Raw genomic sequence first — 56,291 nt, 5'->3', positions numbered from 1 at the left:
GGCCGCCTCAGCAGTCTCCGCGGCGACGTCCGCACCCACGGAAGGAGGCTCCGCATGAGCCTTTCCACGATCCCCGAGGCCCTGGCGGCGCTGCGCGCCGGCCGGCCGGTCATCGTCGCCGACGATGAGAACCGCGAGAACGAGGGCGACGTCGTGCTGTCGGCACAGCTCGCGACGCCCGAGTGGGTCGCCTGGACCGTCCGCTGGACCAGCGGCTTCCTGTGCGCCCCGATGCCCGCCGACTGGGCCGACCGTCTCGACCTCCCCCCGATGGTGGAGGTCAACGAGGACGCCCGCGGCACCGCGTACACCGTCAGCGTCGACGCGGCCGACCGCTCGTCGACGGGCATCAGCGCATCCGACCGCGCACACACGCTCAACGTGCTCGCCGACCCCGAGTCGACGCCTGCCAGCCTCATCCGTCCCGGCCACATCCTGCCCCTGCGCGCCGTCGACGGCGGCGTCCGCGAGCGGGCCGGCCACACCGAGGCCGCGGTGGAGCTCATGCGCCTCGCCGAGCTCACGCCGGTCGGCGTCATCGGCGAGGTCGTGGCCGACGACGGCAGCATGATGCGACTGCCGGGTCTCCAAGAGCTCGGCGCCGAGCACGACATCCCGGTGATCACGATCGAGCAGCTCATCGCCCACCTCGACGAGACCGCGCCGTGCGACCCGGCGACCCACGGCGCGCACAAGCGCCGCGTGAGCCTGCGCGCCGAGGCGCGCGTGCCCACCTCGCACGGCGACTTCCGCTTCCTCGCGTACAAGGACCGCGTCACCGGCACCGACCACATCGCGGTCGTCTCGGGCGAGCTCTCCGACGCGCCGCTGGTGCGCGTGCACTCCGAGTGCCTGACCGGCGAGGCCTTCGGGTCGCTCAAGTGCGAGTGCGGCCCCCAGCTCGATGCGGCGCTGGACGCCATCGAGCAGGACGGCGGGGTCGTCATCTACATGCGCGGCCACGAGGGGCGCGGCATCGGGCTCATCAACAAGCTGCGCGCGTACTCGCTGCAGGAGCGCGGACTCGACACCGTCGATGCGAACCTGGCGCTCGGCCTCCCGGCCGATGCGCGCGACTACGCGGCGGCGGCGGGGATCCTCACCGACCTCGGCATCGAGAAGGTGCGCCTGCTGACCAACAACACCGACAAGGTGGCGCAGCTGCGAGCCCTCGGACTCGACATCGTCGAGCAGGTTCCGCTCCTCGTGGGCGTCGGCCCGAACAACCACCAGTACCTCGCGACCAAGCGCGACCGCATGGGCCACATCATCGCCGAGGCGGATCTCGCCGACGCGCTGGCCCAGATGCACGAAGGAGCAGAGCGATGAGCGGCAAGGGCGCTCCCCAGGCCACCGACCGGATCGACGGCGCGGGCCTGGACGTGGTCGTCGTCGCCGGCACGTGGCACGACACGATCACCGACGGCCTCATCGCCGGCGCCGAGCGCGCCCTCGAGGCGTCGGGCGCCTCCTGGCGCCTCGTCCGCGTACCGGGCTCGTTCGAGCTGCCGGTCGTCGCGAAGGCGGCGCTGGACGCCGGCGCCGATGCGGCGGTCGCGCTCGGGGTGATCATCCGCGGTGGCACGCCTCACTTCGACTTCGTCTCGAACGCGGCCACCGACGGCCTCACGCGCGTGGCGCTGGACACCGGCAAGCCGGTGGGCTTCGGTGTGCTCACGCTCGACGACGAGGCGCAGGGCATCGACCGCGCCGGACTCGAGGGGTCGAAGGAGGACAAGGGGTACGAGGCGGCGGACGCCGCGCTGCGCACCGCGCTCGTGCTGCGGGAGCTCCGACAGGCTCGGTGACCGGGTGGCGCGGGCCGCGCCGCGCCCCGCGATCGGCCCTGGAGGCGAGGCAACCTTCAGGTAGGCTGATGGCATGGAAATCCTCCGCCACGTCGTCGTGCTCGTCCACCTCGTCGGCTTCGCCATCCTCTTCGGAGCCTGGGTCGTCGAACTGGTCAACGGGAAGCACCACATCACGCGTCTCATGCACTGGGGTCTCGGCATCGCGGGTGTCGCCGGCCTCATCCTCGCCGCCCCCTGGGGCATCGAGTACGACCTCGATTACGCCAAGATCGGCGTGAAGCTGGTCATCCTCCTGATCATCGGCGCGCTGCTGGGCATCGGCGCCGGCCGCCAGCGCAAGTCCGGCTCGGTGCCGCCGGCGATCTTCTGGTCGATCGGCATCCTCACCTTCGCCAACGCCGCGATCGCGGTGCTCTGGCGCTGATCCAGCGGGAACGAGCGGATGCCGCGACCCCGCGTCGCGGCATCCGCAGCCGGGGGTAGACTCGATCCTCGTGCCGGGCGACCCCGCCCGTGCTCACGGTGATCCAGTGCAGTGCCGCCTGACGCATCACCCTGCGCCGTGCGGACGCCCACCGCCGCATCCGACCCGGATGCTTCGCTCCGCACTCCCCCAGGTGACAATGACTTCCCGCACGTCCGCCGCCACGCCCGCGGCCCCCGCCAATCCCCGTTCCCGCGTCATCACCGCGAGCCTCGTCGGCACGACGATCGAGTTCTACGACTTCTACGTCTACGCGACCGCCGCCGTCCTGGTCTTCCCCATCCTCTTCTTCCCCACCGGCAACGACACCACGTCGCTCCTGCTCTCGTTCAGCGTGTTCGGCGCCGCCATGATCGCCCGGCCGCTCGGCGCGGTGGTGTTCGGCCACTTCGGCGACCGCTTCGGGCGCAAGGCGACCCTCGTCGCCTCGCTCCTCACGATGGGCATCGCGACCTTCCTGATCGGATGCCTCCCGACCTTCAACGAGATCGGCGTGTGGGCGGCCGTGCTGCTGCTGGTGCTCCGCCTCGCCCAGGGCTTCGCGCTCGGCGGCGAGTGGTCTGGCGCGGCGCTCGTCGCGACCGAGAACGCCCCGAAGGGCAAGCGCGCCTGGTACGGCACGTTCCCGCAGCTGGGTGCCCCGCTGGGCTTCATCATCGCCAACTCGGTGTTCCTCGCGATCAACTACCTGCTCCCGCACCCGGACGGCGCAGGACAGCGCTCGGACGACTTCCTCGCGTGGGGATGGCGCGTGCCGTTCCTGTTCTCGGCGGTCATGGTGATCATCGGCCTGTGGGTGCGCCTGCGCCTCGTCGAGTCCGACACCTTCGTCAAGGCGGAGGCCAAGGGCGCGATCCGCAAGTTCCCGCTGGCGACGGTCCTGCGTCACCACTGGTGGCACCTGATCCTCGGTACGTTCATCATGCTGGCGACGTACGTGCTGTTCTACCTGATGACGAACTTCACCCTCTCGTACGGCACGAAGGCGGCGGACCTCGAGACGGCATCGGCCGCCGCGCAGGCGGCCGCCGAGGCCGCGGGCAACCCGTTCGACGCCGACGCCTTCGCGGCGCAGTTCTACCCGGGTCTGGGCTTCGGCTACACCGACTTCGTGCTGATGCAGATCATCGGCGTGGTGTTCTTCGGCATCTTCACGCTGCTGTCCGGTCCGATCGCCGACGCGATCGGCCGCCGCCGCCTGCTGCTGTGGGTGACGGGTCTGATCATCGTGTTCGGCCTCACCTTCAACATCTTCCTGCTCCCGCAGGCCGACCCGAAGTTCACCGGAGCCCTCACGCAGGCGTTCCTCGTCTTCGGGTTCATGCTGATGGGCTCCACGTTCGGGCCGATGGGCGCCGTGCTGCCGGAGCTGTTCCCGACCAACGTCCGGTACTCGGGATCGGCCATCTCGTACAACGTGTCGTCGATCCTCGGGGCGGCCCTCGCGCCGATCGTCGCGGTCTGGCTGTGGGCGTCCGCCGGCGGCAGCCCCGTGCTGGTCGGGGTGTACCTGTCGGCGATGGCGGTGCTGACGTTCATCGCGCTGCTCCTCGCGCCCGAGACGAAGGACGTCGACTACGACGCCGACCTGGGCGTCGGTGCGACCGGTTCGCTCTAGCGATATCGCGCCGGACGAGCGGATGCCCCGACCCGGCCGGGTCGGGGCATCCGTCGTCTGTGACCTCAGTCCAGGAACAGCGCGCGCAGCCGCTTCGTGGTGAAGACCAGGCCCACGGCGATCATGACGACGTAGTACAGGACGTGCCACCACATGTCGGGCGTGAGGATGCCGGTGGTGAGGCCGCGGACCAGCTCGACACCGTGCCACAGCGGGAAGGCCATGATGATGCCCTGGATCCACTCGGGGTAGATGGTGATGGGGTACAGCGTCGCCGAGAAGAGGAACATCGGCAGCAGCACGAAGTTGATCCAGTCCATCTGCTGGAAGGTCTTCATGTAGCTGGTGACCGCCATGCCGAGGCTGGCGAAACCGAAGGCGATGAGCAGCACCGCCGGCAGCGCGAGGATCGCGGTCCAGGCCAGATTCAGCCCGAGCAGCTGCATGATCACCATGAAGCCGGTGGCGTAGAGCAGGCCGCGCAGCAGCGCGTAGAGGATCTCGCCGAGCGCCACGTCGAGCGGCCCCATGGAGGTCGCCAGCATCCCCTCGTAGAGCTTGCCGTAGTTGAGCTTGAAGAAGACGTTCCACGTCGAGTCGTAGATGGCGCCGTTCATCGCCGACACCGCCAGGAGCGCCGGGGCGATGAAGGCCGCGTAGGGCACCTCGACGCCGCTGGAGGTCTGGACATCGCCGATGAGGGCACCGAGCCCGATGCCCATCGAGGCGAGGTAGAACACGGGCTCGAAGAAGCCCGAGAGCACGACGGCCCAGCTCGACGAGCGGGCGGCGAGGAGCCCGCGCTGCACCACGGCCTGCGGGTTGCCTGCCCACAGCGCCCGCACGCCGCCGCGGCGGACCTGCGCCTGCGTCTCCTCCGGTCCGGAGGACTGTCGGACGGCGGTCATTCGGCCAGCCTCCTGCCGAACAGACGCCTGCCGACGAGGTAGCCGCCGATGGACAGCACGAGCAGGTAGCCGACGTGCACGACGATCATGAAGGGTTCGGCGGGTTTGCCGTAGGTGACGATGCGGCCGAGCTCGGTGGCGTGCCAGAGGGGCGAGACCCATCCGATCCACTGCAGCCACAGCGGAAGCGTGGCCAGCGGATAGAACGTGCCCGAGAACAGGAACATGGGCATGAAGATGAAGCGCTGGACCAGCGCGATCTGCCCTTTGTCCTCCGTGATCGAGGCGGCGTACGCCATGTACGGGATCCCGAACGCGAGCCCCGCGAGCAGGCCGATGGGGATGGTGAGCCAGCCGGTCGCCGGGTCGGGCACGGCGCCGAAGATCCAGAGGAAGGCGTAGTAGGCGACGACGACGAAGATGATGCGCGCAGAGGCGCCGGCGACCACACCGCCGGCGATCTGACCGGGGGAGAGCGCCGAGGCGCTGAAGCCGAAGAAGTAGCGCCGCCACTTGAAGCCGGCCATCACCGGGTAGGAGAACTCCTCGGACGCGACCGAGATCGCGGCGGTCATGAGAAGGGCGGGGGCGACGAACACGAGGTACGACACCTCCACGCCGTTCTCGACGATCGGCGCGTCGATGAGCGCCGCGAGCCCCACCGCCAGCCCCAGGAGGTAGAGGATCGGCTGGCCCAGCGCGCCGACGATGATCGTCCAGCCGTAGGCGCGCATGGCACGCACCATGTGCTCGGTGACGTACCAGGTGCCGAACATGCGGGGCTTGCGCCCCCACTGCAGCGCCTCGGCACGCAGCTCGTCGAGCGACGGCGCCGCGGTCGTCGCGGCGGCGCCGGCGTCTTCGGGTCGCGCGGTCATTCGATCAGCGACCTTCCGGTCAGGCGCAGGAAGACGTCCTCGAGGCTCGAGCGGCGCACGAGGCTCGTGATCGGGCGGAGACCGCGGTGCGTGACGGCCTCGAGGGCCTCTTCGCCGTTGCGCGCGTAGACGAGCACGCGGTCGGGCAGCACCTCGACGCGGTCGCCGATACCTTCGAGCAGCGGCGCGACCTGCTCGTTGCGGTCGGAGCCGAACCGCACCTCGAGCACCTCGCGGCTGGAGTGGTCGCGGATGAGTGACGCCGGCGTGCCCTCGGCCATGATGCGGCCCTTGTCCACGACGATGAGGCGGTCGCACAGCTGCTCGGCCTCGTCCATGTAGTGCGTCGTCAGCACGAGCGTCGTGCCGCGCTCCTTGAGGCGGAACAGCCGGTCCCACAGCACGTGCCGCGCCTGCGGGTCCAGGCCCGTGGTCGGCTCGTCGAGGAGCAGGATGCGCGGGTCGTTGATGAGGCCGCGGGCGATCGTCAGCCGTCGCTTCATCCCGCCCGAGAGCTGGTCGACCTTCGACTTGGCCTTGTCTTCCAGCGCGGCGAAGGCCAGCAGCTCGTCGGCCTTCTCGGCGCACACCCGGCCGGGCAGGCCGAAGTAGCGGCCGTAGATGTAGAGGTTCTCGCGCGCGTTGAGCTCGCCGTCGAGGTTGTCCTGCTGGGGCACGACGCCGAGGCGCGAGCGGATCTCCGGCCCGTAGCGGTCGGGGTCGAGCCCGAGGATCTCGAGGTCGCCGGCGGTGCGGGTCGAGACGGCGCCGATCATCTTCATCGTCGTCGACTTGCCCGCGCCGTTCGGGCCGAGCAGGCCGAACGACTCGCCGGGCGCGACCTCGAACGAGAGGCCGTCGACGGCGAGGAAGTCGGGCTTGCCCTTGACCTTGTAGGCCTTGACGAGGTTCGCAGCTTCGATCACGGGGGCGGGCACCGGACCACCCTAACGCCCCGCTCCGACACCGCCCAGCGCCGTCATGCGCCCACGGCGCTCCCCTGCCCGCACCCTTCCTCGGTCGAGTTGGCGGCTGCAGCGTCAACGCGAGTTGACGGCGCCGCGGCGTGTCAACTATGGTTGACGACGGATGCCGCGGCCTGCGGCATCCGTGATCCGACAGCTCATCGACCGATGGGCGGCCCGCACGAGAGGCGCACGATGAGCGGCGACGACCTGAGCACCCTGATCGGGGCGGCCGGCGCGCGCGAACCCCTGGCCGAGCTGCACCGCCTCGCCGAGGTGCGCCGCGAGCTCGCCCGCGCCGAAGAGGTGCAGGTGCGCAAGGCCCGCAACCTCGGCTTCTCGTGGCAGGCGATCGCGAGCGCCCTGGGCGTGAGCCGACAGGCCGTCCACAAGAAGTACGGTCGAAGGTAAGCCCTTTTCACGAACGAGGTACACCCATGCCCTCCGCCGAACTCGACGAAGCCCCCGCCGTCGCACCGCCCACGGCGTCCCCCTCCCCTCGCGCGCCGCGCGGCCGCTCGCGCCGCGGCAAGCAGGACGACGGCCCCCGTGCCTCGTTCGGGCAGCTGCTCCCCTACCTCTTCGAGCACAAGCGCACCCTCGCCGTCGTGGTGGTGCTCAGCATCCTGAGCGCCGCCGCGTCCCTTGTGCAGCCGCTTCTGGTCGGCCAGGTCATCACGCGCGTGCAGGAGGGGCTCGACCTGGGCCTGCTGGTCTGGGCGCTCGTCGGCTTCGTCCTCCTGGCCTCGCTCATCTCGGGGTGGCAGCACTACCTGCTGCAGCGCACGGGCACGGCCGTCGTCTACTCGAGCCGCCGCCGGCTCATCGCGCGCATCCTGCACCTGCCCGTCAGCGAGTTCGACGCGCGCCGCACCGGCGACCTCGTCTCGCGCGTCGGCAGCGACACGACACTCCTCTACTCAGCGCTCACGCAGGGGCTCGCAGACTCGATCGGCAACGCGCTGCTGTTCGTCGGCGCGCTCGTCGCCATGGCGATCATCGACCCGGTGCTGCTCGCGATCATCGTGGTCGTGATCGGCATCTCGGTGCTCGGCGTCACCGCACTGAGCGGCCGCATCCGCACCGCCTCGACCGAGCAGCAGGAGAAGGTCGGCGCGCTCGCGTCGGGCGTCGAGCGCGCCGTCGGATCGATCCGCACCGTCCGCGCGTCCGGCGCGACCGCGCGTGAGATCGACGCGGTCACCGCGCAGGCGACGGATGCCTACACCGTCGGCGTGCGCATCGCGAAGGTGTCGGCGCTGGTGGTGCCCATCGCCAGCGTCGCACTGCAGGTGTCGCTTCTGGTGGTCATCGGCCTCGGCGGCTTCCGCGTCGCGACCGGCGCGCTGTCGATCGCGAGCCTCGTGACGTTCATCATGTTCCTGTTCATGCTGATCGCACCGCTGGGCTCGTTCTTCGGCGCCATCACGTCGGTGAGCCAGGCGCTCGGCGCCCTCGGCCGCATCCAGGAGGTGCTCGACCTTCCCACCGAGTCGCAGGACGACGCCGCCATCGCGGCACGGGCCCTCCGACAGGCTCAGGGACCGGACCCGGTCGCTGAGCGTGCCGAAGCGCCGGCCATCGAGTTCCGCGACGTGCGGTTCCGCTACCCCGAGAACGTCGTCGAGGCGCGCCGCAAGGCCGAGTCCGAGGCGCGGGCGGTGCTCGAGAGCGCTCACGTCGACACCTCGGCGATCGCGCTCGGCGACGAGTCCGTCTCCGGCAGCACGGACGGACGGACGGGTGCCGCTGCATCCGTCTCGGGCGATGCCGAGGTGCTGCGGGGGGTGTCGTTCTCGGTCCCGCGCGGCGCGCGCGTCGCGCTCGTCGGCCCTTCGGGTGCGGGCAAGAGCACGACCCTCGCGCTCATCGAGCGCTTCTACGACCCCACCGGCGGCGCGATCCTGCTCGACGGCACGGACGTGCGCACGCTCGACCGCGTCGAGCTGCGCGCGCAGCTCGGCTACGTCGAACAGGACGCCCCGACCCTGGCCGGGACGATCGGCGACAACCTTCGGCTGGCCTCGCCCGAGGCATCCGATTCCGAATGCGAGGCCGTGCTGCGCGCCGTGAATCTCGGCGAGGTGCTCGACCGCAACCCGCTCGGCGTCGACGCGCCCGTGGGCGAGTCGGGCGTCATGCTCTCGGGCGGCGAGCGCCAGCGCCTGGCGATCGCCCGGGCGCTGCTGGCCGCTCCCCCGATCCTGCTGCTCGACGAGTCGACGTCGTCGCTCGACGGGCTGAATGAGCAGCGGATGCGCGAGGCGATCGACGCCGTCGCGGCCGGCCGCACGCTCATCGTGATCGCGCACCGCCTGTCGACCGTCGTCGACAGCGATCACATCGTCGTCATGGATCACGGCCAGGTCGTCGGGCAGGGCACGCACTCCGAGCTCGTGCAGACGACGCCGCTCTACCGCGATCTCGCCAAGCACCAGCTGCTCGTCTGACGCGGCGCCCGTGATGAGGCGCCCGGACCCTCTGCGAAGAAGAGGGGCCGGGCGCCGGTCGGGGGCGCGTCAGGCGCGCTGGAGCCGGTACCGCAGGGCGGCGAGCTCGGCCCAGAGGGAGGCGGGCACGCGGCCGTCGAAGGTGCGGTAGAACTCCTCGGTGAGGTCGGCCTCGTGCAGCCACAGGTCGCGGTCGATGGCGAACAGCTCGTCGAGGTCGGCCTGCGACACCTCGATGCCGTCGAGGTCGAGGTCCTCGTTGCGCGGGAGGCGTCCGATCGGGCTGTCGATCGCGCCGACCTCGCCCTCGATGCGCCGGATGATCCAGTCGATGACGCGCGAGTTGTCGCCGAAGCCCGGCCACAGGAAGCGGCCGTCGGCGCCCTTGCGGAACCAGTTCACCTGGAACACGCGCGGGGCGCGGTCGAAGCGCAGCTTCTGCCCGACCTTGAGCCAGTGCCCGAAGTAGTCGGCCATGTTGTACCCGCAGAAGGGCAGCATCGCGAACGGGTCGCGGCGCAGCTCGCCGACCGTGCCCTCGGCGGCGGCGGTGCGCTCGGACGAGATGTTCGAGCCCATGAAGACGCCGTGGGTCCAGTCGGTGGCCTCCACGACGAGCGGCACGTTCGTCGCCCGGCGCCCGCCGAACAGGATCGCGTCCAGCGGCACGCCCTGCGGGGCGTCCCAGTCGTCGGCGATCTGCGGGCACTGGGCAGCGGCGACGGTGAAGCGCGAGTTCGGGTGCGCGGCGGGACGACCGGATGCCGGGGTCCACGGGTTGCCCTCCCAGTCGGTGAGCTCCGCCGGCGGCTCGTCGGTGAGGCCCTCCCACCACACGTCGCCGTCGGGGCGCAGCGCGACGTTGGTGAAGATCGTGTTGCCCCACAGCGTCTCGACGGCCGTGACGTTGGTGGACTCGCCGGTGCCCGGGGCGACGCCGAAGAAGCCGGCCTCGGGATTGATCGCCCACAGGCGCCCGTCCTCGCCGGGGCGGAGCCACGCGATGTCGTCACCGAGGGTCTCGACGCGCCAGCCGGGGATGGTCGGCCGCAGCATCGCGAGGTTCGTCTTGCCGCACGCCGAGGGGAACGCGGCCGCGAGGTGGTAGGCGCGGCCGGCCGGGTCGATCACGCGGATGAGCAGCATGTGCTCTGCGAGCCAGCCCTCGTCGCGGCCGATCACCGAGGCGATGCGCAGCGCGAAGCACTTCTTGGCCAGGATCGCGTTGCCGCCGTAGCCCGAGCCGAACGACCACACCTCGAGGGTGTCGGGGAAGTGCACGATGTACTTCTCGTCGTTGCACGGCCACGCGACGTCCTGCTGACCAGGCTGCAGCGGGGCCCCCACCGAGTGCACGGTCTTGACCCACGGCGCACCGCCGGCGATCTCGCGCAGCACCTCGGTGCCCACGCGCGTCATGATGCCGATCGAGGTGACGGCGTAGGCGCTGTCGGTCACCTGCACGCCGATGTGCGACAGCGGCCCGCCGACCGGCCCCATCGAGAACGGCACGACGTACATCGTGCGGCCGGCCATCGAGCCCTCGAACAGCGGGGTGATGGTGGCCCGGATCTCGTCGGGCGCGGCCCAGTTGTTCGTCGGCCCCGCGTCCTGCTCGCGCTCGGAGGCGATGAAGGTGCGCGCCTCGGTGCGGGCGACGTCGCTGGGGTGCGAGCGGGCGAGGTACGAACCCGGCCGCCACTCGGGGTTGAGCTTGATGAGCTTGCCTTCGTCGACCATCTCGCGCAGCAGCGCGTCGTTCTCGGCGCGCGAGCCGTCCACCCAGTGGATGCGGGCCGGCTTCGTCAGCGCGGCGATCTCGTCGACCCACTGCGTGAGGGCGGCCATGCCCTCACCCTGGACGGTGGGCACCGCGCCGTACGACCGGTTCGCGGCAGGACGGGCGGGGGTGGAGCCTTCGGTCCGGGTGAAGATGTCGGCAAGGGCCATAGTGTCGCTCCTCGTTGATTCGACCGTCGGATAGACGATTCAGATTCGTGCTCTTCCTCTACTTTGGATGCCCTTGAGCTTGTTTTCCCACGCAACATGGCGTCAAGAGTCTTGATTCTTTCGCTAGCATCAAAGAATGCCCGCCACCGCGCTCGAACTCTCGACCCTGGGTCACCGCATCCGTCATCAGCGCCTCGCCCACGGCTACACGCTGGACGAGCTCGGCGCCCTCGTCGGCGTCGCCGGCAGCCAGCTGAGCCTCATCGAGAACGGCAAGCGCGAGCCGAAGCTCTCGCTGCTGCAGGCGATCGCGTCGTCGACCGGCGTCGAGGTCGCCGACCTGCTGTCGGCCGAGCCTCCCAACCGGCGCGCGGCCCTCGAGATCGAGCTCCACCGGGCGCAGTCGAGCTCCGTCTTCCGCCAGCTGGGGATCGCCCCCGTCAAGGTGTCCAAGGGTATGAGCGACGAGACGATCGAGTCGATCCTCGGGCTGCACCGCGAGCTGCAGCGCCGCGAGAAGGAGGCGATCGCGACGCCCGAGGAGGCCCGCCGCGCGAACACCGAGCTGCGGCTCATGATGCGCGAGCGCGACAACTACCTCCCCGAGATCGAGAAGCTCGCCGAGAAGCAGCTGAAGGCCGCGGGCCACACGACCGGCGCGCTGACCCACCGCACCGTGAGCATCATGGCGGAGAAGCTCGGATTCGAGCTGATCTACGTCAACGACCTGCCCCACTCGACCCGCTCGGTGACCGACCTCGAGCACGGCCGCATCTACCTGCCGCCCGCCTCGATCCCCGGCGGCCACGGCCTGCGCTCGATGGCGCTGCAGGCGATGGCCCACCGCCTGCTCGGGCACGAGCGCCCCACCGACTACGCCGACTTCCTGCAGCAGCGACTGGAGATCAACTACTACGCCGCGTGCTGCCTCATGCCCGAGACGGCGTCGGTGGCGTTCCTCCAGCAGGCCAAGAAGGACCGCAACCTCGCGGTGGAGGACTTCCGCGACGCCTTCGGCGTGACGCACGAGGCCGCGGGCATGCGCCTGACCAACCTCGCGACCCACCACCTCGGCATCAAGCTGCACTTCCTGCGCGTCGACGGCTCGGGGGCGATCTCGCGCGTCTACGAGAACGACGACCTCCCCCTGCCGATGGACGTCACCGGCGCGGTGGACGGCCAGATCGCCTGCCGCAAGTTCTCGGCGCGCGCCGCGTTCTCGGAGCAGAACCGCACGACGGAGCACTACCAGTACACCGACACTCCGGCCGGCACGTACTGGTGCTCGACGCAGACCGGCACCACCTCGGCGGGCGAGTTCTCGATCACCGTCGGTGTGCCCTTCGACGACGCCCGCTGGTTCCGCGGACGCGAGACCCAGAAGCGCGCCACGTCGACGTGCCCCGACGAGTCCTGCTGCCGCCGGGCGGCACCCGACGTGCTCGAGCGCTGGTCGGGGAAGGCCTGGCCGAGCGCGCGCGTGCACATGCAGATGTTCTCGCCGCTCCCCCGCGGCACCTTCCCCGGCGTCGACGACAACGAGGTCTACGACTTCCTCGACCGCCACGCCTGAGCGCGTGCCGCCCGCCTACGCCGTGATGAAGTCCCGGTAGCGGTCGAGCGCGGCCGCGATCTCGGCATCCGTCGCCGCCCCCGGCGTGAACAGCTCGGGCACCGGCGCATCGGCATGCCGGCCCACCGCGACCGAGTGGGTCCACACGCCGACGGCCTCGCCGCGGGCGACGAGGATGGGCCGGACGATGCCGTTCATGCTCGGCCCGATCGCGCTCAGGAACTCCGGCGCGCACGGCACGGTGCGGTCCACGTACGACAGGTAGTACTCCTCGAACGGCGGGAGGGCCACGACCTCGGGTGCGGCCGCGCTGCGTCGCGGCGCCGCGCCGGCGACCAGATACTGCGGCTCGGGCTCGTCGGCGACGACGACGAGCCGGTCGGATGCCGCTTCCGCCGCGGCCCGCGACACCCCCAGCGGCAGCCCGGTCCACCACGCGAAGTCCCGCGGCCCGGCCGGTCCGTGCGAGGCGATGTAGCGGACGAAGAACTCGGCGAGCGGATCGGCGGGGGCGGCGGCATCCGTGATCCACTCGTCGGCGAGCACCCAGTACTGCTCGCGGGTCGGCCCGCTCTCGCGCGGGACGACGGGGCCCTGGCACAGCACGGACCGCAGCGACAGCGCGACGAGGAGGTGGTAGCCGCGCTGGCGCAGCGTCGACACGCCGCCCTGCTCCCACACCGCCAGCAGCTCCCTGCGGGTGAGGCGACCGCCGCCGGCGAGCGCCGCACGGGCGAGGCGCTCGGCCCGATCGGCCTCGTCGGCGTCGATCCCCTCGGCACGATGGACGGCGGCGGCCTGACGGAGCTGCCGCTGGGCGGTCACCGAGAGCACCCACGCGACGTCGGCGGCCGGGATCGTGTGGATCGTCCCGCGCATCGTCCACGTGCGCACGATCTCGCCGCGCCCGTACGCGGCGTCGACGTCGCGCACCGTGATGCGCCCGCGGGTGCGTGCCGCGAGCGCCCAGCGGCCGCCCCAGAACTCCTGGCTCTGCGTCGCGAGCATGTGCCGTGCGGCGTCGGCGACCGACGCCGCGGGAGCGGTCAGGCGATGCGACCGGAGCCGCTCGTGACGCACGGTCGAGGCATCCATCCGCCCATCATGGCCCAGCCCGCGGACAGCCGGTGTCCCCTATAACCCCTGGCGGAGGGTGCGCACCAGTCCCTCGTGCCGGGGAGCCGGGATCTCTAGCGTGGAGGGATGGCGCGCGACGAGCAATGGCCGGAGGCCCTGTACACCGGACCCATCGACCTGGCCGGGATCGAGGCGATCGAGGGGGCGGAGCCCGAGGCCGAGACGCCCGAGATCAGCTACGACGAGCAGCGCTACCCTGCCCGTCCGCGGCGACTGCGCCCCCGCGACCATCTGCGCGGCAGCAGCGTGCGGCGCATCCGGACCGACCCGCGCACGGCGAACGGCACCAACCCGTCGTACGTCGAGTGGCTCGTGCGGCAGTCGATGCTCAAGGACGCCGACGTCCTGGCCCGCCAGCTGTCGGGGCAGCCGACGATGTGGCGTCATGCCTACGCGCGTCCGGACGCCCGGCGGGCCATCGCGACGAGTGACGTGTGGTTCACGGCGTATCCGATCTCCCTCATCACCCGGCCGGGGCAGTCGTTCCTGGCCTCGCTCGGCGACGACGCGCTCTGGTCGGCCTTCGAGCGCATCGGGATCACCGCCATCCACACCGGGCCGGTGAAGCGGGCGGGCGGCATCGCCGGGTGGCTGGACACCCCGAGCGTCGACGGGCACTTCGACCGCATCAGCACGCAGATCGACCCCGCCTTCGGCACCGAGGACGAGTTCCGCGCCCTGTGCGACGTCGCCGACACGCACGGCGGGAGCATCATCGACGACATCGTGCCCGGGCACACGGGCAAGGGCGCCGACTTCCGCCTCGCCGAGATGGGCTTCAAGGACTATCCGGGGATCTACCACATGATCGAGATCCCGCCGGAGGACTGGGCGCTGCTGCCCGAGGTGCCCGACGGCGTCGACAGCGTCAACCTGGACGCCGCGACCGAGCATGAGCTCGCCGGGCACGGGTACATCATCGGCGCCCTGCAGCGCGTCATCTTCTACACCCCCGGCGTGAAGGAGACGAACTGGAGCGCGACCGCCCCGGTGATCGGACCCGACGGCGTGACCCGCCGGTGGGTGTACCTCCACTACTTCAAGCAGGGCCAGCCGTCGATCAACTGGCTCGACCCGACGTTCGCGGGGATGCGCCTTGTCATCGGCGATGCGCTGCACTCGCTCGGGGAGCTCGGCACGAGTGCGCTGCGCCTGGACGCGAACGGATTCCTCGGCGTGGAGAAGAGCGCCGAGGGTCTTCCGGCGTGGTCGGAGGGGCATCCGCTCTCGCACGCCGCCAACCACATCATCGCCGGCATGGTCCGCAAGGTCGGCGGCTTCACCTTCCAGGAGCTCAACCTCACGATCGAGGACATCCGCGACACGGGCGCCGTCGGCGCCGACCTGTCGTACGACTTCATCGGTCGCCCGGGCTACCACCACGCGCTGGCGACCGGGCAGACCGAGTTCCTCCGCCTCGCGCTGACCACGTCGCTGCGGCTGGGCGTGCAGCCGGTGCAGCTCGTCCACGGCCTGCAGAACCACGACGAGCTCACCTACGAGCTCGTGCACTGGGCGACGCGGCACGGCGACGACACGTTCCCCTTCCGGGGGCGCGAGATCCCGGGCAGCCAGCTCGCCGAGGAGGTGCGCGCGGACCTCACCGAGCGACTCACCGGCACGGCGGACTACAACCGCGTCTTCACGCAGAACGGCATCGCCTGCACGACGGCGTCGCTCATCGCGGCGACCCGCGGACTGGCCAGGCTCGATGACATCACCGACGACGACCTGCCGGCCATCCGCGACGCGCACCTGCTGCTGTGCGCCTACAACGCGTGGCAGCCGGGCGTCTTCGCGCTCTCGGGCTGGGACCTCACCGGCATGCTCACCGTGCCGGCGGACCAGGTCGCCGATCTCGTCGCCGCGGGCGACACGCGGTGGATCGAGCGGGGCGCCCACGATCTGCTCGACGTCGACGGCAGCGCCACGCGGTCGGCGGCGGGCATGCCCCGCGGGCGCGCGCTGTACGGCGCGCTGCCGGCGCAGCTGGCCGACCGGGAGTCGTTCGCGTCGCGTCTCGCCGACATCCTCGCCCTGCGCCGGGAGCACGGCATCGCGACGGCGTCGCAGATCGACATCCCCGAGGTCGCCCACGCGGGCATGCTCGTGCTCGTGCACCGCCTCGACGACGGCGACCCGCACGCCGAGGCCCCGATGCAGGTGACGGTGCTGAACTTCTCGCAGGACCCCACCGAGGGCACCGTGCGATCGGAGCAGCTCGCTCCCGGCAGCGAGGTCGTGGACGCGGCCTCGGGCGAGCCGGTCGGGCGCGTCGACGACCTGCAGAGCTTCTCGGTCTCGCTCCCCGCCTACGGAGCACTGTTCCTGGTGCTCCGGCCTGCGGAATCCGCCGAGTAGGCCCCAGCCCGCGCGCCGGAGGTCGGATGCCTCCGGCGCCGTCGCCGCCGGGCCGGGCCCGCACCGGCGGGCGGATCAGGCGAGCGCTGCGTCGATCCCCGCGAGCGGCACGGGCAGCCAGGCGGGGCGGTTGCGCGCTTCGTAGATCGACTCGTACACCGCCTTGTCGAGGACGAGCGCCCGCAGCAGAACGGGGTCCAGCCCCACGGCGCCGGGCGCGCCGGCGTAGGCCTCGACGAACGCGGCCTGGCACGCCGACGCCCAGCCGGCGCCGTCGGGGCCTGCGGCCACCGCACCCGCGTAGTCGAAGGACCGGAGCATGCCCGCGACGTCCCGCGGCGGGAGGTCGGGGATGGCCCGCTCCCTCATCGGGCGGAGGGGCTCGCCCTCGAAGTCGACGATGCGCCACCCGCCGTCGGGCACCGCGAGCACCTGACCGAGATGCAGGTCCCCGTGGATCCGCTGCAGCCGCGGCCACGCGCGCTCGAGTGCGGCACGATAGACGGCGTCGATCGCGGGGAGCCGCTCGGCCACGGCGGGCACCTCGGCCGACGCGATCCGCAGGCGCCGCCGCCAGGCGGTCGCCGTGGACGCCACCTCGTCGGGTCCGGCATCCGCCGTCTCCAGCGCTGCTCCGAGGGCGCCGTGCACGCCGGCGACCGCGGCTCCGAGGTCACGCGCCGCGGCGGTGAAGTCCCGCCCCTCGCGCGCCTCCTCCAGCGCGACCGCCCACCCGTCCCGCACGCCGGGGAGGAACTCCTGCGCGAAGCCGAGGGTGCCGTGCGCGACGCCGGCCTCGCGCCCGACATCCGGCCACTCGGCGTCCACGCTGCCGAAGAAGCGGGGCACGAACGGCGAGCCCTCGCCGCTCAGCACGCGCTGCACCGTGACGTCGGGATTCTCGCCGTGGTGGAGGGTGCGGAAGAGCTTGAGGATGATCGTCGGCTCACCGTCCTCGTCGAACACGATCGACGTGTTCGACTGCTCCCCCGTGAGCACCCGCGAACCCGTCACACGGCTGACGTCGACGCCCATCTCCGCGAGGATGCCGACGGCGAACTCCGGATGCCGGGCCGCATCGACGAGGCATCCGCCCTCGCCACGGCTGACGACGGCGTCCGGCGGCTCGATCGGCTCGGCGACCAGCGCGAGGGGCACGTGGTACAGCGCCGGCAGCGTCCCCGCGTCGTCCATGAGCAGATAGCGGGTGGCCCCCGTGACCGGTCGGGCGTCGAGGAGCCGGAATCTGGGGTCGTGCCCCTTCCCCGCGTACCATCGCTGCTGCGCCACCCAGGCGCCGATCTCATCCGTGAAATGCACCACCCCACCTTGACCCGCATCCGCATGCGGAAGAAAGGGGTGGACGGACGCGCGCGAGAGGCGTAGTGCCGGCGCCCGGAGCGGCGAGGCGCGGCGGCATGTCCCCCGAAAGGTCTACAGAATCGCGGAAACGCTTGCCAATACGGTGCTGTTGTCGGCCTGTTCCCACCCCACAGGGCACGAGTTCCGCGTGCACCTGGGGACGGTCGACCGAACCTTGGAGGTCAGTTGTCCCACCCCCGACCGCGTCGGACCGTCGCGTCCCTCGCCACCGCCGCCCTCATCGCGACCGCCGTGCTCGGCGCGAGCCCCGCCTTCGCCGCCAAGCCGGGAGGTCCCGGCAAGCCCGGCCCCGTCCCCACGACGACCGCCGCACCCACCCCGACGGTCTCCGGCACGCTGTTCGCCACGAACACCGATGCCAACGCGCTCTCCGACCACTGGCACCGGTCGCTCACCGACCTCGCGATCGCAGGCGGTGAGCTGTACTCGTCATGGGGCGACTACAACGGCAACATCGGCCCGATCGCGCTGAACTCGCACAACCTGGCGACCGGCGCGCAGACCCACCACCTCACCGTCAACGGGGAGGAGCTCAACGCGCTGCGCGTGGTCAACGGGAACGTCTACACCGCGGACATCGACCCGAAGGTGGGCTGGCAGTCCAACGCCGGGTATGCCACGAACGCGGGCGGCGTGTGGAAATACAACGCGGCGACCCCCTTCATCCATGTCTTCGACGTCGCCGTCGCCGGAAGCGAGATCTTCCTGGCCGGCAGCATCGTCAACCCCGACACCGCCGCCTACGGCCCCGCGCCGTACCTCGCCGCGATCAAGAAGTCCGCGGACGGCGGAAAGACCTGGACCATCGAGAAGACGCGCTCGTCGCTGCGCGGCAGCAACGACAACGACCGCTACTACTGGCTCGCGTCCGTCAACGGCAAGGTCTACGCCGCCGCCACCGTCGCCGACGCGAACGGGTACCGCAACAAGATCATCGACGTGTACGCCGCGGGCACCTGGTCGACGGTCACCCTCCCGTCGTCCAGCCCGGCGAGCGTGCTCGAGGCGCACCACCTCACGACCTTCGGCACGAAGATCGTGGCGAAGTCGATCAACAACTCGGTGTTCGTCTTCGACACCGCGGCGAAGAAGGCCACCATCCAGGGGGCGACCCTCGGGACGAGCGGCGGCGTGCTGGTCGATCTCTACGTGGACGGCTCGACCATCTACGGCCTCGTCCGCGCGGACGCGGTGACCGCCGACGACACCCTGTACTCGTCGAAGGACGGCCTCACGTGGACCCCGGTGATGAACATCGACATCCCCGTCGCCAACTGGCTCCACACCTGGCACAACGGGGAGATCACGACCGAGATGCGCGGGACCGCCGCGAGCATCGCCGTGAAGGACGGGGTGTTCTACTTCGGCACCAACCTGGGCACGATCTACACGGCCGCGCTCTAGCGATCATCGTCGGGACCCCGGGCGCCCGCGCCCGGGGTCCCGTCATCGCTGCGCGGCATCCGATCCCCACTGATCTATCGACAGTATTGCGATATCTATCGAGGAACGATAGTTTTCTGTCGTTAGCTGAAGAAGGGACGGATGCCGTGGCCAAGTCGACAACTCTCGTGCTGCAGGTCGTCATCGCGCTGGCACTGGCCGGGTCGCTCATCGTGCAGACCTTCATCGTCCCGGCGGTCTGGGTGGACCTCGACGGCGCTCCCCCGGTGCCCCGGATCACCTTCGTCACGCTCCTCGTGCTCGGCGTCGTGACCATGCAGGTCTTCGCCGTCTGCGTCTGGCAGCTGCTGACGAAGGTGCGCAAGGGGTCGGTGTTCTCGGAGTCGTCCTTCCGGTACGTCGACGTGGTCATCTGGTCGATCGCGGCGGCGGCCGTCATCACGTTCGCCATCGCCGTCCTGCTCGCCAGCGGCGAGGCCGCGCCGGGTGTGGTCGGGCTCATCTGCGGGGCGACGCTCGTGCTCGGCGGGATGGCCCTGCTCGTCGTGGTCATGAAGACGCTGCTGCGGCAGGCCATCGACCGCGAGACCGAGGCCACGGCCCTGCGCTCCGAGCTGGACGAGGTGGTCTGACATGCCGATCGTCATCGATGTGGATGTGATGCTCGCACGACGGAAGATGTCGGTGGGCACCCTGGCCGAGCGGGTCGGCATCACACCGGCGAACCTGGCCGTGCTCAAGAACGGCAGGGCGAAGGCCGTCCGCTTCACCACGCTCGACGCCCTGTGCGAGGTGCTCGAATGCCAGCCCGGCGACCTCCTCCGGTGGGAGCCCGGGGCGCCGGCACCGGCGAGCCCCGCCGGTCGCTCGGCCGACGTCGCCGGTTGATCTCGCTGCCAAGGACCCGCAGTCCCTGGACGAGCGCGCCCTGAATCCGTCGGGACGAGGCCTCCAGCATGGAGGTCACCGACCGAACAGGAGCCACCTCATGCCCACCTCCCTCGACATCTCCGTCCCGGACCTCGCCGGAAAGCTGGCGGTCGTCACCGGCGCGAGCGACGGCGTCGGATTCGAGATCGCCTCGCGTCTTGCCCGCGCCGGCGCCGACACCGTCCTTCCCGTCCGCAACCTGCAGAAGGGAGAGGCGGCGGCCGCGCGCATCCGGGAGCGGACGACGGATGCCACCACCGACGTCCGCTCGCTCGACCTCTCGTCGCTCGACTCGGTGTCGGCGTTCGCCGACGGCCTGCTCCGCGACGGACGGCCGATCGACATCCTCATCCTGAATGCCGGCGTCATGAACCCGCCGACGCGTCGACTCACCGCCGACGGCTTCGAGCTGCAGCTCGCGACGAACCACCTCGGGCACTTCGCCCTGATCGCCGGGCTGATGCCGCTTCTGCGCGAGGGTCGTGCCCACGTGACGAGCCAGGTGAGCATCGCCGCGGATCAGGGCACGGTGAACTGGGACGACCCGAACTGGACCCGCCACTACGACCCGATGAAGGCGTACAGCTCGTCGAAGATCGCGTTCGGACTGTTCGCGATGGAGCTGCATCGGCGTTCGCAAGCGGCCGGATGGGGCATCCGGAGCAACCTCTCGCACCCCGGCATCACGCCCACCAATCTGCTCTCGGCCCAGCCCGGCATGGGTCGCCCCGAAGACACGACGGCGGTCAAGGTGATCCGGACGCTGTCGCGCCTGGGCATCCTGGTCGGCACTCCCTCCTCGGCGGCGCTCTCCGCCGTCTACGCGGCGACCAGCGCGGATGCGCTCGGGGGCCGACTGTACGGGCCGAAGGGCTTCCGCCACCTGGGCGGACTCCCCGCCGAGCAGCCGGTGTACTCGCGCCTCGCGAGCGAGGAGGACGGGCGACGAATCTGGGACCTCTCCGAACAGCTCACCGGCGTGCGCGTGCCGGTGTGAGCTACCAGATCGTGCCGCCGCCGAGCGAGATGCCGCCCCACGTGAGCGCGATGAAGATCGCGGCGAACACGACCGGTGCGATGCCCTTGCCGTTGCGTGCGAGGCCCTTGAGGAGCGCGATCACGGCGAGCACCGCGGCGACGATGGAGAGGCCGCCGCCGAGGATCAGACCGATGAACAGCGGGATGGGCATGAGCACGAGGCCGGCCAGCGCGAACCAGAACGCGGCCCAGGCCGTCGGGTTGGAGCGGCGTTCGACGGAGGAGGTCATGCGTCCATTATCCCGTGTGGGCGATCCGCGCCCCGCAGGGCGCGGACCGCTCTCCGATCCGTGTCGCGTCAAAACGGGTTCGGGGTCAGCGTGTACTTGGTCTGCAGGTACTCGTGGATGCCCTCGGCGCCGCCCTCGCGGCCCAGGCCCGACATCTTCCAGCCGCCGAACGGCGCGGCGGCGTTGGAGACGACGCCCATGTTCAGGCCCATCATGCCGGTCTCGAGGCGCTCGATCATGCGCTGGCCGCGGGCGAGGCTCTCGGTGAAGACGTAGGAGACCAGGCCGTACTCGGTGTCGTTGGCCAGACGCACCGCGTCGTCCTCGGTGTCGAAGGGGACGATGGCGAGCACCGGTCCGAAGATCTCCTCGCGGAGGATGTCCGAGCCGGGCTGCACGTCGGTGACGACGGTGGGCTCGTAGAACGTGCCCGGCCCCTCGACCTCGCTGCCGCCGGTGGCGACCTTCGCGCCGCGATTCACGGCGTCCTGCACCAGCTGCGACGCCTTCGCGACCGCACGGTCGTCGATGAGCGGGCCGATGGTCACGCCTTCCTCGGTGCCGCGCCCGACCTTGAAGCCGTTGACGCGCTCGGTCACCCGGCGGGCGAACTCGTCGGCGACGGAGCGGTGCACGATGAACCGGTTGGCGGCGGTGCAGGCCTGCCCGATGTTGCGGAACTTCGCCGCGATCGCCCCGTCGACCGCCTTGTCGAGGTCGGCGTCGTCGAACACGACGAAGGGGGCGTTGCCGCCGAGCTCCATCGAGGTGCGCAGCACGCCCTGCGCGGCCTGCTCGAGCAGGCGCTGACCGACCTGCGTCGACCCGGTGAACGACAGCTTGCGCAGCCGCGGGTCGCGGATGATCGGCTCCGACACCGCACCGGACGTCGAGGTGGTGAAGACGTTCACGACCCCCGCGGGCACGCCGGCGTCTTCGAGCAGCTTCGCGAAGTAGAGGGTGGTCAGTGGCGTGAGCTCGGCGGGCTTGATCACCACGGTGCAGCCGGCGGCGAGCGCCGGCGCGATCTTGCGGGTCGCCATCGCGAGCGGGAAGTTCCACGGCGTGATCAGGAAGCACGGCCCGACGGGATGCTGCGACACGATCATGCGGCCGGTGCCCTCCGGGTTCGCGCCGTAGCGGCCCTGCACGCGGGAGGTCTCCTCGCTGAACCAGCGCAGGAACTCGCCGCCGTACGCGACCTCGCCGCGCGCCTCGGCCAACGGCTTGCCCATCTCGATCGTCATCAGCAGGGCGAAGTCCTCCTTGCGCTCCTGCAGCAGATCGAACGCGCGACGCAGGATCTCGGCCCGCTCCCGCGCCGGCGTCGCCGCCCATCCGGGGAACGCCTCGACGGCCGCATCGAGCGCGGCCTTGCCGTCCTCGGGCGACGCGTCGGCGATCTCCTTGACCGTTTCGCCGTTGGACGGGTCGTAGACCTTCAGCGTCCTGTCGCCGGATGCCGCACGCCACCGCCCGCCGATGAACAGCCCGTCGGGCACGGACGCCAGAAGCTCGGACTCACGGGTTTCGGTGATCGTCGTGCTCACGGGGACTCCCTCGTCGGTTCCGGATGCCGCCCGTCGCGGCATCCGCTCATTCGATGTCTACCGGGCCAATTCTGCCCGCCGCCGCCGGGGCGGCCGATGTACGCGCTGTACACCGGGGATGGTTGTTTCGCCGGCCTGGACGCGATCAGCCGGCCAGGACCGCAGGCTCCTGCTGCGGCAGGAAGGACTGCGCGAAGAACGCGGCGAGTTCGTCGTGCGCCTGCAGGGGCAGCACCGCGGCGACGTACTGGTCGGGCCGCACGACGACGACGACGCCGTCGCGCGACAGCCCGCGCTCGGCGAAGATGTCGTCGGTCGTCCACGCGCTCGGCGCGGCGGCGTAGACCTTCTCCCAGTCGGTGAGCCCGAGCGGTCCCGTCTTCGGGAGGAACGCCTCGGGCACGCGCGCGAGGTCGACGTCCTCGTAGCGCTGCTGGTAGATCACCTTGACGTCGAAGACCGCGTCGACGTGGGCGCCCGCAGGGGTGAAGCGACGCACGGGCGAGTCCGGCGAGGCGATGAACTCCGCCCAGGCGGAGAGGGCGGATGCCTCTCCCGCAGCCGGCGCGTCGGCGAATGCGTACACACGCCACCGCCCGTCGGCCTTGGCGTGGTGGCCGAGGTGCACCGCGTTGCCGTCGCACACGCGCACGACCTCCGCGGACTTGAAGCGCTTGCCCAGCGGGAAGCCCTCGGCCAGCGCCTGATGCGCGGCATCCGTCACGATCATCGACGGGCCGTACTGCGTCATGAAGCCCGATGGGAACTCGGCGGTGCCGAGGTAGTAGTTCGCGAGCTCCTGCGGGTCGGAGATCTCCTCCGGCTTGCGCGCCATGAGAGAGGACCACTCCCGGTCGAAGTCGATGAGCTGCTGCGCGACCGGCTGCCGCTCGGCCGAGTAGGTCTCCAGCAGCGAGGCGGGACTCAGCCCGGTGAGGACGTGCCCCAGCTTCCAGCCGAGGTTGAAGCCGTCCTGCATCGAGACGTTCATGCCTTGGCCCGCCTTCGCGCTGTGCGTGTGGCAGGCGTCACCGGTGAGGAAGACCCGCGGGGCGTGCCCCTGGTCGACGTCGACGTCGTCGAACTTGTCGGTCACGCGGTGGCCGACCTCGTACACGCTGTGCCACGCGACCTGCTTCACGTCGATCGTGTACGGGTGGAGGATCTCGTTCGCGCGGCGGATGATCTCTTCGATCGGCGTCCGGCGCACGCGGTGCTCGTCGTCGGCTGCCACTTCGCCCAGGTCGATGTACATGCGGCTGAGGTAGCCGCCTTCGCGCGGGATGTGGAGGATGTTGCCGGCACTGGAGTTGATCGCGCACTTGGTGCGCCAGTCCGGGAAGTCGGTGTTGACGAGCACGTCCATGACGCCCCACGCGTGGGCCGCGAACTCGCCGACGTGCTTGCGCCCGATCGCCTCGCGCACACCGCTGCGGGCGCCGTCGGAGCCGACCACGTACTTGGCGCGCACCGTGCGCTCCTCGCCGGCCCGCTCCCCCGCGACGTGGCGCAGGCGCACCTCGACGGGATGCTCGCCCTCGCCGTGGACGGTCAGGCCGACGAACTCGATGCCGTAGTCGGGGACGATGCGGCCGGGACCCTTCGCGGCGGCGTCGGCGAAGTAGTCGAGCACCCGGGCCTGGTTCACGATCAGGTGCGGGAACTCGCTGATCTTGAAGGCGTAGTCCTCGGTGCGGGCGGTGCGCACGATGTCGCGGGGGTTCTCGGGGTCGGGACCCCAGAAGTTCATGTAGGCGATGTTGTACGCCTCGGCGATGATCGGCTCCGCGAAGCCGAACGCCTGGAAGGTCTCGACGCTGCGGGGCTGGATGCCGTCGGCCTGCCCCAGCACGAGGCGACCGTCGCGCCGTTCGATGATCCGCGTGGTGACGCCGGGGAACTGCGACATCTGCGCGGCGAGCAGCATGCCCGCCGGCCCGGAGCCGACGATGAGCACGTCCATCTCGTCGGGCAGCTCGGCGGGGCGGTCGATGCCGGTGCCGGCGGCGTCCTGCACGCGGGGGTCGCCCGAGACGTAGCCGTGGTGGTGGAACTGCATCGTGTCCTCCTCGGACGACGGTGTCGAGGGCTTGTGAGCCTGGGCGATGTGTTCTATATTCGAACACATCGTTCTACTATTGAACAGATCGTATACGACCTGCCGCGCAGCGGCAAGACTGCGAGCACACATGACCCCTCCGCGCAGCAGTCCGGCGCCGGCGTCGCAGACGCTGAGTCGCGGCATCCGGATCCTCGAAGTGCTCGCCGACGCGCGCGGGCCTCTCACGATCGACGAGATCGCGCGCCGCCTCGAGGTGCACCGCTCGGTCGCCTACCGGCTGCTGCGGACGCTCGAGGACCACGGCCTGATCGAGCGCGACTCCGCGGGACGCGTCGAGCTCGGCGCGCGCATGGCCGCCCTCGCGGCGGGCGTCGCGCACGACCTGCAGGCCGAGGCCCTCCCCGAGCTCACCGCCGTGGCCGGAGACCTCGGCGTGACCTGCTTCCTCTCAGTGCTCGACCACGACGAGTGCGTCACGCTCTCCAGCGTCGAGCCGCGGCACGCCGTGAACCCCGTCGCGCAACGGCCGGGCACGCGGCATCCGGTCACCCGCGGCGCGCCCGGCAAGGCGATCCTGTCGCTGGTGCCCGAGCGATCGTGGCCCGACGGCGTCGGCGACGACCTCGCCGGCGAGATCCGCGATGCCGCGGCCCGCGGCTGGGCGACGAGCCACGACGAGGTCATCCCGAGCCTGCGCGCGGTCGCGGTCCCCCTGGCCGTGCGGGGGCGCGGACCGGCGGCGATCGCCGTGGTGTTCGTGGCCAGCGCGCACGGCGACGACGCCATCGCGCAGCGGCTGTCGCGCTCGGCCTCCGCCATCAGGGACGCGCTCGGCGGCTGACCCGTTCTGGGGGGTCAGGCCGTCGTCGGGAAGTCCGACACGAAGCGGATGTTGTACTCGGCGACCCGCTGCGGGACGCCCGCGAACGCCTCGGCCCGCGCCTCGGACGCCATGTACTCCTTCTCGAGGGCGGCGAACGCGTCCTCGTCGCCGGGCGCGCTGACGGCCCATACGAACTCGTTCGTCTCGGGCAGGCCGTAGGCGAACTCGACCGTGAAGCCGGCGGCGGGCCGGACCCTCGGCATCCATTCGGTCCACCACGCGACGAACGCGTCGTACTCCCCTTCGACGAGCGTGTACCGGCGCAGCTGGATCGTCTTCATGAACCCATCTTGGCCGAAGTCATATACTCGACTCGTCCGGCGGCACCGAAGCCCGCCGGTGCTCGAAAAATGGGCACGCAGCGCGAAGCGCGAGACACATACGGCCTGATCCTCCGTTCCGTCTCGAAAGGCTCCGCCATGCCCACCGTCTCCGCGCACGTCGCGCTCACCCTCGCCCGCCACATCGACCACGTCTTCGGGGTGATGGGCAACGGCAACGCGTACTTCCTCGACGCGCTCGAGCGCTCCACCGACGTGCACTTCACGGCCGTGCGCCACGAGGCGGGCGGCGTGGTCGCCGCCGACGCGTACCACCGCGCCTCCGGACGCCTGGCCGCGGCGACCGCGACCTACGGTGCCGGGTTCACCAACACGATCACCGCTCTCGCCGAGGCCGTGCAGGCGCACGTGCCACTCGTGCTCGTCGTGGGCGACGAGCCCACGTCGGGACCGCGCCCGTGGGACGTGGATCAGATCGCGCTCGCGTCGGCGGTCGGCGCGCGCACCTACACCGTGGGGCGGGCGGATGCCGCGGCCACGACCGTCATCGCCATCGAGCACGCCCTCACCTACCGGGTGCCGACGGTGCTGGCGATCCCCTACGACGTCGCGGCGCGCGACGCCGGGCCGGTGCCGGAGGCTCCGGAGCCCCGGCTTCCCGGACCGCTGGTGCCCGCCGGGCCGTTCGCCGAGGGCGCGGTCGAGGGCATCGTGGACGCACTGGCGTCGGCGGCGCGTCCCTTCCTGCTCGCCGGCCGGGGAGCCTGGATCTCCCGCGCCGGGGAGGCGCTCGGCGACATCGCCGACGCGGTCGGCGCCGTGACGGCCTCCACCGCGCTCGGGCGGGGCGTGTTCCCGCGCGGCGAGTTCGACTTGGGCGTGACCGGCGGCTTCGGAGCCGAGGGTGCCATGGAGCTCGTGCGCACGGCCGATGTGGCCGTCGTCTTCGGGGCATCCCTCAACCAGTTCACGATGCGCTTCGGCGACCTGTTCGCGCCGGGGACCCGGGTCTTCCAGGTGGACGTGACGGGCGCGGCGAGCCACCCGCACGTCGGCGGCTTCGTGCGCGGGGACGCCGCCGTCGTGGCGCGTGCCGTCGCGGAAGGCCTGCGCGCGCGAGGCGCGGCGCCGAGCGGCTGGCGCGAGTCGATCGACGTGGCGGCGCTGCGCACCTACGAGCCGGGCGACCGCGCCGCCCCCGACGGACGCCTGGACCCCCGCTCGGTGGCGGCGCGCATCGGCGAACTGCTGCCCGACGACCGCGTGGTCGTGTCGGACGGCGGGCACTTCATCGGCTGGGCGAACATGTACTGGCCGGTCGCCTCCCCCGACCGCATGAGCATGGTCGGCACGGCGTTCCAGTCGATCGGGCTGGGCTGGCCGTCCGTGCCGGGCGCGGCGCTCGCGAAGCCCTCGTCGACGGTCGTGCTGACGACCGGCGACGGCGGCGGACTGATGGCGCTCGCCGACCTCGAGAGCGCCGTGCGGGTCGCACGCGGTCGAGGACTGGCCGTCGTCTGGAACGACGCCGCCTACGGCGCCGAGGTGAACCTGTACGGCCTGAAGGGCCTCGCGAAGGAGCCGATGCTCATCCCCGAGGTCGACTTCGCAGCCCTCGCCGCGGGCGTAGGCGCCGAGGGCGTCGTCGTGCGGACGCTCGAGGATCTGGACCGTCTCGCGACCTGGGCGGCCGAGCCCGAGGCATCCCGCCGCTTCCTGGTCCTGGACTGCCGCATCTCGGGCGCGGTCGTCGCGCCGTATCAGCGCGAGATCATCCGCGTGAACTCCTGACGGGCCGAGCCGGGCTACTCCCCCTTGAAGTCGGGGCGGCGCTTCTGCTGGAACGCGGCGAAGCCCTCGCGGTAGTCGGCGGTGGTGCGCAGCGCCTCCTGGGCGCGCGCCTCCTCGGCGACGGCATCCCACAGCCGCTCCCCGCGCAGCCGGGCGATCAGGCGCTTGGAGGCGACGAACGCCGCCGTCGGGCCGGATGCCGCGACCGTGGCACGCTGCTGGGTGAAGTCGAACACGTCCTCGACCGGCATCGCCCGGCTGAACAGGCCCGCTGCGACGGCTTCCGCGCCGGTCATGAGCTCGCCGGTGTAGATGAGGTCGAGCGCCCGGTGGGCGCCGAGCCGCTCGTAGAGCAGGGCGTGGCCGCCGGAGTCCAGCATCGCGCCCAGGCTCGCGAACGGCGAGCCGATCTTGGCGTCGTCGGCGACGTAGACGACGTCGGTCGCGATCGCGAGTCCGAGCCCCACCCCGAGGCATGCGCCGTGGACGGCCGCGAAGGTCGGCGCGGGGAACGCGGCGATCCTCCGCATGAGCGTCTCCACGCCCGCGAGGTACTGGGGCACGTCGTCGGTCAGGGGGTCGACGCCGGCGATGTCGCGGCCCGCGCAGAACGCGCGGCCCTCGGCCCGCAGCACGAGCGCCCGGACGCCGGCCTCTTCGGCACTGCGATAGGCGGCATCCATCTCCCCCAGCGCCCGCAGCGAGAGGGCGTTGAGCTTCTCCGGCGCGTTGAGGACGACGTCGGCCACGTCGCCGGTGATGGACAGTTCGATCATGCGTTCCTCCTCAGACGTCGTAGTCGACGACCACGGTGTCGGTCGCCGGGTGGGATTGGCAGGTGAGCACGTAGCCGCGCTCGAGCTCGTCCGGCTCGAGCGCGTAGTTCTCGGTCATCGTGACGGAGCCCTCCAGCAGCCGGGCACGACAGGTGCCGCACACGCCGCCCGCGCAGGCGAAGGGCACGTCGGGGCGCACGCGCAGCGCGGCGTTGAGGATCGACTCGCGCGCCGAGACCGGGCTGTCGACGGCCTGCGACTGCCCGTCCAGCGTGAACTCGATGCGGCGCACCGGCTCGTCCGCGGCCACGGCGACGGGCCGGCCCGCGGCCGGCTCGGCCCGCTCGCCCTCGCCGGTGGTGAACAGCTCGTAGCGCACGTGCGCCGGGTCGACGCCGATGTCGGCGAGGGTGTCGCGGCACAGCTGCACCAGCTCGAACGGCCCGCAGAGGAACCACTCGTCGACGGTGTCGGGGAGCACGAGGTCGCCGAGGATGCGCCGCAGGCGCGGCTCGTCGATGCGCCCCGACAGCAGCGGCGCCGTGCGCTGCTCGCGCGAGAGCACGTGGTGCAGCGCGAGGCGCGTCGGGTAGCGGTCCTTGAGGTCGGAGAGCTCGTCGAGGAACATCACATCGAGGCTCGAGCGGTTCGTGTAGACCAGGGTGAACCGCGAGGTGGCGGAGCGCGCGAGCACCGTCGCGGCGAGCGCCATCAGCGGCGTGATGCCGGACCCCGCCGCGATGCCGGCGACGTGCGCGTCGTCCAGGTCGGCCAGCTTCGAGGTGAACGTACCCTGCGGGCTCATGACGTCGATCTGGTCGCCCACCCGCAGCTCGGTCTGCGCCCACGTCGAGAACAGGCCGCCCGAATCGCGCTTGATCGCGACGCTGATCGTGCGGGGGCCGTCGCCCCCGCCGCCCGAGTCCGCCGCCCGGCACAGCGAGTACGACCGGCGCAGCTCGTGCCCGTCGATCACCTTCCGCAGCGCGACGTGCTGACCGGCGAGGTAGTCGAAGTCGCCGCGCGCCTCCTCGGGGATGGCGAAGGTCACCTCGACGGCGGCATCCGTCAGCGGCCGCACCGCGGCGACGCGGAGCGTGTGGAACCGCGCGCGGTGCCTCGCGCCGCGGGGACCGCCCACCGCGGTCGTCAGCAGCGTCTCGGCGATGCGCCGGCGCTCGGCGTCGGCGAGGTCGTCGGGCCGCATCAGTGCGCCTTGAAGTGGTCGAAGGGCTCGAGGCATGCGCGGCACTCGTAGAGCGCCTTGCACGCGGTCGACCCGAACCGGGCTACTTCGCGGGTGTCGAGCGACCCGCACCGCGGGCACCGCACCGACAGCCGCACCGGTATCGGGCCGCGCACCGCCGCCCGGCCGGTAGGCGGGGCGATGCCGTAGTCGACGAGCTTGCGCTTGCCGGCATCCGTCATCCAGTCCGTCGTCCACGCGGGCGCCAGCACGAGCCGCACGTCGACGTGCTCGAACCCGGCCGCGGTCAGCGCGAGCACGATGTCGTCGCGGATCGCGTCCATGGCGGGGCAGCCCGAGTAGGTGGGGGTGATGGTGACCGTGACGCGGCCGCCCTCGACCACGACGTCGCGCAGCACGCCGAGATCCTCGATGGTGAGGACCGGCACCTCCGGGTCGAGGACGGAGGCCGCCACCGCCCAGGCGCGGGTGCGTTCTGGTCCCCCGTCTCCCGTCGCAGCCTCGACACGTACCGTTCGCAGGAGCGTCTCGTCCGGCGCCGACGCGCGCCCGCGGGATTCCGCGGGTGCGCCCGCCGCCGAGACGCCCGACCCTGCAATCGGCACAGAGCGGCCGGCGGAAGCTGCCGGCGAGGGAACCGCCCCGGTCACCATGTCGCCCCCGGGTGCGCTCGCGCGAGCACCTGCATCTCGGCGAGCAGGTACCCCAGCGTCGAGAAGTGGGCCCCGCGGCGTCCGCCGGCCGAAGACACCGGGCCGGCCGGGACCTCGATCTCCGCTTCCGCGAAGACCGCCGCGATGACGGCGTCGAACCCCGCCTGCAGCGCCGACGGGCGCACCGCGACGTCGCCGAGCCGGTCGATGAGCGGCTCGTCGCGGAACAGCTCGCCGACGTACGGCCACACGTCGCCGACGGCGCGCACGATGCGCCGCCGCGACTCGTCGGTGCCGCCGGCCAGGCGCAGCGTCCACTGCACGGCGTGGTCGCGGTGGTACTCGACCTCCTTGACCGCCTTGCCGGCGATGGCCGCGAGGGTCTCGTCGGACGATCCCTGCAGCGCGGTGTACAGCTCGAAGAGGTACACGGATGCCACCAGCTGGCGCGCGATCGTCTGCGCGAAGTCGCCGTTGGGCTGCTGGAAGAGCCAGGCGCACCGGAACTCCGGCTCGTCGCGCCAGTAGGCCAGGTCGTCCTCGGTGCGTCCGTCGAACGAGCCTGCGTAGTGCAGCAGCGACCGCGCGTGGCCCAGGAGGTCGAGTGCGATGTTCGCCAGCGCGACGTCCTCTTCGAGCTCGGGCGCCCGCGCGATCCAGGCGCCGAGCTGCTGCGACAGGATCAGCGCGTCGTCGCCGAGCCACAGCGCGTACTCCGCGACGTCGGCCGACGGCGCGCGGCCTTCGCCGCCGGCGAGCTCGGCCGAGAGCGCGATCCGCTCGACGGTGACGTCGCCGTGAGCGTCGCCGCCGAGATCCGGTGCCTGGGCGTGTCGGAGGGTCACAGGTGCGGCACCCCCTCCGAGGCCGTGTAGTAGGTCGCGTGCCGGTAGTTCTTGCCGGCGGGGCTCTCGAAGAACGCGCCCTTGGAGTCGGGGTCGCTGGTCGTGATGGCGTCGGCGGGCACGACCCAGATCGACGTGCCCTCGCCGCGCCGGGTGTAGAGGTCCCGCGCATTGCGCAGCGCGAAGTCCGCATCGGGCGCGTGGAGCGACCCGGCGTGCACGTGCGACAGGCCGCGCCCGGCGCGGACGAACACCTCCCACAGCGGCCACGATTCGCGGTCGGAGAATCCGGGGGTCGGCATCATGCCACCGCCTTCTGCGCGTCGAGCGCCTGCTTGCGGGCGTACTCGGCGGCGGCCTCGCGCACCCACGCGCCCTCCTCGTGGGCGTTGCGTCGGTTGCGGATGCGCTCGGCGTTCATCGCGCCGCGACCGGCGATCACCTCCTGCAGCTCGCTCCAGTCGATCTCGCTGGTGTGCCAGCGTCCGGCCTCGTCGTCCCAGCGCAGTTCGGGGTCGGGGAGCGTGACCCCGAGCACCTCGGCCTGCGGCACCAGCATCCCGATGAACCGCTGCCGCAGCTCGTCGTTGGAGAACCGCTTGATGTTCCACGCCATCGACTGCGCCGAGTTGGGCGAGGCGTCGTCGGGCGGCCCGAACATCATCAGCGACGGCCAGTACCAGCGGTCGACGGCATCCTGCGCCATCGTCCGCTGCGCCTCGGTGCCCTGCATCAGCGTCAGCAGGATCTCGAAGCCCTGGCGCTGGTGGAACGACTCCTCCTTGCAGATGCGCACCATCGCCCGGCCGTAGGGGCCGTACGAAGCGCGGCACAGCGGCACCTGGTTGCAGATCGCCGCGCCGTCCACGAGCCAGCCGATCGCGCCCATGTCGGCCCACGTGGGTGTCGGGTAGTTGAAGATCGACGAGTACTTCGCGCGGCCTTCGATGAGCTGCTCGGTCATCTCGTCGCGGGTGATGCCGAGGGTCTGCGCGGCGGAGTAGAGGTACAGGCCGTGGCCCGCCTCGTCCTGCACCTTGGCCATCAGGATGGCCTTGCGCTTGAGGCTCGGCGCCCGGGTGATCCAGTTGCCCTCCGGCTGCATGCCGATGATCTCGGAGTGCGCGTGCTGCGAGATCTGGCGGATCAGCGTCTTCCGGTACGCAGCCGGCATCCAGTCGCGCGGCTCGATGCGCGAGTCGGCTTCGATGATCGCGTCGAAGGCCGCCTGCTCGGCGGTCTCGGCGGACGTCGCATCGGTCGTCATCGTCGACTCCGTTCGGTTCCTGAGCCTGTCGAAAGGATTACAGACCGTTCGTTCAGTAAAAGTGTAGTACGGCGACGGATGCCTCGCCACGACCTCACACCGACTCCTCGGGTCCGGCCCGGCGCGTGGTGAAGGAGCGCCCGCGGAACTCCGCCACGACGTCGCCCGTCTCGTCGGCGACCGTCACGTCGTAGAGCCCGCTGCGGCCGGTCACCGCCACGCGGCGCGCGTGTGCGGTGAGCGTCTGCCCCGCGCGCGTCGCCTTGAGGAACGAGATGTCGGCCCCGGCCGCCACCGTGACGGCGGGGTCGCCCGCGGAGCCCGGATCCGCACCGTTGCACGCCATCGCGAACGCGGTGTCGGCGAGCGCGAACACCATCCCGCCGTGGGTGATCGCGAAGCCGTTGGTCATGTCGTCGCGCACCCGCATCGACACCACCGCCTCCCCCGGCTCGTCGCGCTCGACGACCATGCCGAGCGCCGCCGACGCCCGGTCGCGCCGGAGCATGGGCCGCTGCCCCGCGAAGTGCTCGGCCGGGTCGGTCACACCGGCACCTGGGCGGCGGGAGAGCCGGACGGGAGGGCATCCGTCGCCTCCGCCGTCTTCGCGACGAGGGTGAGCACGTCGTAGGTCGCCACGATCTCGTCGTCCTGGTTGAGGATCACGGCATCCCACCGCACCTCGCCGTACGCGTCGGTCTCGCGCGGCGTGATCTGCTTCGCCGTGAGCACGACGCGGATCTCGTCGCCCGGCGACACCGGGGTCATGAAGCGCAGGTTCTCGAGCCCGTAGTTGGCGAGCACGGGGCCCGGCTCGGGGTCGACGAACAGGCCCGCGGCCCACGAGACGAGCAGGTAGCCATGAGCGACCCGCCCCGGGAAGAACGGGTTGGCGGCGGCGGCCGCCTCGTCCATGTGCGCGTAGAAGAGGTCGCCGGTGAAGTTCGCGAACGTCTCGATGTCGTCGAGCGTCACCGGGCGCGTGGGCGAGGCCACCTGGTCGCCGACGGCGAGCTCGGCGAGCGACTTGCGGAACGGGTGGCGGTCGGAGCGGGATGCCGCACCCTGGTGCCACACGCCGGTCAGGGCCGTGAGCATCTGCGGCGATCCCTGCACGGCGGTGCGCTGCATGTGGTGCAGGACGGCGCGGATGCCGCCGAGCTCCTCTCCCCCGCCGGCGCGGCCGGGTCCGCCGTGGACGAGGTGCGGCACGGGCGCGCCGTGGCCGGTCGACGAGCGGGCGTCGTCGCGGTCGAGGAACAGCAGGCGCCCGTTGTAGGCCGCGGTACGGGCGAGCAGCGTCGCGGCGACCGCGGGGTCGGAGGTGGCGACGCTGGTCACGAGCGACCCGCCGCCGCGCTCCACGAGGTCGGCGGCCTCGTCGACCGTGCGGTACGCCAGGATGCTCGCGACGGGCCCGAACGCCTCGACCTCGTGCACGGCGTCCGGCAGCGACGCCGGGTCGCCGTCGAAGCCGACCACGATCGGCGCGACGAACGCGCCGTCGGGCGCGGGTCCGGTCGAGCCGTCCGCGTGCGTGACGTCGGGGGCATCCGTCGTTCCGATCAGCAGCCGGCCGCCCGCCGCCTGCAGCTCGCCGACCGCCCGGAGCACCTCCTCGCGCTGGGCGCGCGAGACGACGGGCCCCATCGTGACGCCGTCGGCGCGCGGATCGCCGATGACCACGCGCTCGACGATCTTCGCCCGCAGCGCCGCCACGAGCGGCTCGACGGACGCGACGGGCACGATCGCGCGGCGGATGGCCGTGCACTTCTGCCCGGCCTTGGTGGTGAGCTCGACCATGAGCTGCGTGACGTACGCGTCGAACTCCGGCGTGCCCGGCACCGCGTCGGGGCCGAGCACCGAGGCGTTGATGGAGTCGGTCTCGCTGGTGAACCGCACGCCCGGGGCCGCCTGGGCCCGCAGCCGCTCGGCCGTCGAGGCGCTGCCGGTGAAGCCGACGAGGTCTCCGAGTCCGAGATGGTCGAAGAGGCCGGGCACGCCGCCGCTCACCAGCTGCAGCGACCCTGCCGGGAGCCTCCCCGTCTCGACGAGGATGCGCACCCAGGCCTCGGCCACGTACGCCGTGGGGGTCGCGGGCTTCACGATCGTCGGGACGCCCGCGAGGAACGCCGGCGCGAACTTCTCCAGCGCCCCCCACATCGGGAAGTTGAAGGCGTTGATCTGCACGGCGACGCCGGGGAGGCGCGTGTAGACGTGGCGGCCGAGGAACGATCCGTCCTTGGAGAGCGGCTCGGCCGGGCCGTCGAGGTACACCTGCGCGTTCGGCAGCTCGCGACGCCCCTTCGACGAGTACGTGAAGAGCACGCCGATGCCGCCGTCGACGTCGCTGAGGGAGTCGCGCACCGTCGCGCCGGCGCGCTTGGAGAGCTCGTACAGCTCGTCCTTGCGCGCGGTGAGCGCGATGGCGAACTCCTTGAGCAGCAGCGCCCGCTGGTGGAACGTCAGCGCACCGAGGCTCGCCTGCCCCGTCGTGCGCGCGCAGGCGATCGCGCCCGCGAGGTCGATGCCGGCGGTGCTCACGCGGGTCACGACCTCGCCCGTCGACGCGTCGAGCACCCCGACCGTCTCGGCGCCGGGCTCGGGAGCCCACCACCGGTCCTGGAGGTAGCTGGGGAGGATGCCGACCTCGGTCCGATCGTCGATCACTGGTCACTCCATTCGTAGAAGCCGCGGCCGGTCTTGCGGCCGAGATGTCCGTCGGCGACGAGCCGTCGCAGCAGGTCCGGGGGCGCGAAGCGGTCGCCGAGCTTCGCGTGCAGCTCCTCGGCGATGCCGAGCCGCACGTCGAGGCCGACCAGGTCGGTCGTGCGCGGCGGGCCGAGCGGATGCCGGTACCCGAGCTCCATCGCCGCGTCGATGTCGGACGCCGATGCGACGCCCTCCTCGAGCATGCGGATCGCCTCGAGCCCCAGGGCCACCCCCAGCCGGCTCGACGCGAAGCCCGGGCTGTCGCGTACGACCACGGCCGCCTTGCCGAGCGCCTCGACCCAGCCGCGCGCGTCGTCGACCAGGCCCGGGCCGGTCGCCGAGCCCGTGACGACCTCGACCAGCTGCGAGGCCGGCACGGGGTTGAAGAAGTGCAGGCCCAGGAACCGCTCCGGACGCTCCAGCCCGGACGCCAGGTCGTCGATCGAGATCGATGAGGTGTTGGTCGCCAGCGCCGCCTCAGGCCCGAGGATCCCCTCGGCCCGCCCGAGCGCCTCGAGCTTGAGCCCACGCTCCTCGGGGACGGCCTCGACGACGAGGCCGCAGCCGCCGAGGGCGGCGGCATCCGCCGTCGTCTCCACCGCGGCCGCGAGCGCCTCGAACCGGCGCTCGGTCGCACCGCGCTCGACGCTGCGCCGCAGGCTCTCGAGGAGGCGAGCGGATGCCGCGGCCGCGGCATCCGCGTCCCGCTCGACGACGGTCACCGCGGCGCCGGCCAGCGCGAAGGCGTGTGCGATGCCGGCCCCCATGCGGCCTCCGCCGATGACGCCGACGCGCGCGGGGACGCCCGCGCTCATCGCGTGCGCCTCTCGAGGAAGGCGGTCATGCGCCGGTCCTTCTCGGGGCTCTCGAAGAGCTGGGCCTGCAGCTCCAGCTCCACCTCCGGGTGCGCCGCGGGCGGCGCGAGCAGCGCGGTCTTGGTGTGCCTCGTGGCCAGCGCATCGTTGCGGGCGATGCGGTCGGCGAGCGCGTTCGCGGCGGCGAGGAGCTCGTCCGGCTCGTACAGCGACGACACGAGGCCCCACGCGACGGCGGTCTCGGCATCGAGGATCCGTCCGGTCAGCAGCATCTCGGCGGCGCGGGCCTCGCCGACCAGCTGCGGCAGCCGCCACGTCGCCCCCGCGGCGGCGATGATGCCGAGGCCGGTCTCGGGGTTGCCGATCTGCAGACGCGGCGTGCCGATGCGGATGTCGGCGGCGTAGGCGAGCTCGGCGCCGCCGCCGAGGGCGTATCCGTCGACGGCGGCGATGACGGGCATGGGCAGGTTGCGGATCCGCTGGAACGCCCGGGTGTTGATGCCCTTGCGCGCGTCGGCGGCCCGCCGCTCGCGCAGCTGGGCGATGTCGGCGCCGGAGGCGAACACGCCGTCCGCACCGATGAGGATCAGCGTGCGGGGCTCGCTCTCGAGCTCACGGCACAGCTCGTGCAGCCGGTCGATCATGTCCTGGTCGATGGCGTTGCGCACCTCGGGCCGCGACAGCGTGGCGATGACGCGGTCTGTGCGGCGCTGGAGCTGCAGCGGCTCGGGCATCGGCATCCTCTCGATCCGCTCCGTCGCGGTCGCCTCCATATTACGTGACCGATCGTTCAGTAATACCCCTTCCCGTGCCAGACTGGGGCGCATGCCGCTGCCGTCCGAGCCCGCGCAGGCCGCCGTGCGGCGCGGGCGCCCTGGGTACGACCGCGACCAGGTGCTCGCCGTCGCCGTGATGCTGTTCAACGAGCAGGGGTACGACGCCACCTCGGTCGCCGGCCTCGCCGAGCGGCTGGGCCTGACGAAATCGGCGCTGTACCACCACTTCGACTCCAAGGAGCAGCTGCTCGCGCTGGCCCTCGACGAGGCGCTCGACGGCCTGGAGGGCGTGCTCGACGATCCCTCCGCCGCGATCGGCGACCCGGCCGAGCGCCTGGCGACCGTGCTGCGCGGCGCCGTGCGGGTGCTGGTCGACAAGCTGCCGTACGTCACGCTGCTGCTGCGCGTGCGCGGCAACAGCGCCGTCGAGCGCTCCGCGCTGGAGCGCCGTCGCGCCTTCGACCACCGCGTGGCCGCGCTGGTGAGCGAGGCGCAGCGGGCCGGTCAGGTCCGCGCCGACGTCGACGGCGCCGTCGCGACCCGCCTCGTGTTCGGCATGGTCAACTCGATCGTCGAGTGGTACCGCCCCGGCGGTCCCACGGGCCGCGAGCAGTTGGCGCACGACGTCGTGGCGGTCGCCCTCGACGGCATGCGCACGCGCTGACGGACGACGGATGCCGCGACCCGCCGCCCGTGAGGGGCCGGGGTCGCGGCATCCGCCGTCGAGGCGTCAGGCCCGGGACAGGCCGTAGATCGGGCTCTTCGCCTGCTCGGCCTCGTGGTCGGGGCCGAGCGGGATGCCCGAGCGGTCGCGGAGGAGGAGCGTGGCGATGAGGCCGATGAGCGTCATGCCGGCGAGGTACCAGGTCACGGCGTCGGTGGAGCCGGTCGTCTGCACCAGAGCCTGCGCGATGGTCGGGGCGAACGCACCACCCACGATCGCGCCGATCGCGTACGAGATCGAGACGCCCGAGAACCGGATCGAGGCGGGGAACAGCTCGCTGTACAGCGCCGCCTGCGGACCGTAGGTGAAGCCCAGGCCGATCGTGAGGAACGCGAGCCCCGAGAACAGCAGGCCGACGTCGGCGGTGTTCACCAGCGGGAAGAGGAGGAAGACACCCGCCAGCTGCAGGATCCAGCCGATGATGTACGTCGTGCGGCGGCCGATCTTGTCGCTGAGCCAGCCGGCGACGAAGGTCGCGATCAGCCACGTCACGGCCGATCCCGTCACCGCCCACAGCACCGGCGCGGTGGCCAGCCCGACCGGCCCCTCGGGGTCGGTGGCGTAGCGCTGGATGTAGCCGCCGGTGGTCATGTAGCCGACCGCGTTGTTGCCGGCGAAGACGAGCGCGGCGATGATCACCAGGAGCGTGTGCTTCTTGAACAGCTGCACGATCGGCATGCGCGCCTCCTCCTTGCGCTCGGCGAGCTCGGCGAAGACCGGGCTCTCCTCGACGCGACGGCGGACGTAGTAGCCGACGAGGATCAGCACGACGCTCAGCAGGAACGGGATGCGCCATCCCCACTCCTTGAACCACTCGTCGCCGGGGATCGCGACCAGGGCCATGACGCCCGAGGCCAGCAGCAGGCCGATGGGCACGCCGACCTGCGGCGAGGCCCCGAAGATGCCGCGGCGCGCCTTGGGCGCGTGCTCGACGGCCATCAGCACCGCGCCGCCCCACTCGCCGCCGGCCGAGATGCCCTGCAGCACGCGCAGCAGGATGAGCAGGATCGGTGCGGCGATGCCGATCGCGGCATACGTCGGCAGCAGACCGACGAGGGTCGTGGCGGCGCCCATGAGGATCAGCGTCCACATCAGCACGACCTTGCGGCCGTACTTGTCGCCGAAGTGCCCGGCCAGGAACGCGCCGAGCGGGCGGAACAGGAAGCTGATGCCGACCGTGATGAACGAGAGGATCTGGGCGAACCCCTCACCGGCGGGCGCGAAGAACAGCTCGGCGAAGACGAGGCCGGCCGCGAACGCGTAGATGAAGAAGTCGTACCACTCGACGGTCGTGCCGACGACCGTGGCGAAGACGACCCGGCGCCGATCGGCCGAAGTGGCGATGGTGCCGGTGGGGGTGAACCCCTGCGGGGCTTTCGATGAGCTCATTCTGACTCCTGTGTCGGGGCTGACGTCGTCGTCACCGGCGAACGATTCGGGATGCTTGCCGGATGCGGGATGATCATATACGATTTCGGATACGACGCAACAGCCCACCGAGTGAGGAAGCTCATGGCAGACACCCCCGACGCCGCAGACCCGCGATTCGCGGCGCTGCCCTCGCGCCCCGGCAAGATCGTCGCGATCCACCTCAGCTACGCGTCGCGCGCCGACCAGCGCGGGCGTCGGCCGCAGCATCCGTCGTACTTCTTCAAGCCCTCGAGCTCGGTCGCCGCCTCCGGCGGCACGATCGAGCGGCCGGCGGGCACCGAGCTGCTGGCGTTCGAAGGCGAGATCGCCCTCGTGATCGGCGAGCCCGCACGACGGGTCTCCCTCGAAGACGCGTGGAACCACGTCGGCTGGGTCACGGCGGCCGACGACTTCGGGCTCTACGACCTGCGCGCCAACGACAAGGGCTCCAATGTGCGGTCGAAGGGCGGCGACGGCTACACGCCGATCGGCCCCTCCCTCATCGACGCGCGCACCATCGAGCCTCGCGACCTGCGGGTGCGCACGTGGCTCAACGGCACGCCGGTGCAGGACGACACCGCCGCCGGCATGATCTTCGCGCTCCCCCAGCTCGTCGCCGACCTCTCTCAGCACTTCACCCTCGAGCGCGGCGACGTCATCCTCACCGGCACGCCGGCCGGCTCCTCGGTCGCCGTCCCCGGCGACGTCGTCGAGGTCGAGGTCGACGTCCCCGGCGGCCCCACCTCGGGACGCCTGGTCACGACGGTCGTGCAGGGCACCGTCGGCTTCGACGGCGCGCTCGGGTCGCTCCCCGCCGCCGACGACCTGCAGCGCTCCGAGGCGTGGGGCTCCCGCGAGGCGGCCGGGCTTCCGCCCGAGGAGCCCGAAGCCTCCGCCGCACCCGTGCTCAGCGACGCGCTGCGGGCGAAGCTCGACGCCGTGCCGGTCGCCGGCCTCTCGGCGCAGCTGCGCAAGCGCGGCCTGGACAACGTGCACATCGACGGCGTCGTGCCGCTGCATCCGGGGGCCAAGCTCGTCGGCACCGCCCGGACGCTGCGCTTCGTACCCAACCGCGAGGACCTGTTCGCCTCGCACGGCGGCGGCTACAACGCGCAGAAGCGCGCGTTCGACGCCGTCGGCGAGGGCGAGGTCGTCGTCATCGAGGCGCGCGGCGAAGCCGGCTCCGGCACGCTCGGCGACATCCTCGCCATCCGCGCCCACGCCCGTGGCGCCGCCGGCATCGTCACCGACGGCGGGGTGCGCGATGCCGCAGCCGTCGCGGCCGTCGGCATCCCGGTGTACACCTCCGGCGCCCACCCGGCCGTGCTCGGCCGCAGGCACGTCCCGTGGGACCACGACCTCACCATCGCGTGCGGCGGCGCCACGGTGCAGCCCGGCGATGTGATCGTCGGCGACGCCGACGGCGTCATCGTCATCCCGCCCGGAATCGTCGAGGAGGTCGCGGACGCGGCCCTCGCGCAGGAGGTGGAGGACGCCTGGATCGCCGAACGCGTCGCGGAGGGGCATCCCGTCGACGGCCTCTTCCCGATGAACGCGCAGTGGCGCGAGCGGTACGACGCGCAGAAGGGACGGGAGCGATGACCGAGGTCGAGACCGGCGTCGACACGCCGAGCCGTAGCAAGTCGCAGATCGCCTACCACTGGATCAAGGAGCGCATCGCGCGGCAGGAGTTCACCCCCGGCTACCGCCTCGTGCTCGGCTCGATCGCGGGCGACCTCGACATGAGCGTCGTGCCGGTGCGCGAGGCGATCCGCCAGCTGGAGGCGGAGGGCCTGGTCACGTTCGAGCGCAACGTGGGCGCCCGGGTGTCGATGGTCGACGACTCGCAGTACCGGCACAGCATGCAGGCGCTGTCGATCCTCGAGGGCACCGCCACCGCCCTCGCCGCGCGCCGGCTCACCGCCGACGACCTCCGCGCCGCACGCCGCATCAACGAGCTGATGATCGAGACGCTCAACCACTTCGACCCGCGGGCCTTCACGTCGCTGAACCACGAGTTCCACTCGGCGCTGTACTCCAAGTGCGCCAACCCCCGCATGCTCGAGCTCGTCAACGCGGAGTGGGCGCGCCTCGGCCACCTGCGCGACTCGACGTTCAGCTTCGTGCCCGGGCGCGCGCAGGAGTCGGTGCACGAGCACGAGAACATCGTCCGGCTCATCGAGGTCGGCGCCCCGCTCGGCGAGATCGAGAAGGCCGCCCGCCGCCACCGCGCCGCCACCCTCGACGCGTACATGATCCACGAGCACCCCGACGAGGCGCTCGGCCTCCCCGCGTTCTGACACCTCGACGGCTGCCCGACCCGCACCCGTCACGAATCTCCGACGAAGGAGCGAAATGACCGACACCCAGACCGTTCTCGCGACGCGGCACGTGCCCGAGGGCCTGCCGGACCGCATCCAGCACTACATCGACGGCGCGTTCGTCGACTCGCTGGACGGCGACACGTTCGACGTGCTCGACCCCGTCACCAACGAGACCTATGTCCAGGCGGCCGCCGGGAAGAAGGCCGACATCGACCGGGCGGTCGCCGCCGCGCGGCGCGCCTTCACCGAAGGACCCTGGCCGCGGATGCTGCCGCGCGAGCGCTCGCGCGTGCTGCACCGCATCGCCGACATCGTGGAGTCCCGCGACGCCCGCCTGGCCGAACTCGAGTCGTTCGACTCGGGCCTGCCGATCACGCAGGCGCTCGGTCAGGCCCGCCGCGCGGCCGAGAACTTCCGGTTCTTCGCCGACCTGATCGTCGCGCAGGCCGACGACGCCTACAAGGTGCCGGGCCGCCAGATGAACTACGTCAACCGCAAGCCGATCGGCGTCGCCGGGCTCATCACCCCGTGGAACACGCCGTTCATGCTCGAGTCGTGGAAGCTCGGCCCCGCCCTGGCCACCGGCAACACCGTGGTGCTCAAGCCCGCCGAGTTCACCCCGCTGTCGGCATCGCTGTGGGCCGGCATCTTCGAGGAGGCGGGGCTCCCGCAGGGTGTGTTCAACCTCGTCAACGGGCTCGGCGAGGACGCGGGCGACGCGCTGGTGAAGCATCCGGATGTGCCGCTCATCTCCTTCACCGGCGAGAGCCGCACGGGGCAGATCATCTTCGGCAACGCCGCACCGTTCCTCAAGGGCCTGTCGATGGAGCTCGGAGGCAAGAGCCCGGCCGTCGTCTTCGCCGACGCCGACCTGGAGGCCGCGATCGACGCGACGATCTTCGGGGTCTTCTCACTGAACGGCGAGCGCTGCACCGCCGGCTCGCGCATCCTCGTCGAGCGATCGGTGTACGACGAGTTCGTCGAGCGCTACGCGGCCCAGGCCGAGCGCGTCGTGGTCGGCTACCCGCATGATCCCGCCACCGAGGTCGGCGCGCTCGTGCACCCCGAGCACTACGACAAGGTGATGGGCTACATCGAGATCGGCAAGGGCGAGGCGCGCCTCGTCGCCGGCGGCGGCCGCCCCGACGGGTTCGACGGGGGCAACTTCGTGCGCCCGACCGTCTTCGCCGACGTCGCCCCCGACGCGCGGATCTTCCAGGAGGAGATCTTCGGCCCGGTCGTCGCGATCACGCCCTTCGACACCGACGAAGAGGCGCTCGAGCTCGCCAACGGCGTGCGCTACGGCCTCGCCGCGTACGTGTGGACGAACGATCTGAAGCGTGCGCACAACTTCTCGCAGGCGATCGAGGCCGGCATGGTGTGGCTGAACTCGAACAACGTGCGGGACCTGCGCACCCCGTTCGGCGGCGTCAAGGCGTCGGGCCTCGGTCACGAGGGCGGCTACCGCTCGATCGACTTCTACACCGACCAGCAGGCCGTGCACATCACGCTCGGCCCCGCCCACAACCCGACCTTCGGCAAGGGAGCCTGATATGACCCACGACAAGACCCTGACCTCCTCCGGCTTCTTCGTGAGCCAGGAGGCGCCCATCCTCTCCGACGACCCGATCCCGACGCCGACGGCTCCGGCGCCGGACATCCTGCGCTGCGCGTACATGGAGCTCGTGGTCACCGACCTCGCCGCCTCCCGCACGTTCTACGTCGACGTGCTGGGTCTGTACGTCACCGAGGAGGACGATGAGGCGATCTACCTCCGCTCGACGGAGGAGTTCATCCACCACAACCTCGTGCTGCGCCAGGGGCCGGTGGCCGCTGTCGCCGCATTCTCGTACCGCGTGCGCACCCCCGAGGACCTCGACCGGGCCGTCGCCTTCTACGAGGAGCTCGGCTGCCGTGTCGAGCGCCGCCCGGACGGCTTCGTCAAGGGCATCGGCGACGCGGTGCGCGTCACCGACCCGCTCGGCTTCCCGTACGAGTTCTTCTACGCCACCGAGCACGTGGAGCGCCTGTCGTGGCGCTACGACCTGCACACCCCCGGCGAGCTGGTGCGCCTGGACCACTTCAACCAGGTGACCCCCGACGTGCCCCGCGCGGTGAACTTCATGCAGTCGCTGGGCTTCCGCGTCACCGAGGACATCCAGGACGAGGAGGGCACCGTCTACGCCGCATGGATGCGCCGCAAGCCCACCGTGCACGACACCGCCATGACCGGCGGCGACGGCCCGCGCATGCACCACGTGGCGTTCGCCACGCACGAGAAGCACAACATCCTCGCGATCTGCGACAAGCTCGGCGCGCTCCGCCGCTCCGATGCGATCGAGCGCGGGCCGGGGCGGCACGGCGTCTCCAACGCGTTCTACCTCTACCTGCGCGACCCCGACGGGCACCGCGTCGAGATCTACACGCAGGACTACTACACCGGCGACCCCGACAACCCCGTCGTCACGTGGGACGTGCACGACAACCAGCGCCGCGACTGGTGGGGAAACCCCGTCGTGCCCTCCTGGTACACCGAGGCCTCGCTCGTGCTCGACCTCGACGGCAACCCGCAGCCGGTCGTCGCCCGCACCGACTCGTCCGAGATGGCCGTCACGATCGGCGCGGACGGCTTCTCGTACACGCGCCCGGACGAGCGGGCCGAGGAGCTGCCGAGCTGGAAGCAGGGCGAGTACAAGCTCGGCCACCAGCTCTAGACCCGGAAGGAGAGACGGATGCTGCATCTCGACGACATCGCGGCCATCGCGGCGGAGCTCGCCGAGGCCGACCGCACGCACGGGGTCATCCCCCGGATCACGGCACGGTATCCCGACGCGACGGTCGAGGACTCGTACGCGATCCAGGGGGTGTGGCGCGACCAGAACATCGCCGCCGGGCGCCGGCTCGTCGGCCGCAAGATCGGGCTCACCTCCAAGGCGATGCAGCAGGCGACGGGCATCACCGAGCCGGACTACGGCGTGATGTTCGACGACACCGTCTACGAGTCGGGCGCCGAGATCCCGGTCGACCTCTTCTCGAACGTGCGCATCGAGGTCGAGCTCGCCTTCGTGCTCGCGAAGCCCCTCGAGGGTCCGGACTGCACGCTCGAGGACGCCCTCGCCGCGATCGAGGACGCCGTGCCGGCCCTCGAGATCCTCAACTCGCACATCGAGCTGGAGGGCCGCACGATCGTCGACACGATCGCCGACAACGCCGCGTACGGTGCGATGGTGCTCGGCGATGTGCGCAAGCGGCCCGACGAGATCGACCTGCGGTGGGTCCCGGGCGTGCTCAGCCGCAACGGCGAGATCGAGGAGACCGGGGTCGCCGCCGGCGTGCTGGGCCACCCCGCCACCGGTGTCGCGTGGCTCGCGAACAAGTTCCACCAGCACGGCGCACGACTGGAGGCGGGCGAGATCATCCTCGCCGGGTCCTTCACGCGCCCCATGTGGGTCTCGCGGGGAGATAGCGTCAGGTGCGACTACGGACCGATGGGAGTCATCGAATGCCGCTTCGTCTGAGCCCGACCTTGAGCGCCGCCCTCGCGGGCGCCGATCGCCCGCTGGCCGGGATGTGGGTGTGCACGGGATCGCCGCTGGTGGCCGAGATCTGCGCGGGCTCGGGCCTGGACTGGGTGCTGATCGACATGGAGCACTCGCCCAACGGCCTCGAGTCCGTGCTCGCGCAGCTGCAGGCGGTGGCCGCCTACCCGGTGACGCCCGTCGTCCGCGTGCCCATCGGCGACGTCGTGACGATCAAGCAGGTACTCGATCTCGGAGCCCAGAACCTGCTCGTGCCGATGGTGTCGTCCAGGACGGATGCCGAGGCCGCCGTCGCCGCCGTGCGCTATCCCCCGCGGGGGAACCGCGGGGTGGGCTCGGCGCTCGCCCGGTCGGCGCGGTGGAACCGCGTCGACGGATACCTGCGGGACGCCGACGACCACGTGTCGCTGTTCGTCCAGATCGAGACGGCCGCGGGCGTCGAGGCGGCCGCCGAGATCGCCGCGGTCGACGGGGTCGACGGGGTGTTCGTCGGGCCGTCCGACCTCGCCGCCTCGATGGGAGTCCTCGGTCAGCAGACGCATCCGGACGTCGTGGCCGCCGTCCACCGCGCCTTCGACGCAGTGCGCGCCGCGGGCAAGCCCGTGGGCGTCAACGCGTTCGATCCGGCCGCCGCCGACGCGTACCTCGGCGCCGGAGCATCCTTCATCCTCGTCGGCGCCGACGTCGCGCTGCTCGCGCGCGGGTCCGAGGCCCTCGCGGCGCGCTGGGTCGTGGCATCCGGCGACGGCGACCGCGCGTCGTACTGAGGCGCACGAGCGCTGCTGCTCCCGGCGACAGGCGCCGGGCGAACCCTGTCAAGGGCCCCCACCCGCAGCGCGGGCGTGACACGCTGGGCCCATGAAGCGCGACGTCTCCAGCCGCATCGCCCTGAACATCACCGAGCCCGCCGAACTGGTGTTCGCCATCGCGGCCTCCCGCCACTACTCCCCCGCGTCCGAGCGCATCTCGGCGACCGTCGACGGCCGGTCCCTCGAGATCGAGGAGCTCCTCGACGCCCACGGGACGCGTCTGCACCGCGTGCTCGCCCCGGTCGGCGCGTTCGCGATGGAGTACGCCGCCGCGCTCGACGAGGGCGACCCGGCCGGCGGCGACGACGTCGAGCGGCTCGTGTACCTCCGTCAGAGCCGCTACGCCGAGTCCGATGCGATGGCCCCCACAGCGGCCGCGGAGTTCGCCGGCATCGAGGGCGCCACCCAGCTCCTCGCCGCCGTGTCGTCGTGGGTCGGCACGCGCCTGGCGTACGTCCCCGGCTCGTCGCTCCCGACGGACGGCGCCACCCGCACCCTCCTCGCACGTCAGGGCGTGTGCCGCGACTACGCCCACCTGTGCATCGCGCTGCTGCGCGGGCTCGGCATCCCGGCCCGCATGGTCGCCGTCTACGCGCCTGGACTGCACCCGATGGACTTCCACGCGGTCGCCGAGGCGTGGATCGACGACGCCTGGCGGGCCGTCGACGCCACCACGCTCGCCCCGCGCTCGAGTCTCGTCCGCATTGCGACGGGGAGGGATGCCGCCGACACGGCGTTCCTCACGGTGGTGTCGGGCCGCGCCGACCTCGTCGACGTCACCGTGGGCGCGACGGCCGACGTGCTGCCGGACGACGACCTCGACAGGCTCGTCTCGATCGCCTGAGCGTCCCCACCGGCCGGACGGCGGGCGGTGGCATCGGTCACCCGCGCCCGAGCGGACATGGCACAGTGAGAGGCATGAAGAAGTGGGTCGTGCGGTTCGCGTCGCTGCTCGTGTTCAACATCGTCGTGCTGCTGGTCGTGGGCTGGCTCACTCCCGCGCGCGTCGGCTGGGCGGCATTGTGGGCGGGCATCGTCCTGACCGCGCTCGTGATCTGGATCAAGCCCCTCGTCGAGAAGTGGTTCCGCTCGATGGCGGCCCGGTCGTCCCACCAGCGCACCCGGGCAGGCGAGAAGCTCGTCGAGTTCCTCCTCGCCTTCGCCGTCGCCTTCCTCGTCTGGATCGCCACCGTGGTCTTCACCGGCGTGTCGATCGGCGGCGGGATCTTCGGCGCATTCTGGGGGTGGGTGATGCCCCCGGTTTTCCTCCTCATCGGCTGGGCGATCTACGCCGCGATCGATGACCGGGTCGAGACGCACGCCGGCACCCTCTACGACCGGGCGACCGGTACGCGCAGTGTGCCGGGGCCGGATGCCTCCGCCCCGCCGGTGCGGAGCCCCGAGGCCGCCGCGGGCCGGCGCGAGCTGAACGACGGCCTCACCGACGAGCAGCGCCGCATGCTCGACGAACTCGGCAAGGGCTGATCGGGCCCGATCTGTCGATCGGCGTCGACCCCGATCGTCATAGAGGTGTCACACCCCTCCAGAAAGGACGACGCCATGCGCTACGCACTCCTCCTCCACTACCCCGAGATGACCGCCGACGACATGGGCCCCGATGCGTGGGCCGAGGGCATGCGCGAGTTCGACGAGTACGCCAAGGCGCTCGATGACGCCGGCGTGCTCGTGTCGGCCGAGGTGCTCCAGCCGTCCGCGGTGACCACGACCGTCACGGCGCCGGACGGTGCGCTGCGCGTGCAGGACGGCCCGTTCGCCGACACGAGGGAGCAGCTCGGCGGCACCTTCGTGATCGAGGTCGACGACCTCGACGCCGCCGTCGCGTGGGCCGGCAAGGCGCCCTCGGTCGGCTGGGGCGCCATCGAGGTGCGCCCGAGCGCCACGCACTTCCGCGACCGCGCCTGGACCCCGTTCGCGAGCTGATGCCGCCGGCCGCCGTGCCCCCTCCCGACCGGCCCGTCGTTCCGGGCGGATCGACCGGGGGCGTGGCGCCCGGCGCCGCTGCTGCGGCCGCCGAGCACGCCGCGAGGACGTCGTACGGCCGGCTGCTCGCCGTCGTCGCCGCCTCGACGCTCCCCTCGCCTCCTCCCCGCGCCGCCGGCGCGTCGCGCGGAGCCTCCGGGCGCGTCGGCCCGGACATCGCGCTGGCCGAGGACGCCCTCGCCGACGCGTTCGAGAAGGCGCTGCGGACGTGGCCGGATGCCGGCATCCCCGCCAATCCCGAAGGGTGGCTCGTCACCGTGGCCCGCAACCGCATCCGCGACGCACTGGGCTCCGCCGCGCGCCGCACGGGCGTGCCACTCGATGAGGCACTCCTGGCGACGCTCGCCGACGACGGCGACGCGGCGACGGCCGTCGCGCGACGCGAGGTCATCCCCGACCGGCGGCTCGAGCTGCTGTTCGCCTGCGCGCACCCCGCGATCGATCCCGCCGCCCGCACGCCGCTCATGCTGCAGACGGTGCTGGGGTTCGACGCCGCGCAGATCGCCGGCGCGTTCGGCGTGGCACCGGCGACGATGGCGCAGCGGCTCGTGCGCGCGAAGCGCCGCATCCGCGACGCCGGGATCCCGTTCCGGGTGCCGTCGCGGGCCGACATGCCGGCCCGGCTGCCCGCCGTGCTCGAGGCCGTGTACGGCGCGTACGCGATCGCGTGGCTCGACCAGGGCGACGAGCCGCGGGAGTCGCTCGCCGACGAGGCGCGCTGGCTCGCGGTGCTGACGGCCGCCCTCCTCGACGACGAGCCCGAGGCGTGGGGCCTGGCCGCGCTGCTGACGTATGCCCAGTCGCGTGCCGCGGCACGCGCGGCCGCGCCGTGGCCGCCACTGGACGAACAGGACCCGGCGCTGTGGGACCGCTCGCTCATCGCCGAGGGCGCCGCGCTGCTGCGCCGCGCCTCCGCGCTCGGTCGTCCGCTCGGTCGCTTCCAGCTCGAGGCGGCGATCCAGGCCGTGCACTGCGACCGCGCCCGCACCGGCGAGCTGGACGTCGAGGCTCTCGTGAAGCTCTACCGCGGACTGGTGGCGATCGCCCCGACCGACGGGGCCCGGGCGGCCCTCGCCGCCGCCGAGGCGCGGCTGCGCTGAGCCCGCCGACGAGCCGGCGCGGGCTAGCCCGCCCGGCGTCAGCCGGCGGCGCGCTCGGCGGCCTCGACCACGTTCGTCATGAGCAGCGCGACGGTCATCGGCCCCACGCCGCCGGGGTTCGGCGACAGGTAGCCCGCGACCTGGGCGACATCGGGGGCGACGTCTCCGTACACGCGGGACTTGCCGGTCTCGGGGTCCTCCTCGCGCGTCACGCCGACGTCGAGCACGGCCGCGCCGGGCTTGACGTCCTCCGCGCGCACGATGTGCTTCACGCCGGCGGCGGCGACGATGACGTCGGCCTGGCGCAGGTGGTGGCCGAGATCGGTGGTGCCGGTGTGCGTGAGGGTCACCGTGGCGTTGATCTCGCGGCGGGTGAGCAGCAGGCCGATCGAGCGGCCGATGGTGACCCCGCGGCCGACCACCACGACGTCCTTGCCCTTCAGGTCGTAGCCGTTGCGCACGAGCAGCTCGATCACGCCGCGGGGCGTGCACGGCAGCGGCGTCGTGATCGGCGCGTTGACGTTGAGCACGAGGCGTCCGAGGTTCGTCGGATGCAGGCCGTCGGCGTCCTTGGCCGGATCGATGCGCTCCAGGATCGCGTCGGTGTCGAGGTGCTTCGGCAGCGGCAGCTGCACGATGTAGCCGTGGCACTCCGGATCGGCGTTGAGCTCGTCGATCAGCGCCTCCACCTGCTCCTGCGTGGCGTCGGCCGGAAGCTCCCGCTGGATGGAGTTCATCCCGATCGCCTCGGACTCGCGGTGCTTCATCCCCACGTACAGCTGCGACGCGGGGTCGGCGCCGACGAGCACGGTCGCGATGCCCGGCGTGATGCCCTTCTCCTTCAGCGCGGCGATGCGCCCGCGCAGCTCGTCCTTGATCTCGGCCGCGGCCGCCTTGCCGTCGAGCTTCTGTGCCGTCATGTCGTGCCTCCGTCGACGGATGCCGCGCCCGCGGCATCCGAAATCCCTATCTCGATAGTGATACCAGACGAGCGCCCCCGCTGCGGCGCCCGCTTCCGCTCAATGGCGGAAGTCGGGGTACAGCGGGAACGCGGCGGTCAGGGCCGACACCCGCAGGCGCAGCTCCTCGAGGTCGGCGCCCGGCTGGAGGGCGAGGGCGATGACGTCGGCGACCTCGGTGAACTCGGCGTCGCCGAACCCGCGCGTGGCGAGCGCCGGCGTGCCGATGCGCAGACCGGACGTGACCATCGGGGGGCGGGGGTCGTTGGGAACCGCATTGCGGTTGACGGTGATGCGGATCTCGTGGAGGCGGTCCTCGGCCTGCTTGCCGTCGAGTTCGGCGTTGCGCAGGTCGACCAGCACGAGGTGCACGTCGGTGCCGCCGGAGCGCACCGTGATGCCGGCATCCTTCACGTCCTGCTGCGACAGGCGCTCGGCGATGATGCGGGCGCCGCGCAGGACGCGCTCCTGCCGCTCCTTGAACTCGGGCGTGGCCGCGAGCTTGAACGCGGTGGCCTTGGCCGCGATCACGTGCATGAGCGGGCCGCCCTGCTGGCCAGGGAAGACCGCGGTGTTGATCTTCTTGGCGATCTCGGCGTCGTTGGTGAGGATGAAACCCGAGCGCGGGCCGCCGATGGTCTTGTGCACCGTCGAGGACACGACGTGCGCGTGGGGCACGGGGTTCGGGTGCACGCCCGCCGCGACGAGGCCCGCGAAGTGCGCCATGTCGACCCACAACATGGCGCCGACCTCGTCGGCGATCGCGCGGAAGCGCGCGAAGTCCAGCTGACGGGGGTAGGCCGACCAGCCGGCGATGATCACCTTCGGCCGGTGCTCGCGCGCCAGCCGGGCGACCTCGTCCATGTCGATGGTCGAGGTCTCGGGGTCGACGCCGTACGCGACGATGTTGTACAGCCGGCCCGAGAAGTTGATCTTCATGCCGTGCGTGAGGTGGCCGCCCTGGTCGAGCGACAGACCGAGCAGCGTGTCGCCGGGGCGCGCGATCGCGTGGAGCACCGCGGCGTTCGCGGTGGCGCCCGAATGGGGCTGCACGTTGGCGAACTCGGCGCCGAAGAGCTTCTTCGCGCGGTGGATCGCAAGCTCCTCCGCGACGTCGACCTCCTCGCAGCCGCCGTAGTAGCGGCGGCCGGGATAGCCCTCGGCGTACTTGTTCGTCAGCACCGAGCCCTGAGACTGCAGGACCGACACGGGGACGAAGTTCTCGGACGCGATCATCTCGAGGAATCCGCGCTGCCGGTCCAGCTCGCGGTCGAGCACCTGGGCGATCTCGGGATCGACCTCGGCGAGCGGGGCGTTGAAGAACTGATCGGTCATGCGATCTCCTGACTCACGGCTTCCAGATAGGGGTGTCCCACATCGGCCCAGGCGTGCGGTCGAATGCCGTAGTCGGTCGCTCCCCGGTGGTGGCCCACCTCAACGCCAGTCGCGACATCCCGAGCATAACCGAAGACGAACCGCTAGGCTGATGCCCGACCGATTTGTTAGGACTCTTTACATGCATGCCGCGTCGCTTCCCGCCGTCGTCCCTGCACCGTCGTCGATCGAGGCGGGCAGCGGTGCGCCCTTCCGGCTCTCCGAGACCACCTCGCTGGCGGGGGACGCGGATGCCACGGCCGCCCTCGCCGCCATCGTCCTGGCGCGGACCGGGCTGAGCCTGGGCGCCGCCGAGGGCGCCGCCGACGTCGAGCTGCGCGTGACGCCGGGCGGCGCGCCGGAGTCCTACCGGATCGACGTGGCGGAGGCATCCGTCGTCGTCACCGGAGCCGACGCGGCCGGACTGTTCTACGGCGTGCAGACCCTCGGGCAGCTGATCGCACGCGACGGGGCGGGCTGGAGCCTGCCCGCCGTGAGCATCGACGACGCACCGCGGTTCGCCTACCGCGGGCTGATGCTCGACGTCGCCCGGCACTTCCACCCCGTCGAGGCGGTGAAGGGCTGCATCGACCGCGCCGCCTCGCTGAAGATGAACGCGCTCCACCTCCATCTGACCGACGACCAGGCGTGGCGCATCCAGCTCGACTCGCGTCCCGAGCTCGTGGAGCGTGCGAGCGCCGGCTCGGTCGGCGGCGACCCGGGCGGGTTCTACACGAAGGACGACTACCGCGACATCGTCCGGTACGCCGCGTCGCGGCACATGATCGTCGTGCCCGAGATCGACATGCCCGGTCACACCCACGCGGTCGGGCTCGCGTACCCCGAGCTGGCGGAGGAGCCGGTGGTCGGCGACCACATCCTCGAGACGCTCGCCGAGTACGGCGGCGACGCGCCCGTCGCCGGCGTGCCGTACGACGGCATGGCGGTGGGGTTCTCCTCGCTGAAGATCCACGAGGAGGCGACCTACGACTTCGTGGCCGACGTCTTCGGCGAGCTGACGGCCATGACGCCCGGGCCCTATCTCCACTTCGGGGGCGACGAATCGCTGTCGACCAGCGCCGCGGACTTCGACGAGTTCGTCACCCGCGTCAGCGCGATCATCGCCGACCTCGGCAAGACGCCGGTCGCGTGGCACGAGGCGGGCGCCGCGAAGGACATCGCGGACACGACGATCGGCCAGTACTGGGGCTTCGTGAGGCCGCAGGGCGATTCCGGCGAGAAGGCGAGGGCGTTCGTCGACAACGGCGGCGGGCTCATCCTCTCCCCCGCCGACGCGATCTACCTCGACATGAAGTACCCGTCCGGTCCCGCGCTCGGGCTGACGTGGGCCGACGGACCGACGAGCGTCGAGCGCGCGTACTCGTGGGAGCCGTCCGACGTCGTGCCCGGCGTCGACGAGGCCGCCATCCTCGGGATCGAGGCCGCGCTGTGGACCGAGACGGTCCGCACCGCCGCCGACATCGACACCATGGCCTTCCCCCGCATCGCCGCGGCGGCCGAGGCCGGGTGGTCGCCGGCGACCGGCGACAGCGAGCTCCGCACGTGGGCGTCTTTCCGCGAGCGCGTCGGCGCGCTGGGTCCGCTGTGGACCGCGATGGGCATCGGCTTCCACCCCTCCGACGAGATCCCGTGGGCCGCCGAGTGACGGCCGCCGAGGAAGGACGCACCGCATGAGCACGCTCGTCCACACCGTCCGCCTGCTCGGGTCGGCAGGCGTCGACTCCGGCCGCGGCGACGGCTGGGTCCTGTTCGAGGACGGCCGGGTCTCGGGCGCCGGGGCGGGCGGCGACCTCCCTGCTGCCCAGGACGTCGTGGACGGCAGGGGCGGATGCCTCGTCCCCGGCTTCATCGACATCCACGGGCATGGCGGGGGCGGTGCCGGCTTCGACGACGGCCCGGAGGCGATCCGCGCAGCGCGCGCAGTGCACCGGGCCCACGGCACGACACGCGCCGTGCTGTCGCTGATCACCGCGCCGATCGACGAGCTGGCCGCGCGGGTCGCGATGGTCGCCGACCTGACCGAATCCGACCCGACGATCATGGGCTCCCACCTGGAGGGACCGTTCCTCGACCCCGGTCACAAGGGCGCGCACGCAGAGGCGCTGCTGCGCGCCCCGGACGCGGCATCCGTCGACCGCCTGCTCGAGGCCGGACGCGGCTCGATCAGGCAGGTCACCCTCGCTCCCGAGCTCCCGGGCGCCTTCGAGGCCATCAGCCGCTTCGTCGACGCGGGCGTGGCCGTCGCGGTCGGGCACACCGACGCGGACGCCGCCGTCGCCCGTCGCGCGTTCGACGCCGGCGCGACCATCCTCACGCACGCCTTCAACGCGATGAACGGCATCCATCATCGCGCACCGGGACCGGTCGTCGCGGCGTTGCGCGACGACCGCGTGACCGTCGAGATCATCGCCGACGGGGTGCACGTCGACCTCGCCCTGATCGCGACGCTCTTCGCCGCCGACGGCGACCGCATGGCGCTGGTCACCGACGCGATGGCGGCGGCGGGCGCGGCGGACGGGCGCTACGTGCTCGGCGGGCTCGCCGTACGGGTGGACGGAGGAGTGGCGCGCCTGGAGGACGGCGGCGCGATCGCCGGTTCGACGCTCACGCAGGATGCCGCAGTGCGCAACGTCGTCGCGGCCGGAGTCGCTCTCGACGACGCGGTGCGCGCCGCGACGCAGACCCCCGCGCAGGCGATCGGCCGACCCGACCTGGGACGGCTGGACGAAGGCTCCCTCGCCGACGCGGTGCTGCTGGACGACGACCTCGCCGTGCGCCGGGTGTGGGTCGCGGGCAGCTCCGACTGACGCAGGCACGATGAAGGCGGGGCCGAAGGTCCCTCCCCCGAGATACCTTCGAGCCCCGCCATATCCGCGGGATGATCCCGCGGGGGGCCGCCGCCGTCGTGCCCCACACAAGGGCGGCCTGCCACTCTGACCAGAGAGACCGCGGGTCCCGGCATCTATTACGCGACTTCGCGAAGATTTTCTTCGGGCTCGCGGAGCACGGCGAGGAGCGCGCATCGCGCCGCTGCGCCGGCGGGCTGCGCAGACCACTGGTCAAATCGAGGCAGGGCCGCGACAATGGACCCAGTCGCGACGCGAGACGCGCCGCGCACCGGGGCGTGCGCGATCGTGGCGCTGTGGAGTCTGGGGATTCATGGAACACGACGAGGTACGCGAACACGACGCGGTCGATGCCGACGTCGTCGCCGACTCCGACCTCGTGACCCGCACCCGCTCGGGCGACTCCGGCGCCTTCGGAGAGCTGTGGCGCCGCCACTACCGGGCGGGCGTCACGGTGGCGCGCAACATGACGTCGAGCCTTGACGCGGACGACCTGGTGCAGGAGGCGTACACCCGCATCTACCACTCCATCGTGTCCGGCGGCGGCCCCACCGGATCCTTCCGCGCGTACCTGTTCACGAGCATCCGCAACACCGCAGCGGCGTGGGGACGCGCGCGCCGCGAGACGGCGTACGACGAGCTCGACGGCGTCGAGGACCCGGCGGCCGGCGAGCACGAGAGCGAGGCCGCGCTCGACCGCGGCCTCACGCACCAGGCGTTCCGCAGCCTGCCCACGCGCTGGCAGGAGGTGCTCTGGTACTCCGAGATCGAGCAGATGAAGCCGGCCGAGATCGCGCCCCTCCTCGGCATGAAGCCGACGGCGGTGGCGCAGCTGACGTTCCGCGCGCGTGAGGGGCTGCGCGAGGCGTGGATCCAGGCGCACCTGCGCTCGGTCGCCGACGGGTCCGAGTGCCAGTGGACGATCGAGCGCCTGGGCGCCTACGCCCGGCGCAACCTCGGACGCCGCGACCACGCCAAGGTCGAGCGCCACCTGTCCAGCTGCGTGCGGTGCTCGATCGTCGCGAGCGAGGCCAGAGAGGTCTCGAGCCGCCTCGCCCTGGTGCTGCTTCCGCTCGCGATCGGGGCCACCGGCACCGCGGGCTACCTGGCGACGGTCCAGGGCGGCGGCACGACACTGGTCGCGATGGCCGAGATGCCGTCCGCCGTCGTGGAAGGCGCCGCCGCGGTCCTCCCCCGCGCGGCCGACCTCGCGATCGGCGCCGGGACCTCCACAGGCGCCGGCAGCGGCGCCGCCGCGACCACCGGCGGGACGCTCGCCGGTTCGACGAGTGCGATCGCGAGCACCGGCACCGGGGTCGGGGCGAGCGCCGTCGCGGTCACCTCGAGCGCCGGCGCCGTGGGCAGCGCGGTCGCGGCGGGGACGACGACGGGCATCGTCGCCGGCGCCGTCGGCGGGTCGACCCTGGCCGGGATCGGCGCCGCCTCGGGCCTGGCGGCTGCGGGCCTCGTGGTGGTCAGCAGTGTGGTGGCGGCGGTGGCGCTGCCGGCCGCAGCACCCGACCCTGCGCCGACACCGGCCGTGACGGCGTCCGAGCCCGGCCTCCTCGACGCGCTGCCCGGCATCGTCGATGAGGACGAACCCGCGCTGCAGCTCTCGGACGAGCCGGGCCCGGATCCCGCGGACATCTCCGTGATCGCCGAGCACGGACCGTCGGACGACGTGGTGCGGGGCAGGCGCGACACCGGCGGTCAGGGCGCGGACGGCGAGCGCCCCAGCCGGGGCGACGCCACCGACGACGAGGCCGACGGCAGCGCCGCCGAAGACGGCGACGAGGCCGGCGATGAGGCGGGCGACGCCCCCGACGGCCCGACGAAGAACGGCAACGGCAACGCGTACGGCACCGGCAACGGCAATGCGTACGGCACCGGCAACGGCAATGCGTACGGAAGCGGACGCGGCGACGAGGCGACCACGCCCGGCACGCCGGTTCAGACCCCCGGCCGCGGCAACGGCGGCGCCGCGGTCAGCGAGGAGCCGGCCGGCGACGACGATGCGGCCGGCGTGGACGAGAAGAAGCCGAGCGGCGCGCCGAACAGCAGCACGCGGCCCGGCAAGACCGAGACAGCAGCGCCGGAGACGCCGGAGGCCGCAGCCCCGACGCGACCGACCGCCGCCGGCTCCCCGGCCGAGGAGAAGCGGGCGGCGTCGCCGGCCGCGGATGCACGCGGCCAGGACGCGACCGGCGCCGAGCAGGCGGCAGACGCCCGCCCAGGCCAGGCCCCCGGGAATCGACCGGCGGAGACCAGCCCGACGGCGACGAGGGGCTCGACACCGCACTCGCCGGCTGCTGCGGAGCCCGAGGAGCGCGCAACCCCGGCGGCGCCCGCCGCCGAGCCCGGCACGCCCGCCACGCCGGAGCGCCCGACGCCGACCGCCACCGGGCGCGAAACCCCCGCCCGCGAGACCCCGGCGGCGCCTGCCGCC

Annotated in this window: 52 protein-coding genes and 1 riboswitch (1 of these 53 running past the window's edge); of the genes, 29 read left to right on the top strand and 23 right to left on the bottom strand. The window is 71.9% G+C overall.

Annotated features, from left to right (window positions below):
• From V6R91_RS30185 to V6R91_RS30165, 5 genes are all read left to right on the top strand, one after another.
• Window positions 1–58, top strand: partial view of a riboflavin synthase gene (locus V6R91_RS30185; RefSeq protein ID WP_336398388.1) — the final stretch only. Its footprint begins 614 nt before the window's first position; the window shows 58 of its 672 coding nt (coding positions 615–672); the start codon falls outside the window, past its left edge; it ends in the stop codon at window positions 56–58.
• The gene (gene ribA, locus V6R91_RS30180; RefSeq protein WP_336398387.1) at window positions 55–1,329 is read left to right on the top strand and encodes a GTP cyclohydrolase II; all 1,275 of its coding nucleotides are present in this window, start codon (window positions 55–57) and stop codon (window positions 1,327–1,329) included. The genes V6R91_RS30185 and ribA overlap by 4 nt, the downstream gene beginning before the upstream one ends.
• Entirely contained in the window at window positions 1,326–1,808 is a 483-nt protein-coding gene (gene ribH / locus V6R91_RS30175; RefSeq protein ID WP_336398386.1) for a 6,7-dimethyl-8-ribityllumazine synthase, read from the top strand. The genes ribA and ribH overlap by 4 nt, the downstream gene beginning before the upstream one ends.
• Window positions 1,809–1,881: 73 nt before the next feature.
• Window positions 1,882–2,235, top strand: a complete 354-nt coding sequence (locus V6R91_RS30170) for a Fe-S protein (RefSeq protein WP_336398385.1) — start codon at window positions 1,882–1,884, stop codon at window positions 2,233–2,235.
• A gap of 199 nt (window positions 2,236–2,434) precedes the next feature.
• Window positions 2,435–3,913, top strand: coding sequence for an MFS transporter (locus V6R91_RS30165; RefSeq protein WP_336398384.1), 1,479 nt, complete (start codon window positions 2,435–2,437; stop codon window positions 3,911–3,913).
• A gap of 65 nt (window positions 3,914–3,978) precedes the next feature.
• On the opposite strand, the gene V6R91_RS30160 is transcribed toward V6R91_RS30165, so the two are convergent.
• From V6R91_RS30160 to V6R91_RS30150, 3 genes are read right to left on the bottom strand one after another with little or no spacing between them, the layout of a single operon-like run.
• Window positions 3,979–4,821 carry an ABC transporter permease gene (locus V6R91_RS30160; RefSeq protein ID WP_336398383.1) on the bottom strand — a complete coding sequence of 281 codons (843 nt, stop codon included), beginning with the start codon at window positions 4,819–4,821 and terminating at the stop codon, window positions 3,979–3,981.
• The gene (locus tag V6R91_RS30155; protein ID WP_336398382.1) at window positions 4,818–5,699 is read right to left on the bottom strand and encodes an ABC transporter permease; all 882 of its coding nucleotides are present in this window, start codon (window positions 5,697–5,699) and stop codon (window positions 4,818–4,820) included. The genes V6R91_RS30160 and V6R91_RS30155 overlap by 4 nt, the downstream gene beginning before the upstream one ends.
• Window positions 5,696–6,637 carry an ABC transporter ATP-binding protein gene (locus V6R91_RS30150; RefSeq protein WP_336398381.1) on the bottom strand — a complete coding sequence of 314 codons (942 nt, stop codon included), beginning with the start codon at window positions 6,635–6,637 and terminating at the stop codon, window positions 5,696–5,698. The genes V6R91_RS30155 and V6R91_RS30150 overlap by 4 nt, the downstream gene beginning before the upstream one ends.
• Window positions 6,638–6,859: 222 nt before the next feature.
• On the opposite strand from V6R91_RS30150, the gene V6R91_RS30145 reads away from it, so the two are divergent.
• Window positions 6,860–7,075 (top strand): AsnC family protein, encoded by a 216-nt coding sequence (locus V6R91_RS30145; protein ID WP_336398380.1) that lies wholly within the window; start codon window positions 6,860–6,862, stop codon window positions 7,073–7,075.
• Between the two features lie 26 nt (window positions 7,076–7,101).
• Window positions 7,102–9,114: an ABC transporter ATP-binding protein gene (locus V6R91_RS30140; RefSeq protein WP_336398379.1), complete on the top strand. Its 2,013-nt coding sequence runs from the start codon at window positions 7,102–7,104 to the stop codon at window positions 9,112–9,114.
• Between the two features lie 69 nt (window positions 9,115–9,183).
• Here the strand turns inward: V6R91_RS30140 and V6R91_RS30135 are convergent, their stop codons facing one another.
• Window positions 9,184–11,064: a phosphoenolpyruvate carboxykinase (GTP) gene (locus V6R91_RS30135; RefSeq protein ID WP_336398378.1), complete on the bottom strand. Its 1,881-nt coding sequence runs from the start codon at window positions 11,062–11,064 to the stop codon at window positions 9,184–9,186.
• Window positions 11,065–11,200: 136 nt separating this feature from the next.
• Here V6R91_RS30135 and V6R91_RS30130 point away from each other — a divergent pair, with 136 nt between their 5' ends.
• On the top strand, window positions 11,201–12,637 hold the full coding sequence (locus V6R91_RS30130) for a helix-turn-helix domain-containing protein (RefSeq protein ID WP_336398377.1): 1,437 nt from the start codon (window positions 11,201–11,203) through the stop codon (window positions 12,635–12,637).
• Between the two features lie 15 nt (window positions 12,638–12,652).
• On the opposite strand, the gene V6R91_RS30125 is transcribed toward V6R91_RS30130, so the two are convergent.
• Window positions 12,653–13,732 (bottom strand): winged helix DNA-binding domain-containing protein, encoded by a 1,080-nt coding sequence (locus tag V6R91_RS30125; protein ID WP_336398376.1) that lies wholly within the window; start codon window positions 13,730–13,732, stop codon window positions 12,653–12,655.
• A gap of 108 nt (window positions 13,733–13,840) precedes the next feature.
• On the opposite strand from V6R91_RS30125, the gene treS reads away from it, so the two are divergent.
• Window positions 13,841–16,135 (top strand): maltose alpha-D-glucosyltransferase, encoded by a 2,295-nt coding sequence (treS, locus tag V6R91_RS30120; RefSeq protein WP_336398375.1) that lies wholly within the window; start codon window positions 13,841–13,843, stop codon window positions 16,133–16,135.
• Window positions 16,136–16,210: 75 nt separating this feature from the next.
• On the opposite strand, the gene V6R91_RS30115 is transcribed toward treS, so the two are convergent.
• On the bottom strand, window positions 16,211–17,455 hold the full coding sequence (locus V6R91_RS30115; protein ID WP_336398374.1) for a phosphotransferase: 1,245 nt from the start codon (window positions 17,453–17,455) through the stop codon (window positions 16,211–16,213).
• 228 nt (window positions 17,456–17,683) lie between these two features.
• Between V6R91_RS30115 and V6R91_RS30110 the strand changes: the two genes are divergently transcribed.
• The 4 genes from V6R91_RS30110 (at window position 17,684) to V6R91_RS30095 (ending at window position 20,849) form a co-directional block, all read left to right on the top strand.
• Complete coding sequence (locus tag V6R91_RS30110) at window positions 17,684–18,922, top strand: hypothetical protein (protein ID WP_336398373.1); 1,239 nt, start codon at window positions 17,684–17,686, stop codon at window positions 18,920–18,922.
• A 146-nt stretch (window positions 18,923–19,068) separates the two neighbouring features.
• Window positions 19,069–19,554, top strand: a complete 486-nt coding sequence (locus V6R91_RS30105) for a DUF2975 domain-containing protein (RefSeq protein WP_336398372.1) — start codon at window positions 19,069–19,071, stop codon at window positions 19,552–19,554.
• Between the two features lies 1 nt (window position 19,555).
• On the top strand, window positions 19,556–19,810 hold the full coding sequence (locus V6R91_RS30100) for a helix-turn-helix domain-containing protein (RefSeq protein WP_336398371.1): 255 nt from the start codon (window positions 19,556–19,558) through the stop codon (window positions 19,808–19,810).
• A gap of 100 nt (window positions 19,811–19,910) precedes the next feature.
• Complete coding sequence (locus V6R91_RS30095; protein ID WP_336398370.1) at window positions 19,911–20,849, top strand: SDR family oxidoreductase; 939 nt, start codon at window positions 19,911–19,913, stop codon at window positions 20,847–20,849.
• Window position 20,850: 1 nt separating this feature from the next.
• Here V6R91_RS30095 and V6R91_RS30090 read toward each other — a convergent pair whose 3' ends face one another.
• The 3 genes from V6R91_RS30090 to V6R91_RS30080 form a co-directional block, all read right to left on the bottom strand.
• On the bottom strand, window positions 20,851–21,120 hold the full coding sequence (locus V6R91_RS30090) for a hypothetical protein (protein WP_336398369.1): 270 nt from the start codon (window positions 21,118–21,120) through the stop codon (window positions 20,851–20,853).
• A gap of 68 nt (window positions 21,121–21,188) precedes the next feature.
• Window positions 21,189–22,658: an NAD-dependent succinate-semialdehyde dehydrogenase gene (locus V6R91_RS30085; RefSeq protein WP_336398612.1), complete on the bottom strand. Its 1,470-nt coding sequence runs from the start codon at window positions 22,656–22,658 to the stop codon at window positions 21,189–21,191.
• 157 nt (window positions 22,659–22,815) lie between these two features.
• Window positions 22,816–24,729: an FAD-binding monooxygenase gene (locus V6R91_RS30080; protein ID WP_336398368.1), complete on the bottom strand. Its 1,914-nt coding sequence runs from the start codon at window positions 24,727–24,729 to the stop codon at window positions 22,816–22,818.
• A gap of 130 nt (window positions 24,730–24,859) precedes the next feature.
• On the opposite strand from V6R91_RS30080, the gene V6R91_RS30075 reads away from it, so the two are divergent.
• Complete coding sequence (locus tag V6R91_RS30075; protein WP_336398367.1) at window positions 24,860–25,573, top strand: IclR family transcriptional regulator; 714 nt, start codon at window positions 24,860–24,862, stop codon at window positions 25,571–25,573.
• Window positions 25,574–25,587: 14 nt separating this feature from the next.
• On the opposite strand, the gene V6R91_RS30070 is transcribed toward V6R91_RS30075, so the two are convergent.
• Complete coding sequence (locus tag V6R91_RS30070) at window positions 25,588–25,896, bottom strand: hypothetical protein (RefSeq protein ID WP_336398366.1); 309 nt, start codon at window positions 25,894–25,896, stop codon at window positions 25,588–25,590.
• 138 nt (window positions 25,897–26,034) lie between these two features.
• On the opposite strand from V6R91_RS30070, the gene V6R91_RS30065 reads away from it, so the two are divergent.
• Entirely contained in the window at window positions 26,035–27,687 is a 1,653-nt protein-coding gene (locus V6R91_RS30065) for a thiamine pyrophosphate-binding protein (protein ID WP_336398365.1), read from the top strand.
• Window positions 27,688–27,701: 14 nt separating this feature from the next.
• On the opposite strand, the gene V6R91_RS30060 is transcribed toward V6R91_RS30065, so the two are convergent.
• The 10 genes from V6R91_RS30060 to V6R91_RS30015 all read right to left on the bottom strand — a co-directional run bounded on the left by V6R91_RS30060 (window position 27,702) and on the right by V6R91_RS30015 (window position 36,696).
• Window positions 27,702–28,463 carry an enoyl-CoA hydratase/isomerase family protein gene (locus V6R91_RS30060; protein ID WP_336398364.1) on the bottom strand — a complete coding sequence of 254 codons (762 nt, stop codon included), beginning with the start codon at window positions 28,461–28,463 and terminating at the stop codon, window positions 27,702–27,704.
• 10 nt (window positions 28,464–28,473) lie between these two features.
• A complete protein-coding gene (gene paaE / locus V6R91_RS30055; protein ID WP_336398363.1) occupies window positions 28,474–29,670 on the bottom strand; it encodes a 1,2-phenylacetyl-CoA epoxidase subunit PaaE in 1,197 nt (398 codons plus the stop codon).
• Entirely contained in the window at window positions 29,670–30,191 is a 522-nt protein-coding gene (gene paaD, locus V6R91_RS30050; protein WP_336398611.1) for a 1,2-phenylacetyl-CoA epoxidase subunit PaaD, read from the bottom strand. Before paaD ends, paaE begins: the two co-directional genes overlap by 1 nt.
• 125 nt (window positions 30,192–30,316) lie before the next feature.
• Entirely contained in the window at window positions 30,317–31,168 is an 852-nt protein-coding gene (gene paaC / locus V6R91_RS30045) for a 1,2-phenylacetyl-CoA epoxidase subunit PaaC (RefSeq protein WP_336398362.1), read from the bottom strand.
• A complete protein-coding gene (gene paaB, locus V6R91_RS30040; protein ID WP_336398610.1) occupies window positions 31,165–31,470 on the bottom strand; it encodes a 1,2-phenylacetyl-CoA epoxidase subunit PaaB in 306 nt (101 codons plus the stop codon). Before paaB ends, paaC begins: the two co-directional genes overlap by 4 nt.
• The gene (gene paaA / locus V6R91_RS30035) at window positions 31,470–32,435 is read right to left on the bottom strand and encodes a 1,2-phenylacetyl-CoA epoxidase subunit PaaA (protein WP_336398361.1); all 966 of its coding nucleotides are present in this window, start codon (window positions 32,433–32,435) and stop codon (window positions 31,470–31,472) included. The genes paaB and paaA overlap by 1 nt, the downstream gene beginning before the upstream one ends.
• Before the next feature lie 94 nt (window positions 32,436–32,529).
• Window positions 32,530–32,943, bottom strand: coding sequence for a hydroxyphenylacetyl-CoA thioesterase PaaI (paaI, locus tag V6R91_RS30030; protein WP_336398609.1), 414 nt, complete (start codon window positions 32,941–32,943; stop codon window positions 32,530–32,532).
• A gap of 35 nt (window positions 32,944–32,978) precedes the next feature.
• Complete coding sequence (gene paaZ / locus V6R91_RS30025; RefSeq protein WP_336398360.1) at window positions 32,979–35,105, bottom strand: phenylacetic acid degradation bifunctional protein PaaZ; 2,127 nt, start codon at window positions 35,103–35,105, stop codon at window positions 32,979–32,981.
• The gene (locus tag V6R91_RS30020; RefSeq protein WP_336398359.1) at window positions 35,102–35,962 is read right to left on the bottom strand and encodes a 3-hydroxyacyl-CoA dehydrogenase family protein; all 861 of its coding nucleotides are present in this window, start codon (window positions 35,960–35,962) and stop codon (window positions 35,102–35,104) included. Before V6R91_RS30020 ends, paaZ begins: the two co-directional genes overlap by 4 nt.
• Window positions 35,959–36,696 (bottom strand): enoyl-CoA hydratase/isomerase family protein, encoded by a 738-nt coding sequence (locus V6R91_RS30015; protein ID WP_336398358.1) that lies wholly within the window; start codon window positions 36,694–36,696, stop codon window positions 35,959–35,961. Before V6R91_RS30015 ends, V6R91_RS30020 begins: the two co-directional genes overlap by 4 nt.
• 91 nt (window positions 36,697–36,787) lie before the next feature.
• On the opposite strand from V6R91_RS30015, the gene V6R91_RS30010 reads away from it, so the two are divergent.
• A complete protein-coding gene (locus V6R91_RS30010; RefSeq protein ID WP_336398357.1) occupies window positions 36,788–37,402 on the top strand; it encodes a TetR/AcrR family transcriptional regulator in 615 nt (204 codons plus the stop codon).
• A gap of 66 nt (window positions 37,403–37,468) precedes the next feature.
• Here V6R91_RS30010 and V6R91_RS30005 read toward each other — a convergent pair whose 3' ends face one another.
• Entirely contained in the window at window positions 37,469–38,851 is a 1,383-nt protein-coding gene (locus V6R91_RS30005; RefSeq protein ID WP_336398356.1) for an MFS transporter, read from the bottom strand.
• A 123-nt stretch (window positions 38,852–38,974) separates the two neighbouring features.
• On the opposite strand from V6R91_RS30005, the gene V6R91_RS30000 reads away from it, so the two are divergent.
• From V6R91_RS30000 to V6R91_RS29955, 10 genes are all read left to right on the top strand, one after another.
• A complete protein-coding gene (locus tag V6R91_RS30000; protein WP_336398355.1) occupies window positions 38,975–40,474 on the top strand; it encodes a fumarylacetoacetate hydrolase family protein in 1,500 nt (499 codons plus the stop codon).
• The gene (locus tag V6R91_RS29995; RefSeq protein WP_336398354.1) at window positions 40,471–41,172 is read left to right on the top strand and encodes a GntR family transcriptional regulator; all 702 of its coding nucleotides are present in this window, start codon (window positions 40,471–40,473) and stop codon (window positions 41,170–41,172) included. The genes V6R91_RS30000 and V6R91_RS29995 overlap by 4 nt, the downstream gene beginning before the upstream one ends.
• Window positions 41,173–41,227: 55 nt before the next feature.
• On the top strand, window positions 41,228–42,748 hold the full coding sequence (hpaE, locus tag V6R91_RS29990) for a 5-carboxymethyl-2-hydroxymuconate semialdehyde dehydrogenase (protein WP_336398353.1): 1,521 nt from the start codon (window positions 41,228–41,230) through the stop codon (window positions 42,746–42,748).
• A 1-nt stretch (window position 42,749) separates the two neighbouring features.
• Window positions 42,750–43,910 carry a 3,4-dihydroxyphenylacetate 2,3-dioxygenase gene (hpaD, locus tag V6R91_RS29985; protein WP_336398352.1) on the top strand — a complete coding sequence of 387 codons (1,161 nt, stop codon included), beginning with the start codon at window positions 42,750–42,752 and terminating at the stop codon, window positions 43,908–43,910.
• Window positions 43,911–43,928: 18 nt separating this feature from the next.
• Entirely contained in the window at window positions 43,929–44,714 is a 786-nt protein-coding gene (locus V6R91_RS29980; protein WP_336398351.1) for a 2-keto-4-pentenoate hydratase, read from the top strand.
• Window positions 44,699–45,502, top strand: a complete 804-nt coding sequence (locus V6R91_RS29975; protein WP_336398350.1) for an HpcH/HpaI aldolase family protein — start codon at window positions 44,699–44,701, stop codon at window positions 45,500–45,502. Before V6R91_RS29980 ends, V6R91_RS29975 begins: the two co-directional genes overlap by 16 nt.
• Before the next feature lie 91 nt (window positions 45,503–45,593).
• Complete coding sequence (locus V6R91_RS29970) at window positions 45,594–46,388, top strand: transglutaminase-like domain-containing protein (RefSeq protein WP_336398349.1); 795 nt, start codon at window positions 45,594–45,596, stop codon at window positions 46,386–46,388.
• A gap of 74 nt (window positions 46,389–46,462) precedes the next feature.
• Window positions 46,463–47,029 carry a hypothetical protein gene (locus V6R91_RS29965; protein ID WP_336398348.1) on the top strand — a complete coding sequence of 189 codons (567 nt, stop codon included), beginning with the start codon at window positions 46,463–46,465 and terminating at the stop codon, window positions 47,027–47,029.
• Window positions 47,030–47,104: 75 nt separating this feature from the next.
• The gene (locus V6R91_RS29960; RefSeq protein WP_336398347.1) at window positions 47,105–47,485 is read left to right on the top strand and encodes a YciI family protein; all 381 of its coding nucleotides are present in this window, start codon (window positions 47,105–47,107) and stop codon (window positions 47,483–47,485) included.
• Window positions 47,486–47,547: 62 nt separating this feature from the next.
• Window positions 47,548–48,645, top strand: a complete 1,098-nt coding sequence (locus V6R91_RS29955; protein ID WP_336398346.1) for an RNA polymerase sigma factor — start codon at window positions 47,548–47,550, stop codon at window positions 48,643–48,645.
• A gap of 38 nt (window positions 48,646–48,683) precedes the next feature.
• Here the strand turns inward: V6R91_RS29955 and V6R91_RS29950 are convergent, their stop codons facing one another.
• A complete protein-coding gene (locus V6R91_RS29950) occupies window positions 48,684–49,565 on the bottom strand; it encodes a bifunctional methylenetetrahydrofolate dehydrogenase/methenyltetrahydrofolate cyclohydrolase (RefSeq protein WP_336398345.1) in 882 nt (293 codons plus the stop codon).
• A 99-nt stretch (window positions 49,566–49,664) separates the two neighbouring features.
• Window positions 49,665–50,939, bottom strand: coding sequence for a serine hydroxymethyltransferase (glyA, locus tag V6R91_RS29945; RefSeq protein WP_336398344.1), 1,275 nt, complete (start codon window positions 50,937–50,939; stop codon window positions 49,665–49,667).
• A 38-nt stretch (window positions 50,940–50,977) separates the two neighbouring features.
• A riboswitch (ZMP/ZTP riboswitch) is annotated at window positions 50,978–51,062 on the bottom strand.
• Window positions 51,063–51,120: 58 nt separating this feature from the next.
• Between glyA and V6R91_RS29940 the strand changes: the two genes are divergently transcribed.
• The 3 genes from V6R91_RS29940 to V6R91_RS29930 form a co-directional block, all read left to right on the top strand.
• Window positions 51,121–52,644 (top strand): family 20 glycosylhydrolase, encoded by a 1,524-nt coding sequence (locus tag V6R91_RS29940; RefSeq protein ID WP_336398343.1) that lies wholly within the window; start codon window positions 51,121–51,123, stop codon window positions 52,642–52,644.
• Window positions 52,645–52,669: 25 nt separating this feature from the next.
• Window positions 52,670–53,806, top strand: coding sequence for an N-acetylglucosamine-6-phosphate deacetylase (nagA, locus tag V6R91_RS29935; protein WP_336398342.1), 1,137 nt, complete (start codon window positions 52,670–52,672; stop codon window positions 53,804–53,806).
• Window positions 53,807–54,158: 352 nt separating this feature from the next.
• The coding region (locus tag V6R91_RS29930; RefSeq protein WP_336398341.1) for a sigma-70 family RNA polymerase sigma factor at window positions 54,159–56,291 on the top strand (2,133 nt) is incomplete at its 3' end.

It is taken from the genome of Microbacterium sp. CCNWLW41 (assembly GCF_037083505.1).
This window is presented reverse-complemented; position numbering and strand designations above follow the sequence as displayed.

Excerpts from the sequence above, each read along its gene's own strand:
- ribA (WP_336398387.1), top strand. The coding sequence starts at position 55 with ATGAGCCTTTCCACGATCCCCGAGGCCCTGGCGGCGCTGCGCGCCGGC.
- ribH (WP_336398386.1), top strand. The coding sequence starts at position 1,326 with ATGAGCGGCAAGGGCGCTCCCCAGGCCACCGACCGGATCGACGGCGCG.
- V6R91_RS30170 (WP_336398385.1), top strand. The coding sequence starts at position 1,882 with ATGGAAATCCTCCGCCACGTCGTCGTGCTCGTCCACCTCGTCGGCTTC.
- V6R91_RS30165 (WP_336398384.1), top strand. The coding sequence starts at position 2,435 with ATGACTTCCCGCACGTCCGCCGCCACGCCCGCGGCCCCCGCCAATCCC.
- V6R91_RS30160 (WP_336398383.1), bottom strand. The coding sequence starts at position 4,821 with ATGACCGCCGTCCGACAGTCCTCCGGACCGGAGGAGACGCAGGCGCAG.
- V6R91_RS30155 (WP_336398382.1), bottom strand. The coding sequence starts at position 5,699 with ATGACCGCGCGACCCGAAGACGCCGGCGCCGCCGCGACGACCGCGGCG.
- V6R91_RS30145 (WP_336398380.1), top strand. The coding sequence starts at position 6,860 with ATGAGCGGCGACGACCTGAGCACCCTGATCGGGGCGGCCGGCGCGCGC.
- V6R91_RS30140 (WP_336398379.1), top strand. The coding sequence starts at position 7,102 with ATGCCCTCCGCCGAACTCGACGAAGCCCCCGCCGTCGCACCGCCCACG.
- V6R91_RS30135 (WP_336398378.1), bottom strand. The coding sequence starts at position 11,064 with ATGGCCCTTGCCGACATCTTCACCCGGACCGAAGGCTCCACCCCCGCC.
- V6R91_RS30130 (WP_336398377.1), top strand. The coding sequence starts at position 11,201 with ATGCCCGCCACCGCGCTCGAACTCTCGACCCTGGGTCACCGCATCCGT.
- V6R91_RS30125 (WP_336398376.1), bottom strand. The coding sequence starts at position 13,732 with ATGGATGCCTCGACCGTGCGTCACGAGCGGCTCCGGTCGCATCGCCTG.
- treS (WP_336398375.1), top strand. The coding sequence starts at position 13,841 with ATGGCGCGCGACGAGCAATGGCCGGAGGCCCTGTACACCGGACCCATC.
- V6R91_RS30100 (WP_336398371.1), top strand. The coding sequence starts at position 19,556 with ATGCCGATCGTCATCGATGTGGATGTGATGCTCGCACGACGGAAGATG.
- V6R91_RS30095 (WP_336398370.1), top strand. The coding sequence starts at position 19,911 with ATGCCCACCTCCCTCGACATCTCCGTCCCGGACCTCGCCGGAAAGCTG.
- V6R91_RS30090 (WP_336398369.1), bottom strand. The coding sequence starts at position 21,120 with ATGACCTCCTCCGTCGAACGCCGCTCCAACCCGACGGCCTGGGCCGCG.
- V6R91_RS30080 (WP_336398368.1), bottom strand. The coding sequence starts at position 24,729 with ATGCAGTTCCACCACCACGGCTACGTCTCGGGCGACCCCCGCGTGCAG.
- V6R91_RS30075 (WP_336398367.1), top strand. The coding sequence starts at position 24,860 with ATGACCCCTCCGCGCAGCAGTCCGGCGCCGGCGTCGCAGACGCTGAGT.
- V6R91_RS30070 (WP_336398366.1), bottom strand. The coding sequence starts at position 25,896 with ATGAAGACGATCCAGCTGCGCCGGTACACGCTCGTCGAAGGGGAGTAC.
- V6R91_RS30065 (WP_336398365.1), top strand. The coding sequence starts at position 26,035 with ATGCCCACCGTCTCCGCGCACGTCGCGCTCACCCTCGCCCGCCACATC.
- V6R91_RS30060 (WP_336398364.1), bottom strand. The coding sequence starts at position 28,463 with ATGATCGAACTGTCCATCACCGGCGACGTGGCCGACGTCGTCCTCAAC.
- paaE (WP_336398363.1), bottom strand. The coding sequence starts at position 29,670 with ATGCGGCCCGACGACCTCGCCGACGCCGAGCGCCGGCGCATCGCCGAG.
- paaB (WP_336398610.1), bottom strand. The coding sequence starts at position 31,470 with ATGCCGACCCCCGGATTCTCCGACCGCGAATCGTGGCCGCTGTGGGAG.
- paaA (WP_336398361.1), bottom strand. The coding sequence starts at position 32,435 with ATGACGACCGATGCGACGTCCGCCGAGACCGCCGAGCAGGCGGCCTTC.
- paaI (WP_336398609.1), bottom strand. The coding sequence starts at position 32,943 with ATGCTCCGGCGCGACCGGGCGTCGGCGGCGCTCGGCATGGTCGTCGAG.
- V6R91_RS30020 (WP_336398359.1), bottom strand. The coding sequence starts at position 35,962 with ATGAGCGCGGGCGTCCCCGCGCGCGTCGGCGTCATCGGCGGAGGCCGC.
- V6R91_RS30015 (WP_336398358.1), bottom strand. The coding sequence starts at position 36,696 with ATGCCCGAGCCGCTGCAGCTCCAGCGCCGCACAGACCGCGTCATCGCC.
- V6R91_RS30010 (WP_336398357.1), top strand. The coding sequence starts at position 36,788 with ATGCCGCTGCCGTCCGAGCCCGCGCAGGCCGCCGTGCGGCGCGGGCGC.
- V6R91_RS30005 (WP_336398356.1), bottom strand. The coding sequence starts at position 38,851 with ATGAGCTCATCGAAAGCCCCGCAGGGGTTCACCCCCACCGGCACCATC.
- V6R91_RS30000 (WP_336398355.1), top strand. The coding sequence starts at position 38,975 with ATGGCAGACACCCCCGACGCCGCAGACCCGCGATTCGCGGCGCTGCCC.
- V6R91_RS29995 (WP_336398354.1), top strand. The coding sequence starts at position 40,471 with ATGACCGAGGTCGAGACCGGCGTCGACACGCCGAGCCGTAGCAAGTCG.
- hpaE (WP_336398353.1), top strand. The coding sequence starts at position 41,228 with ATGACCGACACCCAGACCGTTCTCGCGACGCGGCACGTGCCCGAGGGC.
- hpaD (WP_336398352.1), top strand. The coding sequence starts at position 42,750 with ATGACCCACGACAAGACCCTGACCTCCTCCGGCTTCTTCGTGAGCCAG.
- V6R91_RS29980 (WP_336398351.1), top strand. The coding sequence starts at position 43,929 with ATGCTGCATCTCGACGACATCGCGGCCATCGCGGCGGAGCTCGCCGAG.
- V6R91_RS29975 (WP_336398350.1), top strand. The coding sequence starts at position 44,699 with ATGCCGCTTCGTCTGAGCCCGACCTTGAGCGCCGCCCTCGCGGGCGCC.
- V6R91_RS29970 (WP_336398349.1), top strand. The coding sequence starts at position 45,594 with ATGAAGCGCGACGTCTCCAGCCGCATCGCCCTGAACATCACCGAGCCC.
- V6R91_RS29965 (WP_336398348.1), top strand. The coding sequence starts at position 46,463 with ATGAAGAAGTGGGTCGTGCGGTTCGCGTCGCTGCTCGTGTTCAACATC.
- V6R91_RS29960 (WP_336398347.1), top strand. The coding sequence starts at position 47,105 with ATGCGCTACGCACTCCTCCTCCACTACCCCGAGATGACCGCCGACGAC.
- V6R91_RS29950 (WP_336398345.1), bottom strand. The coding sequence starts at position 49,565 with ATGACGGCACAGAAGCTCGACGGCAAGGCGGCCGCGGCCGAGATCAAG.
- glyA (WP_336398344.1), bottom strand. The coding sequence starts at position 50,939 with ATGACCGATCAGTTCTTCAACGCCCCGCTCGCCGAGGTCGATCCCGAG.
- V6R91_RS29940 (WP_336398343.1), top strand. The coding sequence starts at position 51,121 with ATGCATGCCGCGTCGCTTCCCGCCGTCGTCCCTGCACCGTCGTCGATC.
- nagA (WP_336398342.1), top strand. The coding sequence starts at position 52,670 with ATGAGCACGCTCGTCCACACCGTCCGCCTGCTCGGGTCGGCAGGCGTC.